This window comes from Zhouia amylolytica (assembly GCF_900116365.1).
GTDB lineage: Bacteria > Bacteroidota > Bacteroidia > Flavobacteriales > Flavobacteriaceae > Zhouia > Zhouia amylolytica.
Genome location: NZ_FPAG01000004.1, coordinates 1 through 57,671, shown reverse-complemented (window position 1 = coordinate 57,671; position 57,671 = coordinate 1). Strand labels below are relative to the sequence as shown.

Here is a 57,671-nt window from a genome sequence, read left to right as displayed (position 1 = left end):
ATACGGTTTTAATCAGTAATCACGATTTGGAATCCTTTTCGCAATCGGATAAACAAATCATTCAGAATCAACTTCAAAAGATCATAACCGAACTACCGGTAAAAATGCAGGAAATTGTTCGTTTACGTTTTATCAGCAATTACAAATACAGTGAAATTGCAGAGGAAATGGGCGTATCTGTTAATACGGTAAAAACGCAACTAAAGCGAGCGAAGATCAAGATATCGGCATCTTTGAGTCCGCTTTTATTTCTTTTCTTACAGCACTTTCAATAAGCGCAAGAATCAATATTTTCACATTATTTTTAAATTTTCTTTATTTTTTGTCACCCTTTATTGCCATTCTATTGTCATATGAGTAAATAGTTTTTAAAAAAGGCATTGATGGAGTTTAAGCTCATTCTAAAAAAAATAAATAACGAACTCACCGAAAAGGAGCAAATTCTCTTTGATGAGTGGTACGCAGAATCTGAAATACACAGGCAGTATTATAAAAATGTGATTAAAAACTATGGGAAATCACTAGATGGGATCGATGTAGAAGTAGCCTATAAGAACCTGGTACCAAAACTTCGTCGAAAAAAAGCATTGTTTACGCCACTTAGGGTTGCTGCTATAGCTGCAGCTATTACCGTTTTAATTTCACTTCCTTTCATAAGCAAACAAGATGATCCAGAACTATCAGTTCCGGTAGTGGCCACTGAAAAGAAAATTGAAATCGGAACTGACAAGGCTGTTTTAACCCTTGAGGACGGAAGTGAAATACCTTTAGAGGCGGGTAAATCATATACCAATAAGCACCTTACCAGTAATGGCAAAGAGTTAACATATGATACTTCAGACAACAAAACATCTGAAATAAAATACAATACATTAACAATTCCCAGAGGCGGGCAGTTCTTTATAACACTTTCAGACGGCACTCAAGTTTGGTTGAACTCAGAATCTAAGATTAAGTACCCTGTAACTTTTACCAAAGGTAATACCAGAATGGTTGAGTTAATTTATGGAGAAGCCTATTTTGATGTATCTCCAAGCACTCAACATCAGGGTGCAGATTTTATGGTTAAATCTCAAGAGCAAAACGTAAAAGTGCTGGGAACGGAATTTAATGTCAAAGCCTATAAAAGTGACTCCTATATTGCCACTACGCTGGTTGAGGGGTCGGTTAGCATTGAGAATAAAGGAACGACAAGAAAATTAACCCCCGGAAATCAATCTAAATTTAATACAGTTACCAACACTATTAAAATTACGGCCGTGGATGTAAACGATGCAATTTCGTGGAAAGAAGGGTTATTTAGCTTTAAAAATAAAACACTTCATGAAATCATGCTTCAATTATCCCGATGGTATGATGTCGACATTGAAATTGAAAATGCAGAAGCTGGTGAAATTCGATTTAACGGAGTTTTTAACAAACATCAAGATTTGGAAAATATTCTTTTAACCATAGAAAATACGAATGAAGCAAAATTTGAAAAAATAGAAAACAAAATCATTATGAAGTAACCAAAGAAAAGGGAATGGAGTTTAGACCTGGACAATTTAAATCTCCATCCCCGCCAGATTAATTAATTAAATAAATATTTAACTAACTAACGCGTAAATTTATGAAATCTAAATTTAATGAATTCCTTATGCGCTATGGGGAAAACATTTTAATGAACATGATGAGAACATTTATTTTCTTATGTTGTTTAACAACTTTTGCTTTTGGATCAAAAGCAGGTTTTTCTCAGAATTCAAAGATCACTATCAAAAACGATTCAAAACTGACGGTTGAAGAAGTTTTTGATCTTATCAAAGATCAGACTGATCATACTTTTATTTACAGATCTGATCTATTTAAAGATGCTCCCAAGGTGGAGGTTAAGAGGGGAACGATTAAAGCGGAAACACTTCTTAAAAAAAGTTTATCCTACGGTAATTTCAAATATTCCTTCACTTCCGACGGTACTATTTTACTGGATAAAAAACCAGAAGTTCCAACAGTCATTCCTCAACTTATAATTACCGGCACGGTATCTGACAATACGGGCGCTCCCTTACCCGGAGCCACCATTTCTATTAAGGGAAATGAATCCGTCGGCACACAAACTGATTTCGACGGCAAATACACCATCGAAGTTCCTGATAATAATACCATATTGGTATATCGATTTTTAGGATTCAGGACGAAAGAAGTTGCGGTTAATTCATCAACTACCGTTGATGTGTCACTGGAAGAAGATGCTCAAAGTCTGGATGAAATTGTGGTTGTTGGTTATGGGACACAGAAAAAAAGTGATGTCACCGGAGCCATTAGTACGGTAAAAAGCGAAGACCTGACCCAGGTTGTTACCACGAGTCCGACCGACGCATTACAAGGAAGAGTTTCCGGTGTAACCGTTACCTCTTCAGGAAGTCCGGGTTCTACTGCAGATGTAACGATCAGGGGAATCGGAAGTTTTGGTAACAACCAACCTCTTTATATTGTAGACGGGGTACAAGCAGATCCTTATTATATCGATCCTAATAATATTGCTTCGATGGAAGTTTTAAAAGATGCTGCTTCCGGAGCTATTTATGGTACCAAAGCAGCAAATGGTGTAATCATTATTACCACAAAAAAAGGGAAATCTGGAAAACCGAGGATTGAAATCAATTCATCTTTAAGTATTAACACACCTGCGGAAGAAATGAACTTGCTAGATGCGGATGGCTATGTAAATGTGCATCGCCAAATGTATGAGAATGCAGGATTGACACTTCCTCAGTATGTAAGCAATCCTCCATCGGTTAACACCGACTGGATTGAAGCTACTCACAGAACCGGTGAATTACAAATGGTGAATGCCCGGGTTAGTGGTGCTTCGGAGAACATAAATTATAGTATTGGAGGTAACTATGCTGATGAAATAGGGGTTTTAATAGGTTCGGAGTTTACCAAGAAGGGACTTGTAGCCAATATGGGGATTACTAAAGGCAAATTTAAAGTCAACACTAATTTAAACTACAGTGAAACTTATAGGGAAAACTATAAGTTCTCATTACGGGAGACTTATCAGATATCTCCACTAATTCCAATATTTGACGATAGCAAACAATCAGGATATGGCTATAGAGACGGGGATATCCCAGATCACAGAAATCCGATCGCCGAGGATCATTATCTAAACAGCTATACAAAGTCTAAATATTTTTTAGGTACGTTGTCTTTAAATTACGAAATCTTAAAAGGATTAAATGCCAAAGCTAATTTATCTGTTTCCAATCTAAATTCATATGGTTATAATTTTAATCAACCATTCAGGGCACGAGATGTTCAGGAAGAAGGTAGGGAATATGCTTTTATCTCCGAACTCAATACAGAATCAAGAAGGATTAATCAAGAATACACTTTGAATTATGATTTTCAGGCTGGAGAGCATGCAATTGGACTTTTAGCAGGTTATCAAAGAATCAGAGAACCTTTCAGAACTACTTATGCGCAAGCAGAGGGATATAAAATAGAAGAAGATGAAGACGGTAACGAAGTAAAGGTTCCGGCAATTATACTCGATCCAAGCTTTAACACCCTGGATGCTTTTTCTGATGGAACTTATACTGCTTCCGGAACGAATGCCGAATACAGTTTAGTATCTCAGTTCGGACGTGTTAATTACTCTTTTAAAGATCGTTATCTGCTCCAGGCAAGTATCCGTAGGGATGGAAGTTCAAAGTTTGGAAAGAACAATCAATATGGTAACTTTCCTTCATTTGCCTTGGGATGGAAATTAACAGAAGAAAGCTTTATGGAAAATCAAAATATATTCGATTTTTTAAAGCTTCGTTACAGCTGGGGACAAGCGGGTAATGACTCTGCTCTGGGATATTATGACTATGTAGCACTTATCAGTCAGGGTAAAAGTCAGAATGATGGTGGATATGTTTTCGGTGATCCACAAACTTCATATTTAGGAAGTATTGCCAGAGAACTTCAGAACGATGACTTGCAGTGGGAAACAAACACTTCTTCAAACATCGGTGTTGACTTTGCGAGTTTAGGAAGAAAGTTGCAAGGTGCAATCAACTATTATAAAAGTACTACCGAAGATCTGTTGATAACCAAGGTTGTTTCACCTTCTTCAGGAATCAATGATCCTGTTGTTAATGTTGGGGAATTCGAAAACAGCGGTCTGGAGTTTGAATTGGGATATTCCAACAAAGATCATGAGTTTAAATATAGTGCTTTTGCCACTTTTACAACCATCAACAGTGAGGTAACTCAATTGAGCAGTGAAGATCAGGTATTATATGGTGTAGGTTTAAAATTTGGCTCTGACCACTTTGTGAATCAGACAAAGGTAGGTTATGAACCAGGCGCCTTCTTTTTACCGGTTGCAGACGGAATCTTCCAAAATCAGGCAGAAATAGATGCTCATAACTTAAATGGTTCTCCAATTCAACCAGATGCACAACCTGGCGATATTCGTTTTAAAGATGCGAACGGTGATGGTGTTATTGATGATGGTGATGCGGTTTATCAAGGAACCGCCATTCCTAAGTTCGAGTATAGTTTAAACCTGACAGCCAACTTTAAAAACTTTGATTTTAATGTGTTCTTCCAAGGTGTCGGAGGGAATAAAATATACAACGGTAACAGTTTTGAAATGTTAGGTATGGATAGTGGACGTAACTTTAGAAGCGAAACACTTCATGCGTGGACTCCTTCTAATACCAACACCAGCATCCCCAGAGCTGTTTTAGGAGATCCAAATGGAAACAACCGAGCCTCTACAAGATTTTTACATGATGGTGACTATTTGAGAATTAAAACAATTCAGTTGGGATACTCAATTCCATCAGAGATCTTAGACACCCTTATGATAGATAAGTTCAGACTTTATGTTACCGGTCAAAACCTATTTACACTTAGTGATTATGATGGTTTAGACCCGGAAGTTGGAGGTGACATCTTATCCAGAGGTATTGACAGAAGTTTATACCCAAGAAGTAAGTCATTCATTTTAGGTGTACAATTACAATTTTAAAATTTGAATCAAATGAAATCAATATATAAATTCTATTTATTAGCATTTGTGCTACTAAGTATGGTAGCCTGTGATGACCAAGAGTTTTTAGAAGAGACTTCTCCCGATCAATTAACCTCCGATTCTTTTTGGAGAGATGTAAACGATGCGGAATCCGGATTGGTAGCCGCCTATTCTGAGCTAGAATCCAGAAGTAATTTTTGGGATGGATGGCAGGAAGGACGACCTGTCGTTGAGTATTTCCGATCAGATTATGCCCTTCCAGGACCTGATGCATCAAATTATTCGCATTGGATGTCGATGTTTAATTTCACTTACGACAATGCTCATACTTTTATTAATGTATTATGGCGTACTAACTATAAAGGTTTAGGTTTTTCCAATCAGGTAATCACTAAGGTGGGAGAAATGACTTCGGAACAAATCTCTGATTCTGATAAAAAGCGCATTATTGGAGAAGCGACATTTTTAAGAGGTTATTATCACTTTAAACTTTTGTCTCTTTATGAACAAATTATATTGAGAAACGAAATTGTTACTACTGAAAATATCGACAGACCATTATCCCCGCGACCTGAGGCCTGGGAATCAATTTTAAATGACTTCAGCAATGCTGCCGGCATGCTTCCTGAAACGGTTGCATCAGAAGATTTAGGCCGTGCTACTAAAGGGGCTGCTTTAGCTTATCTGGGTAAAGCCTATCTGCATAAAGCAGGAGATCCAACTTCTGCGGCAGGTGATGATTTTTCAAATGCTGCAAATGCTTTTAAACAAATTGTTGATGCCGGAAATTATCAGTTAGAACCGGATTTCTTAAGTCTATTCAACGGGGAAAATGAGAACAATGTAGAATCCATTTTTGAATTACAGTTCAAAAGTGGTGATGCTACTTCCTGGAACGCTACACGCTTACATGCTTTTATCGGTGACTGGTGTGTTGGCGGATGGGGCGGTATTGAAGCCACTATCGATCTCGTCGATGATATGAAAACAGAAGGTCAAATAGCAAATAACGGATTGTATGACAATCGTCTATACGGTACGGTTTATTTTAAAGATCCGTATTTCAATGATACAAACACCAATGAAATGCAGGGATACACCTGGGATGTTCTGGTAGAAGGAACCTATGGTTCTGCCGATTCTAAGGATAACAGTGCTTACTTCAGAAAATGGTTGCCAAACTACGTGTGGAACAACAGTTATGTTGGTGTGAATGTGGTATTAATGCGTTATGCTGATGTATTATTAATGTACGCTGAAGCATTAAACGAAACAGGAAAAACCACTGAAGCTATTAACATCATCAATACCATAAGGGATGTACATGGTAATATGCCATCGACTACTGCCAGTACCCAAGAAGAGGTACGCGAGCAAATTAAGCATGAGCGCACCATGGAACTTACTCTTGAATCTACACGTTTCTTTGACCTCAGACGTTGGGGAATGCTTGATGAAGCCATGCAAGCTGCAGGAAGAACTGGTTTTAGTGCTAATAAGCACTCTTATTTCCCTGTTCCTTTAACAGAGGTTCAGGCCAATCCTGAAATTAATTAGAAGCAGAATTTTAATAGTTAGCTTAGTTGACAAACACCCGGTTAGTTTCGGGTGTTTTGTTTAAATTCGCGTTGTTATAAAAACAACATAAAGACTATAAAAATGTTACAAAACCAACTAGATCAAGTTTTCAAAGCCCTTTTCGATCCGTATTTAAAGAGAGTTCCGGATGTGGCTAAAATAAACCGTGCAATGATTGAAGAAGGCATCATTACCTCTGAAGATGACATTGTTAATGATCATATTGCATTTCGAACCCTTGGAGTTCCGAACCTGGGTATCTCATCATTTGAGAAAATTTTTCTTCATTATGGATATGTGAAACAAGATTACTATTCATTCGAAGAGAAGAAGCTTAACGCTTACTGGTATGCACCTCCTATGCCCCATTATCCACGAATTTTTATAAGTGAATTAAGGGTTAATGAGCTTTCAAAAGCTTCTCAGGACATTATTCATTCTTACAAAGACGCTATTATAAAAGATCCCGTAGACGATATCGATTTAAATGATCCGAAAGCGGTTGGTGACTTTTTTTATAAGCCTTTGTGGAAACTACCAACCATTGAGGATTACAAACAATTAGCGAGTGAGAGTGAATATGCCGCATGGGTAATCTATAACAGGTATTATCTCAACCATTACACATTGAGTGTGCATGAATTTCCTGAGCAATACAACACTATAGCGAAGTTCAATGCCTTTTTAGAACATATTGGCATTAGCTTAAACACAGCAGGTGGGAAGATTAAAATAAGCAAGGATGGTCTACTAAAACAAAGTAGTTCGGTCGCTGAAGTCATTGAAGCTACTTTCGCCAATGATCAGAAAATGAAAATTTCCGGTAGCTATGTTGAATTTGCTGAGCGACTTCCTTTACCGGAATATGAACACTTAAATAAAAATCAATTAAAAAGAGAACATCGAAGAGATGGCTTTGAATCAGCAAATGCTGATAAAATATTTGAAAGCACGTATAACGAGCAAACTAAAATTTAAATAATGAATATTCATACCCTTTTAAAAAACTTAAACATACAAGAACCTTTTTACAGTATAAGCACCGGTTTAAATGAGCAGGTTGGCCAGGGAGAAAAGATTGTAATTTCTTCTCCTGCTGACGGGAAAACCATTGGTGAGGTCAGGTTAGCTGAAGCGTCTGATTACAATGCTGTAATTGTTAAAGCAAAAGAGGCCTTTCCGATCTGGAGAACTATAACAGCCCCTCAAAGAGGTGAAATTGTGAGACAATATGGAGAGGAATTAAGAAAGGAGAAGGAAAATCTTGGAAAACTTGTAAGCTACGAAATGGGTAAAAGCTTACAAGAGGGTTACGGAGAAGTTCAGGAAATGATTGACATCTGTGACTTTGCCGTGGGTCTTTCACGACAGCTCTATGGTCTGCAGATTCATTCCGAACGTCCAAACCACAGAATGTTTGAACAATGGCATCCTCTTGGTATTGTGGGAATAATTTCTGCTTTTAATTTCCCGGTGGCGGTTTGGAGCTGGAATACGGCATTAGCCTGGGTATGTGGAAATGTTTGTGTTTGGAAGCCCTCTGAAAAAACACCTTTTTCTGCGATAGCATGCCAGGAGATTTTTAAAAGAGTATTAGAACGGAATGACTTACCTGAAGGGGTGAGTAATATTATTATAGGTGATAGCTCAACAGGTAAATTAATGGCTTCAGACACCAATATCAGTTTGGTATCTGCCACTGGCTCCACAAGAATGGGAAAGAGTGTTGCGGAAACCGTAGCCAAGCGATTAGGAAAAACAATTTTAGAATTGGGAGGAAATAATGCAATGATTGTTACGGAGCATGCTGATCTTACGCAAGCCATTCCAGCCATTGTATTCGGAGCCGTTGGAACTGCGGGTCAGCGATGTACCAGTACAAGACGTCTTCTTGTTCATGAAAGTCAGTACGAAACTTTGAAAGAAAAACTAGTTGATGCATATCGACAAATCCGTATTGGAAATCCACTTGACGAAAACAATCATGTTGGTCCGCTTATCGATACTGACGCCGTTACAAATTATCAAAACACTATAAAAACTGCGCAGGAACAGGGTGGGTACATCTGTGTCGGAGGTCAAGTCTTAGAAGGAGCCATGTACCAATCTGGCTGTTATGTGGAGCCTACCATTATTGAAGCTCACAGTGCTATGGAAATTGTAAAGCATGAGACTTTCGCCCCCATTCTCTATTTGATGAAGTATCAAACGCTGGAGGACGCCATTTCCTTACAAAATGATGTTCCGCAAGGATTGTCTTCTGCCATTTTTACTTTAAATATGAGAGAGGCGGAAACCTTCTTATCTGCAACAGGTTCTGATTGTGGAATTGCCAATGTTAATATTGGGACTTCAGGGGCGGAAATTGGCGGAGCCTTTGGTGGGGAAAAAGAAACCGGAGGAGGCAGAGAAAGTGGCTCTGATGCGTGGAAAGGCTATATGAGAAGGCAAACCTGTACTGTTAACTATGGTACCGAACTACCTTTAGCACAGGGCATAAAATTTAACTTATAGTTACGCTGATATTTTCGAAAAACTATAAAGAAATATTTGGTTGATTCTGTCAGGGCGAGCGCCCTTACCGTTCAGGTGGGCGCTCTAACTGACAACTTATAACGCTTATTATAGTTAATATTACTTCTTTTAATTTCCCTAAAACATCCACTTGATTTTTTTAGCCAGCTTTAGAGGAAGCTTATACGGTGGATATCTCAAGGGAACATCGATCCAGTTTGCTTTTTTCAATACCGATTTATGATGCGAAAAAAGGTCAAAAGACAATTTACCATGATAGGCTCCTATTCCACTATCTCCTACCCCTCCAAAAGGCAAGTCTTTATTTGCAATATGTATGATTGTATCGTTTATAGCTCCTCCACCAAAGCTATTCAAATGCACTATCTTTTTCTGAAATTTCCTCTTGGTTGAGAATACATAAGTAGCCAACGGTTTACTGTATTTCCCCATTATTTTCGTTAAATCATCTTCATTCTTATAGGAAAGGATTGGCAGAATGGGACCAAAAATCTCCTCCTTCATAATGGCTGCTTCCAAATCTGGTTCATTTACCAAAGTAGGAGCCAAATAATTATCAGATTCATTGGTTAACCCACCAAATACAACATTTTCATCTTCTAATAAAGATATCAAACGTTTATAGTGCTTATGGTTTACAATCCTGGCAAAATCCGGAGATGCTTCAACATTTTTACCATAGCTCTTTTCAATATTTCTTTTTAGCGCTTCTAGTAACTGGTCTTTGACCTTATGGTGTACTAAAATGTAGTCGGGCGCTATACAGGTTTGCCCTGCATTAATAAACTTTCCCCAAACAATACGCTTGGCTGCCAGGTTTATTTTGGCCGTTTCATCTACTATACATGGGTTTTTCCCTCCCAACTCAAGGGTTACAGGGGTTAGGTGTTCAGCGGCACTTTTATATACGATCTTACCCACCGTCGTACTCCCGGTGAAAAATATATAATCCCATTTAAAGGATAATAGTTTTTGAGACACCTCAACACCCCCTTCTACAACCGATACATATTCTACAGGAAACACTGCCTTGATTATTTTAGCAATAATAGCCGAAGTATTAGGTGTTAGTTCGGAAGGCTTTATAACAGCAGTATTTCCTGCCGCAACAGCCCCAATAAGTGGTGCAATAGCTAGTTGAAATGGATAATTCCATGGAGCTATGATCAATACTTTACCAAAAGGTTCTTTATAAATGCGGTCTGAAGACGGAAAATTGAGCAGGTTTGTCGATACCCTGGTGGGACTAGCCCACTGACGTATCCTCTTAATCATCAAATTAAGTTCTGCTAAAACCAACTGGGTTTCTGTAGCCATGCTTTCAAACTGCGGTTTCTTGAAATCTTCATAAATAGCATCACAAATAGCTTCTTCATTTATCTCTATTTCATTTCGAAGCGCCAAAAGCATTTCTTTTCTATAAGAAACATCTTTAGTTTTCTGAGCATTAAAAAAGGCATTTTGTTGTTTTAATAAATCCTCGTCCATTTCACGTTTTTTAAAAATGGTTTCCATCGTACCCCCTAATTTAAAACATTTTAATTCACTGCCTCAAAAGACAAATGAAATAATAACGTCGGCTTATCGTAAACCGTAGGTTCTGTATGAATTCCGATAGCCACATTCATGGTGTTTTCGGTAAGTTCTTTGAGAATAACCAACACTTTTTTGTCTTTAAAACCAAGATACTCATCCAGTACCAATTGTTTCTTATTGGTAAACTGAACGGGGCCAGTGGCGGCATCAACTGTAAAGTTTCCATCTACCAACTGCCAGGTTGCATCCTGTTTTGGAGTATATAGCACATGAGCCAGAGGTACGTTATTTATATCATATGAAATCGCCGTTATACTTTCTTGATATTCGATACTGGCGAGCACCAATCCCATCAAACTTTGTCCGTCTTTATTATCTACCTTATAACCACCGTCGTGTACAAAAGTAAAGGTATCTTCATAGGAAGCTCCCAAACCTATAAGGTCTAAGAGATTGTCTTGTGAGGGAAGTAAAAGACCTAAATCATTCGCTACCAATCCGGCTCCTTCTTTCCCGGAGGTATAGGCTTTTTTGAGTCTCCATGATTTTCCTTCCGGGCGCGCCTGTCCACCTGTAAGTAAAATATCCAGGGATGGCAAAATCGTTACTGTTTTGGATTCTGAGAAGGTACCGTGATCACCAGCAACTGTCATTACTACTGTATAGGTTCCCGCTTCGTAATAGGCGTGTACCGGGTCTTCTTCCGAACTGGTTTCTCCATCTCCAAAATCCCAGGAAATTGTATTTGCATTAGCCACCGTTCCGTTAAAAGTAACTTGGGTTCCCTCGATTAGAAATTGAAAATCGGCTAAAGGACTTTCGATATCATCACTACTACAATTGGATAACAATACTCCTAGTATTAGTATCCCGTATATTTTAAATGTTTTCATATTGAAGTCTTTTTTGACGTTAAAAATCTCACGAAGCATTCAAGAATTAATCTTTTATATCCCACCACACTGCTGTATCGATCTTATTATCTCCTTGTCTTGATATAGCTTCCATCACATTATTGTTATTAGCACTTAATTCAAAGGAAGAATATAAAAAGCGTTTTGGTAAAATTCCGTTAGTTACACCTTTTGCTAAATCTGGAGCCGTTCTTTGCGGAATTTCCGGATAGCCCGTTCTTCTTATATGAGACCACCCTTCAAAATAATTAGGTATCAATGCCAGCCAGGTTTGTACTCCTATCTGTTCTTCATCATTAACACCCAAGAGTGACCCTTGGGGTGTTGCCATGAAATCATTTATTGATGCTTCGTCAAGCTCCCATTGTCTTAATGCAGTTTCCAACCCGCTTCGATAAAATTCATCGGCCCGGGCGACATCATTATCGTATGCGAGTGCTGCTTCGGCTCTAAGTAACCAAACCTCTGCTGCCGTAATCAGGTATAATTCGCTGTCTTTAGACGATAGTGCGATTCCCATATCTGATTTTGCAGCAAAATTCGAGCTTCCAAAAGCAGCATCGTTTAACCCGTTAGTCATCCCTGTATAGGCTCCATTTCCATCAGGCTCTACAAAAACTGACAATCTGGGATCGTTGGTTTGTTGCAATTGCTCAATGAGTTTGGCAGACATTTTTATGGATGGAAATCCGGTGCGATAGGTAAACCAGTTATTACCATTTCCTTCGGTTTCAATCATAAAGGCATTATGATCATTAGATTCCATTAAAGGCTCATTGGCACACTGACTTACCACTTGCCTGGAAAATTCGGTATCAGCAAAGCGCAAGCGCATAGCCAAGCGAAGACGTACGCTATTGGCAAAACGCATCCAGAGATTTAGATTGTTATTAAATATAGGGTCACTATCGGGGTACCCCATAGCAGGATCTGCGGTTTTAATCACTTGAATACTTTTCGACAAGCGATCAATAAGGTCTTTATAAATAAACTCTTGTGTATCGTATTTCGGTTGTAATATGTCTGCGGATTTTCCTTTACCTCCCTCTGTATAAGGTATCTCTCCAAATGCGTCTGTAATTTTTGCATAGCCTAGTACGGCAATAACATCAGCCATAGCATAGCGAAGTTCATTCTTCGATTCAGTATTCGAAGTAATTTGAAGCACTTCCTCTATATGGCGAATCACTCCTCCATACATCCCTGTAAACATATCATTATACTGACCGTCGAATCCATCGCCATACTGATCCGGAATACGGGCTGTACTACCCGCTACAAAGTAATGCCCATAATGACCTGAAAAGCGATAAGCAGACTGGTCTGTGGTGCCCTGAAACAAACTACGAACCGCTTTCGTAAATAAAGCCGCATCATCTATAGATGTTACAGCATTGGGGTTTTCTCTCAGATCATCGAGGTGATCATCACAAGAAACCCCGGTAAATGCGATTATAAGAGCTACTAAAATTCTAATAATAAATCTGTGGTTAGTTGTCATAATCTTCAGCTTTAAAAGTCAATTTTTAAGTTGAGTCCGTATGTTCTTGTCGATGGCAATGAAGAGTGTTCAAATGCAGTTGAAGCCGGACCGCTACTGTATGTCGCTTCCGGATCTATATCCTCGGCGGCGTTATAGAAAAAGAGTAAATTTCTTCCGACTGCGGATAAACTGGCCCTTTGAATGAAGGTGCCTTGAAGCATCTTTTCAGAAAAATTATAACTAAGTGTTAGTTCCCTTAGTTTCACATTACTGGCATCAAGAATTTGCTCTGAAGCGATTTCACTCACAAAAATATTATTGTATTGTCTCAGCATCGCATCGGTAGGCGTTTCATTTTGAAAGCCCGTATTCTCATTAATCCCTTCTTCAATAAAGCCGGTTTCTCTCCCGGGTAAACTCCTTACATCTGTACCAAAAAATGTTCTGTACGCCCTTCCATAAGAGTAAAATTCACCTCCTTGTTGTATACTTACCAATGCACCTAAAGAAATATTTTTATAAGTGAACTTGGTATTAAAACCACCATACCAATCAGGATTTATACTTCCCATATTGATACGATCTCCTCTTTGGGCGAGTCCCTGATCTGTGATGAGCTTTCTTCCGAAGTTATCTCTTTTAAAATCATAGCCGTAAATAGTCCCAAACTCCTCACCAGGTCGTGCTTCAACAGAAACGGACCAGAGCGTGTTTAAGGTAATACTTTCCAGCCCCTCGTTCAGTGATTCAACCTTTGAGTCGCTTTTCGTAAAATTGAAACCCAGATCCCATTTAAAATCCTTGGTTTCTAAGGGGATTGTATTAAACTGCAATTCGATTCCTTTATTAGAGATACTCCCGGCATTTACCACTTTTGAATTATAGGCTGTTGCCCCTGAAACCGGTACTGCCATAATCTGGTCTTTGGTTTTGGTCTCGTAGTACGTAAAGTCGATAAAGATTCGGTTGTTAAAAAATCCAAGTTCTGTTCCTACCTCCCAGGAATTTGAGGTTTCCGGTTTAAGGTCAAAAGAAGGCAGGCTTCCAGGTATGGAGGCTACAGTATAAGGTAAGGTAACGGTTTGGTCTATGTCGTAAACGGCTTGGGTTCGGTATGGACTGGTATCGTTACCAACTCGTGCATAGGAACCTCTGATTTTTCCGTAGTTAAAAACTTTCGAGTCCATTCCCAGAAGTTTGGTAAAAAGTAAACTCATGTTTTCGGAATGATACCAATACGAATCGTTATCCTTTGGAAGTGTTGATGAATTGTCGTTTCGCAGGGTTGCATCGAAGTATAAAAACCCTCCATAGCTCAGCTGTGCCAATCCGTAATAAGAATTTACTCCTTTCCGGTATACAGATTCATCATTAAAAGTATTTTTATAGTTATTGATCTGGTAGAAATTTGACACCTTACTGTCATTTCCCCAAATATTAACATAGCTATTGTTTTCATCTCTATAACTCGCTCCGAGATTGGCCGTAATTTTAAATTCTCCTATGTTGGTATTATAGGTGGCGAGTATATCTGAATTCCAAATTCGCTCTTTACCTGTGTTGTGGGCATAATTTCCAAGGCCATTTTGAACCGCTTGAGATCCTCTGGCTCCAAAACTGGTAAAATCAAATACAATATAATCCATTCCGGTTTTAGCGGTAATATTAAAATCATCATTTACATCCCATTTCGCAGATAAAAATCCTTGAAACCTATCGCGCTTATCTATATTCCCTGTATTCTCTAAAGCCCAATAAGGGTTATTAAAAGTATTATCGAGGTTCCACTTTATTTCATTTCCATTTGCGTCTACTGTATTGTCTGCAACATCGCTTAAACGTATATCTCTTGGCATAAGGGATAATTGTAAGGCGGTATTCCCAGCACCTTCTGCCAATTGCGGACTATTTAAGGTCTCTGATGTTAAATAGGTCATCTTCCCTTCAATGTTTAATCTTTCAGATAATTTGGTGGCTCCCCTGATATTAAAGGTTTGCTTTGAAAGCGTATTATTACTGATTATTCCTTGTCCGTCTTCATCGGTTATGGATAATCGGAAGGAGCCTTTTTCAGATTTTCCTTCAAAAGAAATGGTGTTCGACACTGAATAACCGTCGGAATAAAAGGCTTCATAAGGATTTCCTTGTGGTAAGAATGTATCAGGTCTACCTAACCAATTGGTATATTCCTGTCCTTCCATTCTCGGTCCCCAACTCCACGAATATGGATAATCAAGTACCGGTCTTCCATCGGCAGCTATGGGTGCAAAACTACCAAAGGCTCCGGTACCGTATTCATTTTGAAGATCGGGGGTTAAATACGCTTCAGTAAAGGCAAAGGAAGAATTAAGGGAAATTCCAATCCCTTTAAGCTTTGTTCCTGATTTTGTAGTGATAAGAATCACACCATTCATACCTAACGAACCATAAGCCGCTGCTGCACCTGCTCCCTTCAGAACGCTGATCGATGCCACGTCATCAGGATTAATATCAGATAAATCATCGCCTCGATCAACTCCGCCCCACGAAGAGGCTCCTCCGGAACCATTATTTATTGGAATACCATCGACCACCACAAGCGGTCTGTTAGACCCTGAAATCGTTGTAACTCCCCGAAGTAAAACTCGACTCGAGCCATTAACTCCGGTATTTGATTGGGTAATTTGCAGGCCTGAAACTTTTCCTGACAAGGAGTTCATTACATTGTTTTCACGTGCAACATTAACTTCTGACGATTTAATTTGAGAAACCGAATAACCAAGTGATTCTTTATCTCTTTGTATGTTTAAAGCCGTAACCACCACCTCATCCATCTCTTCAGCTTGCAGTGTCAGGCTTACATTTAAATTTTCTTTTCCTTCAACAGCTACTTCTTTGGTTTCATAGCCTAAATAAGAAAACACTAAAACGTCATTCTTCTGAATTCCTTCGAGTTTGAATTGTCCATCGAAAGCAGTTGCGGTTCCATTATTCGTTCCCTTTACCTGAACGGCAACCCCTACCAGAGGTGTATTGGTATCTTTTTCGAGCACCAATCCAGAGACGGTATGCTGGGCAAAAGTCATGACCGAAAACAAAAGGATGGCACCTTGTAAAAAAAGTTTGTTCATACAGTTATAGTTTGGTTAGTTAGTAGTGATATTTGTCTATGTGGAATGGATCTTACTTTTTGAGGGACAAGATGTATTCTGCCACGGCCATTTTAGCATCCTCCGGCAGGTATGCCTGCGAAGGCATGTCCGGATAATCATCTCGTAAATTCCAGGGTTTATTAATGTAGTCTACAATTCCCTGAGGGTTTCCTTCATAAACGGCCTGTATGATATTAGTCGGCACCCCGATGAGGCGTGTATCGAAAGCGTGGCAGCCTGCACAAACGCCATAATAGGTGAGTTCTCCTAATTCCTCTTTAGAAACTGACCTTGGTGCTACCGGTTCTTTAAAAGTAAAGGTGGTTATATCTTTGGTATCCGTAATTTCTGCTGTCCCATAATTGCCCAGACCAAAAGTGCGGTATCTGTTTTTATCTCTGATAGAACTTCCGGTACCTCCTCCCATAGCGAGAATATCCGGTCCTTTGGTTTTAAGCTGAGACATCATTAAAGCTTTAATTTCACCAACCGGATTATTACCATTTTCAATCATAAAATTATCGAGAATGACCACACGATCAGGATTAGGCTCTGAATTTGGATCGTTAGCAGTAGGTGCACCGGTAGCCAGGTCGACTATGGTAATTCCGGCGTTATCATTATTTGCAATAATATTGTTTTCGACAATTACATCATCAGCTGCCATTATAAGCACTCCGGTACCCTTCGGAATCCCAGAAACTATAGAACCCGGTGCTCCAAAATTCTCATGATTATTCCCAATAACAAAATTGTTACGAATTATTACATCGAAAATTGTTTTTATTGGCAATCCGGGAGTCAGGAAAGCCAGGATACCTCCGGTATTGTTGTGCGCATAATTACTCTCTACGAGGCAGTGCCTAGAATTTTCTATTTCGATACCAGCCACATTGCCAAACACTTCGTTATACTTTACATCTACATTATCACACATACCGACATAAATGGCCGCATCTTCAATTTCGGTGAGGATATTGTATTCTACTATTCCATTTTTACCGTACTGCGGAAAAATACCATAAACGCCAGTATCAATAATCCAGTTGTTTCGTATCACGAAATTATTTCCAGCCTGCCCCATGATACCATTTCCTTTGTACTTAATGATCTTCAGGTTCTCGATGGTTATTCCATTGCCTGAATACAAGATGGCATCATTCAATTCCTTTTTACCATCCATAACAGGCCACTTTCCATCGACTATAACTCCCTGAATACCTATATTATCCTTGTCGATATACACAGTTTCTGAATAAGTACCCGGATAAACTCTGATAAGGTCGCCGGGTTGTGCTTTAAGAACAGCTTCTCGTATTGAACCTCCATCTTCTACTTTGATAATATTCCCTGTAAAATTGGCAGCTTGTGCTACAGCGGAAGTATCTTTTGAAGCTCCTGTATTCCAATACTGCATTGTGGAAGGTATGGGTACAGTCTCAACTTTTTTGGGTTTAAAAATCATTCTTCCCAAAAACAATCCTATGAGCAAAAACGCAAATGCTCCAATAGTTTTTAATAAAACTGATCTTTTCTTCATTTTTTGTGGTCTTAAGAGTTATGGTTTGTATTGGATAATCCGGAAGGAAGTTCTGTTGGCACTTCCGGCATAAAGGTTTCATCGGTAAGGGTTTTCAGAAAATCTACCAGCCTGTCCAGCTCATCATCTGATAGTTCTGGTTCCCATATGTGCCAATGAATTCGAAGTTCTTCATTTTCCGGTACTGCATGTCCTCGTCCATCGGTATAAAACTGTACTGTTTCCCTTAAAGTATTGAAATTTCCGGCATGCATATAAGGGGCTGTTTTCTCAATATTTCTCAGGCTGGGCACTTTAAACCCTCCGCGCATGGTTTTATCGTTATAGGGTATTTCGGCTCCGGGGTCTAAGGGTTTCCCATCTGGTTCCGGTACTCCTAAAACGGCAATTTGTTGGTTGGTAAAGAGCGGAGGGGTATGACATTCTGCACATCTGGCTACAAAGGATCTAAATACATTTAGGCCTTCTATTTCTTTTTCATTCAAAGCCTTATGATAACCATGTGCATATTGGTCGTATCTGCTATTGAGTGAAATCAGAGAGCTTTCAAAGGCGGTGATTGCAGTATAAATTTCCTCTAATGTTATCGTATTATTATTCCGATTTGGAAAAGCTTCTTCAAAAAGGACCTTGTAATTGTCAATATTGTTTAAGGTGTTCAAGAGGTTCTCCGGGGTATTATTCATTTCTTCTTTTGAAAAGAGCGGACCTTTCATTTGTTCTTCAAGTGATTTGGCACGTCCGTCCCAAAAAAACAGTTTCAAATAGGCTACGTTCCAAAGGGAGGGTGCAGAACGAGTTAGCTGATATCCATTCATTCCTACACTGGCGGCAAGTCCATCGCTAAACCCCTTCTCAGGATCATGACAGGTAGCACAAGAGATCGAACCATCTTTAGAAAGTGCGGGATCAAAAAACAAGTATCGTCCCAAATCAATTTGTTGCGGAGAAAAACCGTCTCTTACCTTAGGGAGTGCTGTTTTTAATCCGCCAACTCCATGATCATTTTCTGTGGTATAGGCCATGTATAAATTCTGGGCTATACATTCATTGTTTTCATTAAGTTTAAAACCCGGAGGGCAATCACAGTTTAGCTGTGGCACTTTATAATAGACTGAATCTTTATTACCCAAACTTACCAGCCCCCATAAAGTGCACACAAAAGTCATAAAAATGACACCTCTTAAAACGATCTTTTTAATATCCATTTTTTGCTATAACTAAAAACTAATTCTATCTGTTTAAAGAAGTTTTACAGCTAAACAGTTATTGGAAATTTAAGAAGTGAATCTTTACAGGAGCCTTATAAACAAGTATTTTGTGACGAAAAAACCCTATGTTGTGACCAAAGGGGAGGATACTTTTTTTAATCGTTCTTCGAATATATCCTTATAAGAAGAGGATACGGATAACTCAACATCCGGAACGTGTTGCATAATTAAGATATAGCCCTTTTTGGTTCTTTTGAATGAATGGAGGTAATTGAAGTTAACAATATAAGATCTATGTATCCGTAACAAGGGTTTATAATCCTGGATATTAACTTCGAATTCTTTTATGCTTCCTCTTATAAGTTCTTTCACTATTGTTTCTCCTTTCATATAGAAAAGTTCGAGATAATTACCCGCAGACTTCACATAAACCAACTGACCATATTTAATGGCCAATGCTACTTTTCCATTTTCACCCTTTATGGTAAGAAGCTTGTCTTTATCTTTGGTGCCGGCTTCAATAATCTCAGCCTTCTCTGCCTTTAATTTACTATACCCGTATTTGTGCTCCATATACCAAACAAAAACTGTATATGGAACGATCAGGATCAAGGCAGTATATCTAAAAGTTAAAAGATACTCCTTGAACTGTTCTGAATATGCAGATAACTCATCACCGAACAAAAGATAAAAGAAATACGCCATAATGGTCACCTCCAGGAGATACCATAAAAACAGACTTAAATATGTAAAGTTTTTGATTCGAAACAAGGACCTTAAAGCAAATTGAGTCACAAAAAGTATTGCAGTTCCCACCATTATAAATTGCCAATAATAATTACCTCCCCATTGATTAATATTAAAAGGCTCATATAGTGTTATAAATAATATGGCATAGATAGCAACAAAACCGATTAGTAAGAATCGGTTTTTTGCAGAGCTTAAAAAGGATACTTCTCTTTTGATTATTTTTTTAAAGTTATTCATTAAAAGAATTAACAAATGCATCTAAATGTAACCATAAATTTATAATTATAATGGATTTGAATTCCCCGGCGTCAAATTTTCTGAGGATCTCGTAAAAACTAACCAATTGAGATTGTTTTATTTCTAAAGTCCTCAAGCACGATATTAATGACTCATACACCGAACTTAGACACAAAAGATTAAACGATTTGTTAACACCTAAGCTATAGCACTTTTCGTATCTTTAAATAGCTATCTCAATTCAATATTCACCTAAAAAACCATCAAGTATGAAAGCTGTTAGATTTTACGGAACCAATGATGTTAGAATTGAAACGATGGACAAACCAACACCTCAGGGCGATGAAGTTCTTATCAAAATAGGAGGAGCCGGTGTTTGTCATTCTGATCTTCACGTTATTCACGACGGTATCATGGGCGAAGACCCACAACCTTTTACTTTAGGGCATGAAAATGCAGGTTGGGTTGAAGCCACGGGTAACGGGGTTAAAGGGTTTAAAAAAGGAGATGCAGTATTAGTCTATGGTCCCTGGGGTTGTGGTCATTGCAAACCGTGTCAGCAGTCTGCAGAAAATTATTGCGATCACCAAAGTGAAAATCCATATGGAGGTGGGCTAGGATTAAATGGAGGTATGGCTGATTTTATGTTAGTTCCATCATCTCGATTACTGGTTCATATTAAAGATCTTGATCCGATAGTGGCAGCTCCATTAACAGATGCTGCGCTAACCCCATATGCTGCCATCAGGAGGTCAAAAGATAAGCTTACGTCAGACGCTTTTGTGGTGGTGTTGGGTATTGGCGGATTGGGTCATGTTGCATTACAAATATTAAAAGCGACCTCTGCGGCTACCATAATTGCCGGAGATGTTACCGCTGACAAATTACAACTAGCTAAAGATCACGGTGTGGATTTCGTAATCAATACTACCGATGATGATGTTGTTTCCCAAATTCAAAAAATAACGGGTATTAAGAAAGCTGCGGTTGTTTTAGATTTTGTAGGGATTCAACCAACAATTAACATTGGACAACAAGTAGTAGGGCTCAACGGTGATTTAACGATTGTAGGCCTGGGTGGTGGACATTTAGATTTTCATGCGATGGCTGTTCCTCTTGGAACTCGAATATCAACACCATACTGGGGCACTCGGGTAGAACTTATGGAGGTTATTGAACTGGCTCGACATGGAAAGATCAAAATTGACATTGAAAAATACAAACTAGACCAGGCCCACGAGGTTTATGATAAGTTATTAAACGGAAAAATTAAAGGCAGAGCGGTGTTAACGCCTTAAAAAGAATAAGCTTAAAACTATAAAACAAAAAAGTCAGGTAGTAACCTGACTTTTTTTAATTAAAAACACCTATCATCGCATAAAATAAGGCATTTTCACAAAAAACCAACTAAATTAATCAACGCGTTCTGTGGTAGTGAACGTGGCTGTTTCAGACCAAGGACTCCAATTTAAGTTTTGATCTCTATATCGCACTCTCCAATAATATTGTGTATTATCGCGCAATAGCCTGTAAATCTTTTCATCCGTAAGATCGTCGTCGGCTTGTCTGTTTTCTTTGTAGTACCAATTCTCAAACTGTTTCCAATTATCAACAATGGGCTTATTAAAGTCCGGACTTGTACTAATTTGCCAGTTGGAAGCTGCATGAAAGGCATCCCTCCGATCACTCTTGAAGGCGGAGGCCTTCAGGACCACCTTCCCTGGATTGACCTTATCTTTTAGCGGAGCTAAAGGGTTTGGTGCCAATGGTTCCTTACTGTATTTCCAAACGGTAATACTATCGGTAAGTTCATTGTCTCTTGGATTCACTCTATTTCCCTGACTAATGCGTTTCACGGTAAACTTCGGATCGCCGTTATTAGGATCCACTTCTACCATTACAAACCCGTACTCGTCTTGGGTAACTGTAAACTCATCGTAATCACGACCTTCAAATTCACCCCAATTATCGATAGCACCCCCTGCTGATGCTACATTGATCCAAAGGTGTTTGTGATCTTTTGATTGTCCACGTGAATATCCATGTGTATGTCCAAAGAAGTGTATACTGGGTTTCCCTGAATCTTCTGTGAATGTTTCTAAACGTTCTACCACTTTCCCGGAAAAATCTTCCTCTCCGGGAATCCATAATTCAGATTTATGTGGATGGTGCATTTGTGCAAAGACAAAATCAATATCTTCATTAGAAGCGGTTTCTTTCAACACTTTGTCGAGCCATTCTAATTGTTGTCTGATATCGCGGTATCCTTTATTTGAGTCGAGTCCGAGGATTCGCGTATTTCCATAATCCTTATACCACCAATGTTCTGCATATTCAGGACTCCCATTTTTGGGAAGACTGAAGTATTTGAAATAAAAGATTGAATTTCCTTCGTGATTTCCTACTGCAGGATATACAGGAACTTCTGAAAAAAGTTTCTCTGCCGGGTTAAAGAAATGATTTTGCCATTGCTCATATTTAGTGCCGTTCTCCACCAAATCTCCCGGTATGAGTACCATGGCAAGATTTTCAGGCACACTCCCATCAAATTCTTCATTCAAGTAAGCCAATATTCCATCATTTACAATCTCACCAAACTTATCAGGGTTGTTATGATCGTACTGCATATCACTCATAGCAACCAGGCTAAATGATTCTTTGTCTTCAGCGAAAGGAGGGGTTTTGAATTGATAGATATCTGATTTTGCTTTCCCCGTTTTAACCCGGTAATAGTACTCGGTAAACTTCTTTAAACCTGTTAAGGTTACGCTATGCACTCTGGCATCCGTAAAGTTAATATCGAAGGATTCTCCTTTGGTTTTATTTTTTAGTTTAGGGGTTGTTCCCCACTCTACAATGCTTTCATCCCCGCTATCTGTTTGCCACATTATGGTTATTGATGTAGGGTTCGCATCCTGTAAATAGGGCTTAATCTCAATTTTTTGTGCACTCACCAACAAGCAGGCACTTAGAATTAAGGTAATGCTTAAAAATTTTCTCATTGTAATAATTGCTTTTAAAAGAGGCCGTTGAAGATACAATTTCAACGGCACTCTTTAACAGAATTTAAAGCAAGTTGAATAAACAACTCTATTGTAACCACCAAGGTGTTTCGCGAATCTTATCATTTCCTTCTCCAAATTGACGGGTAATAGCCTCCGAAACATTCTGGGTATTTTGTAAATATTCCCCCTGAGGGTAAATCCATCTGGTAGGAGGCGTTGCTCCCGCAGCCTGAGCAAATTCAGGGTATCCAGTTCTCAACTGATCGAAATACATTCTCCAGCCCGATTGAAGGAATGAAGTAAAATACTTCTGCGTCATTACTAATTCTAATTGCTCTTCAAATGTGGTTGCATTGTCAAAGTTTACCAAAGGCTCAGAAAGGTAACTCTCTGCACTTTGCGTATCGACGTACGAACCGTATCCTTTTGCATAATCATTATAGAACTCAAAAGATGCCTTAACTCCATTTTCATAATGCATCTTTGCATCTGAAGCAATCCATCCTCTAAGCGCTGCTTCTGCTAGTATAAATTCTGTTTCCGAATAGCTCAAAAGATTATGAGGTTCAGTTGTAGGATCAGTACTGTATCGCAGGTTCACCTTAGACACATCTCCCTGAGCTGCTTTATCATTTACCTCAGCATAAGGAGCTAAAGGATTTCCTCCTTCATAGGCATTGAAATCATCTTCAGCCAATCCGGCTTCTTTTGCATTTTTTGTCGTCGTACAGAAAATAAACAATCTTGGGTCTTTACGATCCTGTAGCCTTCTCACAAAAGTAGAGTCCATATACATTCCAGATCCATACCCACTGGAGTTAAACTCGGTATACCGACTTCCATCCTGATCGATGAATACCAATTGACCATTATCGTCATTAGATTCAATTATCGGCTGATTATTGAAGATGCTGGCAAAGGTATTCCCAACATTCAATTCGGCATCCGATGTTTTACCCGACAGGGTCAATAACACTTTTAACCTGAAAGAGTTTATCAGTTTTCTCCACTGCGCTGCATTTCCATTATAGATAATATCTCCAGCTATAATTTCGTTGTTATCCTTCAGTAAATTATTCGCTTCTTCCAACTCATTCAAGATTCCTACAAACACTTCTTTTTGAGTATCGTAAGAAGGTGTATAAATCTCTTCTTCTTCTCCTTTTAATGCATCACTATATGGGATATCGCCAAAGGTGAGTGTTAAGTCATAGAAGTAATAAGATCTGAAGAACTTAGCCAATGCCTTATAAGCATTGCTTTCGATTCGCTCAGCTTCTTCCATCATTTTGGTTATATCGCGCAAACGGTTATAATCACCAAAGCTACCACGGTTCCAGTTATAATACTGGTAATTATTCTCACCATCGGTCTGTACAAGCATACGAGATGCATACATCGCTCCTGTTCCTTCTACCTGAAAAGCTCTGAAGGCTATTTCTGTAAGAAGTAACTGTGGATGCGTTTGACTTACGTTATTTGGATTTTCATTGATGTCTGAAAGGTCGCTACATCCAAAAATTGTAGCGATCCCGATAAACATAAAAAATACTTTAATCTGTTTCATTTCTTTAGGGTTTTCCTTTTAGAATTTCATGTTGATTCCCATACCTACATATCTTGATGATGGATCTTGAAGATTATCATCATTACCATAATCCGGATCTATAATTTCTGCTTTTTTCCAGATAAGAAGGTTGTACCCGTTAAGGCTCATATCGATATGCTTAATACCTTTTAAATTAAGCAGGTCTGTAAAATCGTATTTAAAGGTTACCGATCTTAACTTAAAGAAGGTTCTGTCAAAAACATTGGCAAAAATTTCGCTTTCGTCTTCTGTTACCTGAGCTCTATAAGGATAATTTTGGCTCCAGGTTTGCCAGCTTACAGCCGTAGTGTTTGGCTGGAATACACGTGTATCAGAGATGATATTTCCATTTACATCTCTATCGAGTTCACCACTCACTACATTTACACCTTCCGGTATATAAACAGGCTCTCCGGCTGCATACTCTGCATCGCGATATAAGGTTGAATTCGGGTGTTTACCGCCCCACCACATTTTTTCAACTGTTAAGGACCTCATCAGACCTCCCCATGATCCGTCGATACCTACATCAAGGGTCATGTTCTTATATTTAAAGCTGTTTTGAAAACCTAAAAGCCAATCCGGGTCTTTATGTCCAAGATTTTGTTTGTAATTATCTCTGATCGGAAGTCCGTTATCATTCAGGATTACTTGCCCGTCAGGAGATTTTTGCCATACTGTTGCGTAATAACTATCGGCACGATCGTTTAAGAATAGATCACCGTAACGTTCTTGTCCGCCATAGATATCCGTAATTTTTCTTTCTCTTTTACTCCAGTTGGTAAGCACATCCCATCTAAAATTATCATTGCGAACAGGAGTAGCTTTTAAAACTACTTCGAACCCATTTGTGGTGTACTCATTTCCATTTACTTTTCTGTTTTGGAAACCAGAAGCAATAGAGGTTGGTAGATCTATAATCTGATTAGTATCAATTACATTATAGTATGTAAAATCAAGCTTCAAACGTCCTTCGAGGAATGAGGCACTTGTACCTAATTCAAAAGAAGTCGACTTTTCAGGTTCGATGTTAGGATTTACAATACCTCCAGGATAAGTTAATTTAGTGGTAGACCCAAAGGTTCCGCTATTTTGGTAGAAAGGAGAAATCTCATATGGATTCAAATCACTTGATACTTCAGCCCATGAACCAAATAGTTTTAAGTAATCGATTCCTTTTGGCATTGTTACATAATTAGAAACAATCGTACTTGCTGAAAAAGAAGGATAGAAATAAGAGCTGTTTGCCTCCGGTAAGGTAGAAGACCAGTCGTTACGTGCTGCAAAATTAAGGAACAAGGCGTCAAAAACACTTAACTCCATGGTTGCATAGGCACTGTTTATCTTTTTCTCTTCCAGGTAGGTATTAGCTTTTACATTTCCTTTGGTATTGTTTAAGCTATAAACAAAAGGAACAATCAAACCATCGGTTGCATTATATTCTTGTTGATACTTTCTATAGAATGTCGAGGCTCCCATATTAAAGTTCAATGCAAAGTTATCGCTGAACTCTTTGTTGTAGGTTGCAAGCACATCCATATCGATGGTGGTTCTTTCGTAATTCCATGTTTTATAATCACCGGCTCTTGGATCACCGTAATTCAGGTATGACTTCGGACTTTCACGATCTTCAAAAACATCCTTTATAACTGCAGATCCTCTTGCTTGAAGATTGATCTCATCGGTTACCTTATAGTTCAATTTCAACTGGCTGTTTATCAGGTTTGCATCGTATTCCTGATTCAATTCATAGGCAGCAAAATAAGGGTTGTTGTACCATGCGTAATTCCAGTTCGCCTGCCTGTAACCTTCTTGTCCCGGGATATAAAAATGTTCGCGTTGGTCTCTACCATTTACATCATCTCCCATCCAGATCAGGATGGTGTACATGTGGTTTTTTGGTCCGTAACCATAACGTGGGTAATTCGGTGAATATACTTTGTTATAAGCTAACTTACTATCTAATGTAAGGCGATCAGTAAGTTTTGTAGTTCCTTTAAAAGTAAGACCTCCACTTTGCAAACTGGTGTTTGGTACTCTACCCTTTTGTTTAGAGTAGTTTCCGGAAATTCTAAACGATCCTTTTTCACCCTTGTGAGCAATGGCAAAATCGGTCGTAGAAACATACCCTAATTCCATGAAATCCTTTAGGTTGTTATGGTATTTCCATGGAATCGGCTCTCTTGAATACCTTGATTTATCATCGTATTGAGTGCCTGATACATCACCCCACCAAGGGATTACCTCTCCAGTAACATTATCTCTTATCGGGCTATTCCATTGTGGAATCATCACCCCTGGTTCAAATTTCGGTCCCCAAATCATATCTCCATCAGAGATACCACCATCTTTACCATCCCAGAACTCATATTTTCCATTAGAACCATTACCATATTCGGTTTGTGTTTCTGGGAAAACGGTAAATCCTGCGGTCACTAAAGTACTTTGTGAAACTGCAACTTCAAGACCTTCTTTATTTGCATTTTTAGTAGTAATAAGAATGGCGCCATTTCTACCTCTAGATCCGTACAAGGCCGATGCTGTTGTTCCCTTAAGGACGTTTACATTGGCAATATCATTTGAAGAAATATCAAAGAAATCAGTTTCTACCGGAATTCCATCAATCACGATCAATGGATTTTTACCACGTAATGAAAAATCCGGAGATTGGAAGATACCCGTTGGATTGGTTACTTGTAAACCTGCTACCTGACCCGTAAATAAATTACCAACGTTTGGTGCGGTAACTTCTTCTATGGTCGCTAATTCAATATCCTGAGTTGAATACCCGATTTTCTTTTCTGACCTGGTAATACCTAGTGCCGTTACCACTACTTCATCAAGTCCCTGGGCATCTAAGCCCAATTGAACGTTAATGGTTCCTGAAGATGGGGCAGACACTTCCTTGGTCGTATAACCAACGTAAGAAACTACAAGAATTGCCTTCTCACCACTCACATTGATACTAAAATTACCATCAAAGTCTGTAGCCACTCCATTAGTTGTCCCTTTTTCCATAACACTGGCTCCGGGCATAGGTTGTCCGTTCTCGTCGGTAACGGCACCTGTTATGGTCCTTTTCTGTTGAGGGGTAGCTTGTTTTAAACTCTTTTTTATTAATACAGAGCTACCTGAAATGTTATATGACAAGGCCGCTTTAGAGGCAATATCATCCATAATTTCTTTTAACTCTTCACTATTATAAACGATAGAAAAAGTTCTGGTGTCTTGTAAAATTTCTTCACCATAATTGAAGTGTAGTTTTGTTTTATCTTCAAGAAGTGAAAATATTTTTCCAAGTGTAGCATTATTGACATTAATGCTTACTTTTGATTCTACTCCTTTACTGTCGTTTGTTGCTGCAAAAACAGTGGAGTTAAATACTATTAGTACAAAGAACTGTAAAATAAGGTTCTTTTGTTTTTTAAATTTCATAGTGTTAGATGTACTTTTTACGATTCATTTAATGCTAATTGGTTCGGGTCTGGTGCCACAGGCCTGAACTTTTTTGTTTTGGTTAATTTGCTGTTACTTTGATTACATTTTTCTCTTTTTTGAGTTTCACATTGGTTATAAAATTTAATTTTTCAATAACTTGATTCAGGGTATCGTCTTTCAAAAAGGAAACTTTTACTTTATGATCTTTTAATCGCACTTCTTCAAACTGAAATGGTATTCCATATCTAAGCTCAACTACCGTAGATAAATCATTTAATGATATACTTGGATAGTCTACATCTTTATGCATCCATCCTGAATAAACCTGAGCATTGACATTTCGTTTTAACAACCTTTTGTTGGCTTGATCGAGTTGCACTTGTTCATTAGGCAGCAGGTCGAAACTTTCCATTTTATTACTCACATTTACCTTTCCGGTGTTTACGGTAACATTAAAAAGGCTATCTCTGTTGATAATATTAAAAGAGGTTCCAAGAACCTTGGTGCGTAACTCACCGGAAGTGATTATGAAGGGCTTGATACTATCTTTTGCAACTTTAAAAAAGGCGCTTCCTTTTATCAGTTTCACACCTCTTTCGTTACCTGTAAATTGTTCAGGATACTCAAAGCGGGTATTTTGGTTTAGGAATATGGTACTCCCGTCAGATAATAACAACGAATCAATCTGATCAGAGGTTTGTGCTATTACCCAATTGAGAGTGTTTGATGTGTTATAAATTTTGGCAAAATACATTGACCCAATTAAAAGGACCAAGGAGGCAGCGACTGCATAAGCTATGTTACTTCTGCTTCTTTTTTGTTTGTATATTCTTTGATCCAGTTGAACTTTAATTGCGTCTTTAACAGTCTCCTTCTCTCCCAATTCAACATCCCACGATTGTTGTTTGCGATAGGTATCTAAAAACCTCATAAGGATTAGTTCTTCCTTTTCAGAAATATTACCTTCCTTATATTTTGTGATCAGATCCTCTAGAGGATGCTTACTATTCTTTTTCATTCAAAAGTGTTTACACCCTAAAGTGTCCAAAACACAAAAAAGTACCATCGAAAAATATTAAGGAAATGTTACGGAAGTGTAAAAAATAGTTTTTGGTCTAAAAAAAGAAACCATAAGCTTCTTTAAGAGAGGCTTTGAGATGCTTAATTGCTCTATGCAATTGATTCTTAACGGTTTGATGCGACAAATCCAACTCTAAGGCAATTTCTGAAATTGACAACCCCTGAAACTTATTGAGGTAAACAATTTCCTTGCGTTTTTCCGGGAGGGTTTCAAGGAGATCTAAAAGGGTGGCCGAATTAACGGTATCATCTTCTTCCAATTGTTCTACCAGATATGTTTCAAAACTCTCATTCAGTTCTAAGGTATTGAATCGCTTGTCTTTAAAGTGATTGAAAATCTGGTATTTTACGCTCTGAAAAAGATATGCTTCAATATTTTGTACGGCTGCCTGACGGTTATTTTGCCAGAAGTTAAAGAATACTTCCTGAACGACATCCTGAGATAACTCTTTGGATCCGGAGATTTTATACGCGAATAGAAAAAGAGGTTCCCAATATTTGGTATACAATGCGTCGAAAGTAGATCTTTCTCTCACATTAACATTATATTTCAATATTTTAGCCACTCTTTTCCAGGTCTTTAATGTTGTGTTCAACAGCAAGGCTAAATTATTTTTTTAAATGTACCTGTATCCTAAGTAGATATTATGTTTATGTAAAGTATCTTATAAATTTAATTCAGAGTCTTTAAAGAGGAGTCATAAAAAAAGACTGTCTTAAAAAAATTCAGACAGTCTTCAATAAAATTTATTTTCTGCTTTTTACCAGCTTAATTGATAAGTATTTCCACTTTCCATGGTAAGTGTACCTGTCTGGTTGCCATGGAATTCGATAGTTCCTGAGAAATTATACGAGGTACCGTTAGATGCTTTTCCAACAAAAGAAACAGTCAAGGATCCAGAAGATACGGTACGGTCTGCTTTTAAAACCATTAATTCTTCAGTAATGAAATTAATCGAAGTTGTAAATCTGTACTCATTTCCTTCTGCTACTACCTCATAAACCCCTTCTATAAGGTGTTCTGAACTAATGGTATACATATCTGAGCTCTCTTCAAGTCCTGAAATACTCATCGTGGCTTCATGGGTTGTATTGGCAGCCATATTTGGTCCGGTTATTACACCTGTACCTGCTAAGCTTAACCAGGCACTTAGTGGCATACTCATTTCATCACAAGACACCATCCATGTCCACGCGTAGTCCATAGTAACCGAAAAATCTTCAGATTCTTCACTTACACTATAAGAAGTATTGTATTCTTGTCCGCATTCGTAAGCTCCTACTTTAGCGAGCGGGGTGGTTTTGTTAGCAGTAGATTCCCCTTCGAGAATGGCTACTCCTTCCATCGTAAAGGCCAAGGCTCCCCCAGACTCCGGTGAAACGGCTGTTAAAATTGCATTTGCAGCTGTTTCTTCAGTAATTTCCATACTGGTTTGGTCTTCACTATCATCACTGCTACAGGACGTAAAAATCAATGTCATGGCCGCAAAGCCGACAAGAAGTGTTTTGTTGTTCTTAAAAAGAACGCGTTTAATGTTCATTTTTTTCATTGGATTTGGGTTTTTATTTAACTACTAATTTAAGGTATTTTTTAAAGCAATACAATTATCTGACTTAACCACCTCATCAGAAAGACAGATTTCGATTACTTACTAAGCCCATTTAAGAAAGTAAATTTTTGTTTGGTATTGCTTCATATCCAAGTTTTTACTATAATATCGAATAAATCCTATATATTTAACTTACTTATAACCAATAAACCAACTTATCTTGAAAAATAAAAGAATTCGTTCTATTGACATCTTTCGCGCACTGACCATGTTTTTTATGATTTTCGTGAATGATCTTTGGTCTCTTACAGGGGTTCCGGAGTGGTTAGAACATGCCGCCGTAAATGAAGATCGCATGGGGTTTTCTGATATTATTTTTCCATTATTCCTTTTTATTGTTGGTTTATCTATTCCGCTAGCTGTACGTACGCGTTTAAAAAAAGGAACTTCTCACTGGTCAATATTAAAACATATCATTCTTCGAACTGTCGCTTTATTGACCATGGGGTTTTATATGGTGAATTTTGAAATGATCTACGATGATGCTATGCCGATAAACAAACATGTTTGGGAGATTTTAATGGCTTTAGCCATCTGTTTAATATGGTTGGATTATAAAGGTCTTACAAGTTTAAATCGCCAAGCTCAAAATATTATTCAAGCTATCGGGGTATTACTATTGATTTTCCTGGCTGCCATCTATAAAGGAGGGAGTGCCGAAGATATAGTTTGGATGCGTACCAGTTGGTGGGGAATTCTAGGGCTTATTGGATGGGCTTATTTTTTAAACAGCATTATATACCTCTTATTTCAAAAGATATGGCCCTACCTTTTTTTAGTATTTCTGTTACTCCTGTTCATGAATATTCAGGAGAATGGATATTATGAACATATCCCTTCTATTACCTTTATTATAAGTGCCTCTAATTATGCTTTGGTGATGGCTGGTGTTTTGTGTACTTGTGCATTCCTTCATTTTAGAAAAAAAGAAAAGGAGTCTCATTTTTTAAAGATCGTATTAGGTGCAGGAATCCTATTCATTATTTATGGATTTATGCTGAGAGAGTTGTTTCCTATTTCAAAAATAAAGGCTACGCCCACCTGGAGTACATTGTGCATTGGAATAGGTTATGTACTCTATGTTTGCTTTTACATATTGATAGACAAACTCAATATTTTTAAATGGGCAGATCCTTTCAAACCTGCCGGAACGAGCACACTTACTTGTTATTTGATGCCTTATTTTATTTATCCGATTATTATCTTAATTGGATTTAATTGGCCTTCTATGATGACCCATGGCATCGCTGGTATTATTAAGTCTTTATTGTTTTCCTTTGTCATTATCCTCTTTGTGGGGTGGATGGAGAAGCGTGGTTTTCGGTTGAAAATATAATTTTTTTGGGAGGGGGTTGATTGTCATTCCGTATTTATTGCTGAATCTATTGAAGGGGAAAGGGGAAAGTCGAAACCAACCCGTCATCGCGAACGGAACGAAGTGTAGTGCGGCGATCTTTTGAAGGATAGTAACTCTTATTGGTGAGATTGCCACGCCTTGCTAGCGCAAGGCTCGCAATGACGTAATGCAATTTCTTTCCCCCTGCACCCCTAAAGGGGGAAATTGTTTTCTTCCTTTTGTCATTCCGCACTTGTTGCGGAATCTAATCAAAAATGAGTCAGCATCTGAACGTGTCCTTCCGTACTTGTTTGTCATTCCGCATGTGTTGCGGAATCTATTGTTCAAATATTCGATCTTTTCTCCTGACAAGGAACTGTTCAACTGAATGAAAAAGGCATGTTTATTTTTTATTCATTTCTTTTATTCACCAATTTGCTTATTGTTTTATAAGGGGTTCATGATGTGCTGCGCAATTGCCCATCCAAATACATAGTATTCACGAACACGTTGACAAAAATAATAAGGACGTGAGTAAAGAAAACGAACCAAAAGAAAGGATGCCCGTCGAGAGGTATTTTTGCTATCGCAAAACCATGAATTTTATCCTAAATGGTCTCCAAGGCTTCGACCATTTTTAACGGATTAAATTCATATATACTGCCGACGGGGGTACACTCCTATCAACATTCTTAACCAATTAAGGTAACTTAACCTCGCCTGCCAAACCCTATGGCGACTTAATTTTACACCTTAATTCAAAACTACTGCAAACAAACCGTCATCGCGAACGGAAAACAGTGTCGTGCGGCGATCTTTTGGAAGCTAGTAACTATTCTTGAAGAGATTGCCACGCCTTGCTATCGCAAGACTCGCAATGACGTTGCCGAAAACAATTTCTTTCCCCCTGCACCCCTAAAGGGGGAAATTGTTTTATGCCCTGATTTTCATTCTGCACTTCTTTGTCATTCCGTACTTGTTACGGAATCAATTGATCTAATATTTAATCTGTTATCCTTGTTGAGATCGTCATACCTAACGATTACATGGTTTGCAATGACAATTGGTGGAAATTGAATATAATATTGACAACATTTTGATAAAGTCTTCTAACGCAATTCTCGCGATAATACTGAAAGAAATGTCTTATATTTTATAAAGCTAAAATCAGTTCTTTGTATTTTTGAGTCCAGGAGATTAATTGGTCTTCGTAGTTTTCCAGTCCCAACTTTTGAATAATGTTAGTACGGTGTTTTTGAACCGTTCGGATAGATATCACCAATTGTTCTGCGATCTCTTTAGAGGTTTTGGATTGGGCCACCAGTCTGAGGATTGTTCTTTCGGAAGGAGAAAGGAGTTTTAGTTTTTGAAGTTGGGGATTTATTTCAGCTTCCAATACCCGGTTAAATGTATTGCTAAAGTAGGTGGCTCCTTTACAAATTTCACCAATACATTTTTCTATTTCCGAAAAGGGTTCTTCTTTGAGTAAATATCCATCAATCCCTAATTGTTGTGCTTCGTATATTAGTCCTTCTTCTTTATAAGAGGTGAGTATAATAAACTTTGCAAGGCTTCCTTCCTCTCTTGCTTTTTTTACTACCTCAATACCGGTAAGGAGGGGCATTTCAACATCGAGAATGGCTATATCGGGTTCCTTACTGAGAATACGTTCCAATGCTTCCATACCATTATTTGCTTTCGCAAGTACATGATGCTTGTTTGATACTAATTCCTCAACCAATCCTTTTAGCAATAATGGATGATCATCAGCAACAAGTATTCGGGGCATTTTTTTCATTTTAATAAGGTATTTTAGCTTTTATAGTTGTGCCTTTATTTATGGTGGTATCTAAATAAAACGCTCCCTGCATTATAAGGATACGTTCTTTCATTGTTTTCAAGCCAAGGCTGTTTAGTTTCTTTTTATCATGGAAGTCAAAGCCAATACCATTATCTTCAATATAAACCTCGATAGTTCTTCCTTCTTTTTTCTTAATTTCTATGATAACTTCTGTAGCCTGAGCATGTTTTACAATATTGGTCATAGCCTCCTGAACGAAGCGGTATAAATTAATATTTTGTTCTTTATTAAAACACTCATCTATGAACTCGATTTCAGGAGTAAAAATAATATTATACTTCTCATCAAAACTATAGATAAGGTGACTTACTGCTTTCGTTATTCCCAGGTTGTCTAAAGCCGGTGGGTGCAAACCTCTGGATACAGATCTAACTTCCTCAAGTGTCTGTTGTGATAATTCCAATAAATCCTGTTGATCAAGATCTCTTACTTTCTTTGTCAACAAGGTGAGATGTTGCCCTACACTATCATGTAACTCCCTTGAAATATATTCTCTTTCTTTCTCCTGACTTAATAACAACTCCTGAGAATAATGTTTGGTTAAGGCATGCTTCTTTTTGGCAAAGCTATGGGAGCGGTACACCCACAAAAACCCGGAGGTGCCAATCAGAATCAATCCACCAAAAAGGAACCAAAACGTCTTTTCTTTATTTTCTGCATTTAGCAGTTCTATATCCTGTTTTTGACGTGTGATTTCGAGATCTTTTCGCGCCGTTTCAAACTGCGTCTGCACATAAGCATATTTCCGTCTGGAGATTACATTGTTAATTGAATCTTTAACTCTGGAATAGTTTTTATGGTGTAGAACTGCTTTTTTCAGGTCTTCCTTTTTCTCATAAATTAGACCTAATAGGCGTTCTAAACGCAAAATACTTTGCACATCTTCAGAGGATTTAACTCCATTCAAGGCTTTAATTGCATATTCTTCTGCCTTATTTAATTGATTATGTGTAAGGGCATTTTGACTTAGAGCTGAATAATAATAGGTGCTGAGAAATGGATTATTGAGAAAAGGGTCAATCTTTGCATTTAGTTCTTTTTTATAAATATCGGAGGTGTCTAAGATTCCATTTCTGGCAAAAGCTGAAACGGCATACGACAAGGTTAGTATATCTACAATACCTTGTACATCTGATTTGTTGTTGCGTTCGTTGAGTGCCGTTCGAATTTGATAAAGTTCTTCTTCTGCATTTCCTTGTTCATTTGCTTCATTACAAGCACCTAAACGGGCAATAGCTACTAACTGAAATTCTTTTAGTGCACTCCCTTTTTCAAAAACTTCCAGCCGTGCTTCCCGTGCCCGATCATAAAGTCCATTTTTACTGTACAGTTGGGCCAAGCCATTTTGAGCCCATAAATACATTAATTCATTTTTCTGGTTCGTAAATATTTCCTTTGCTCTTTCGTAATAAGCTACGCTATTGGTAATATCATTTATCTTATCGCTATTTTCTCCAGCTTTTAGATAGGCATATCCATATTCATAAAGGGAAGAATCTTTTTGGGACTCTAAAAAATCGATTCCGTTATTTAATATGATCAAAGAAGTTTTAAAAAGTTGCATATAGGTGGCCGCCTCTGCATAGGTTATATAATAATTGGCGATTTGCTTATTATCATTATTATGATCTATAAATTCCTGATAACTTTTAAGTAATTCATAGGCCTTTTTATGGTTAATTTCTTTGTATATATAATAGTTCCCCAAAGCATTAACCATTTTTATGGCTTCCTCCCACTGCTTATATGTTAAAGCCTTTTTTTGATAGGTATAAATGGTATCGGCCACACTTTTACTTTCGAGCTTATAGGTGTCTAACAAGTTGGTTAGAAATGTTATTCTAGTTGTATCACTCTTTAAGGTCACTAATTTTTTTAATGACTCCTCAGGATCTTCAGTATGCCCATCAGTAATCTGAGCAAGAGAAACTCCACTGTCTATAAACAGGAATAAGAGAATACACGATAAAATTTGTAGTACTTTAAACACAGAGCAAATATAAGGGGAAGATTATAAAATAATACTATTCTTTCCCGTTGTGTAATGTTAAAATGAACTATTACAATGATCTACTATTGTTTAAAAAAAAGTCTCAGCTAGCTGAGACTTTTTGATAAAAAGCCTTTTTCATTTAGAGTAATAATGATCATTAATTTCCCCCGAATATTATTAACCTTTTACCCTAAAAATAAGTCGTGCCTTTATTTATTATTGTCTTGAAATCGTATCGTAAAAAGAATTCATGTGTTCCACCTGTGTAAGGTCTTATTCCCGAAACCGGAAACTCATAAGCATAACCCAATTGCAAATTATTTCCGATTTTGAAACTTCCCAGCGCTCCGAGCGTATCGAAGCTGTCTAAACGGTAATTTACTCCTAACCAAATCTTATTATAGAACATAAAGTTGGTTCCGAAATCTAATGACATTGGCACACCATCTGTGGCCCTTAACATAGTAGTTGGTTTAAATACCACTTCGTTACCTAAGGTAAAAACATACCCACCAGTAATATACAGGCTGGATTTTTCTGCTGCTTTATACTCAACACCATCAGAAGCGGCATCTATATATTTATTGCTAAGCATTTGAGGTACTGATACTGCGCCATACCATCGATCACCAAACATATACATTCCCACCCCGATATTTGGGTTCCATTGATCGTTATAAGCATTGAAGTATGGATCATTTTGAACATCGGGTTTATTCAAAAGCTGATCACTTAACGCATATTGGGTAAATCCGGCTTTCAGACCAAAGGCCATCTTTATTTTTTCATTGAACTGAATGGTATATGAAAAATCACCGTACAAGTAATTAAAAGTTTCATTTCCCAATCCATCGTTTATAAAAGAAAAACCCAAACCTACTTTCTCGTTTCGCAAAGGTGAGTGAATGGATACTGTATTTGTAGATGGAGCTCCATCAAATCCTGTCCACTGGGATCGGTGCATTACTATTGCTGACAAGCTATTAGTGCTTCCTGCAAAGGCAGGGTTGATACTGGTTGGATTATACAGGTATTGTGTGAATTGCGGTGTTTGTTGTGCCACCATATTGACAAACCCAAAAATCATTAATAAAAATGTGATATACTGCTTCATTACTCTTCTATTTTGTACCGATATAAATATTTCCTTTGATCGGGTTGATGTTGCTATTTGCTACTTTAATGACATAGAAATAGGTTCCGGAAGCTACTTTACCCTTAGTACCCACATGACTTGTTCTGGTACTCCCGCTCCAGTTGTTTTGGTAATTATCCGATTCAAATACGATATGTCCCCATCGGTTAAACACCAATAATGATATTCGTTCACCATGGATATCAGGACCTGTTATGGTGAAGTAATCGTTCATACCATCTCCGTTTGGTGTAAGTACATCTGAGATCTTAATTCTTGGATTGTTAGCGCTATCATCAATACAATCATTGACGATTTCGACTTTAACACTTATTTGATTGCTACACATTCCTGATTGTTCAGTATACGTAAAACTGTAGGTGCCGACAGGTATTTCTGAAGGACTAATTTCAGCACCTTTTAAGGTGATTCCGGTATTATCAGATTCCCAAATTCCATTGCCTGATTCCCCTTCAATCAAACTATACAGATTGATTGTCGTTTCAGTAATACAAACTGTCGCATCCTGCGTGGTTATTTCAGTAGGAAGCACCTTTATGGTTTGTTCTATTATCTGCTCATTACCTTCTGAATCTGAGGCTATCCAGTTGCGGACAATTTGATACCCCTCACCTAATATAGCTTCCGTTTCACTGTAAGTTATATTTACCGAATCGCCACAATTATCTGAGAATTCCAATTGAGGAACCTCCGGAACTTCATAGCAGTATACGGTAGGTTGAAGGTCGATTTGAGAAATGAGTTCCGGAGCCTCAGTATCGGCAATAATTACATTTTGTGTCTGTGTAGTCGTATTACCACTTTCATCTTTATAGGTCCATGTAACCACAGTAACTCCATGTTTACTGATCGGTAAGTTCGCATCATGGGTAACTGTAATTGGGCCTGAACAGTTATCGGTGGCCGTTGGTAGGGATAGCCAACTTACCTCACATTGGGCTGTGATATCCGGCAAAATTGCATGATCAGCAACAGGAGCTGTGGTATCTTCTATAATCACATTTTGTGTTTGCATACTTTTATTACCGCTTGCATCTTGGTAAGTCCAGGTTACTAGTGTGGTACCTTGCTTTGTTATTGGCAAAGTGACATCATGCGTAACCATTGCCATCCCACTACAATTATCTGTAGCGGTAGGCGGGGTTAGGCTCATCACTTCGCACTCCGCTATAATTTCCGGTAGTGTTGACAGGTCAGCAACAGGGGCGGTAGTGTCTTCTATTATAATGTTTTGTGTCTGGGTGCTCGTATTGCCGTTCGCATCTTTATACGTCCACGTAACTACTGTGGTCCCCTGGGTAGAAATCGGCAAGGTTGCATCGTGGCTAACTGTTACCATACCGCCACAATTATCTGTAGCGCTTGGCGAGATCAGGCTCGTCACTTCACACTCCGCAGTGAAATCCGGTAGTGTTGACAGGTCAGCAACAGGAGCGGTGGTATCTTCTATAATAATGTTTTGTGTCTGGGTGCTCGTATTGCCGTTCGCATCTTTATACGTCCACGTAACTACTGTGGCCCCCTGGGTAGTAATCGGCAAGGTAGCATCGTGGGTAACTGTAACCACGCCGCCACAATTATCTGTAGCGCTTGGTGGGATCAGGCTCGTCACTTCACACTCCGCAGTGAAATCCGGCAGTGTCACCAGGTCAGCAACAGGAGCGGTGGTATCTTCTATAATAATGCTTTGTGTCTGAATGCTCGTATTGCCGTTCGCATCTTTATACGTCCACGTAATCACCGTTGTTCCCTGAGTAGTGATCGGCAGGGCAGCGTCGTGAGTAACTGTAATCACACCGCCACAGTTATCCGTAGCCGTTGGGATCGGGATATCAGCAAAAGTTACAGCACATTCCTTTTCAAGGGCAGGTAGGTTTATCAAATCAGGAACAGGCGGGATAACATCTTCTATAGTTACCATAGCTGTTCCTGTATTACTATTTCCACTGGTATCTGTAACGGTTAATGTTACCGTATTAATTCCAACATCTGAGCAATCAAAAGAAGTTTTATCTAAACTCATAGAGTCTACCTCACAATTATCATAAGAGCCATTATCTATATCAGCAGCAGTTATCGTTACAACCCCTGAAACATCTAACGGTACTGTTATATTCTGGATTAAGACCGTAGGCGCTATAGTTTCTGTAGTGTTTATATATGCTTTTTTAATAATTGTTTTACTACATCCGTCAATATCAGTAACTGTTAAACTCACATCAAAAACACCTACTGTTGTATATGTATGTTTAGGGCTTGTTGCATTACTCGTATTACCATCTCCAAAATCCCATAACCAATCGGATGATGGACCATAAAAAACAGTATTATCAGTAAAACTAACTGTTAAAGGCGTACAGCCAGTTGTTACATCTGAAGAAAAATCAGGAGTCAGACCTACAACTTGTATAAATTTTGATTTCGTATTGGTATTTGTTAATCCTGTTATAGCCATTTTTATAGTTAAACTTACATTATATACTCCTACTGATTCGTAGGTATGGGTAGGGTTTTGTTCGGTAGAAGTATTACCATCACCAAAATCCCATAACCATTCTTCTACGGTATCATTTCCTTCTATTTTAGATTCATCTGTAAAGTTTACCGTAAAGGGTCCACATCCCAAAGTATCATCTACACTAAATTGCGCTTTTGGGGTTACTATTTTTATTAAATGTGTCGCTTTACTAGTACATCCATTCATAGTATCTTTTACCGTAAGGTTTACTGTGTAGTCTCCTGCAGCAATATATGTATGTATTGGGTTTTGTGCTGTTGAAGTACCTCCATCTCCAAAATCCCAATTCCATGTATCTGGTAAGGTAGATTGATCTGTAAAAAACACAGTATGCGGAAATCTTTGTCCGACTGCAGGGTTTGCATTAAACTTTGCTTTTGGTGATTGTACACTAAACGTTTTTGTTGTAGTATTTTCCTTTCCTATAATATCAATAACTTTTAGTTTTATTTCAGCATTAATTATATCAGTATATATATGTGTAGGATTTTGATCTGTTGAAGTATTGCCGTCTCCAAAATCCCACTCCCAACTTACAATGGCTCCGTTAGGTGAAGATGAATTATCAGTAAAGATTACCTCATTTCCTACACAATACCCTCCTGATATTGTAAAATCTACCAATATCCCCTCAGATTCATAGGCTCCCATATCAATAATATCTCCTATTAACCTTGGGTTGCCCGATATATCTGTGTCGGTGGCTAAATTACCGCCGGCATTGGTATAGGCAGCATTATCTCCGGTGTTTACGGCAAGACTGGCAGGTAACACGCTAAAGTCGTTATTCGCAGTATCAGTAAAAAGTGGATCGGTCCCTGCACCGCCGCTACCTGCTGTAGCTGCAATATTATTACCGCCATCGGTAATATTCGGTGGTATTTCGCCATTGTTATCTGTGGTACTGTTGTAAAAAGCACAGTAAGCTACCGTTCCTATTCCTCCACCACCAGGATTATTATCGTTGATATTACCATTAGTTCCTGTATTATCAAAAAATATGGTATTAATCGCTTCTAAATTCCCTCCATGAAAGTGGACACCTCCTCCTTTGTTTGCTGTATTATTAGCTACCGTACAATTGATAAGTTTGGTTATTCCATTTTCTATAGAAAATGCACCACCGTTTGCAGATGCTTCATTATCATAAAAAGCACTGTTATAAATGGTTAATGTGCCCGTACTAAAACTTACAATAGCTCCTCCAACACCATTCGTCCCATCACCTTGAGCTATATTATTTTTAAAAATACAGTGATTAATGGTATTGTCGTTTCCATTGTTATAAACACCTCCTCCCGAACGTCCTATGGCTACCGGGTTATTTTCTGTACCATCAGCGTAGCTGTAAGCTATAATAAAGCCATCTAAAATACTGTTGTTGGTCATCCTAATTATAGTATGGCTATCACCAGCATCAGGGGTGTTATTGTCATTGAAATCTCCACTTAAAATGGTTTGGTTTGCTGTCCAATCTCTATTGCTTAGAGCAGTTTCTGTGCCTGCAAAACCGCCGTAAAGACTAACACCTTCAGGAATTTCAATGGGTGTAGTTTCATTTAAGGGTTTATAGGTGCCTTTAGCGACCCATATTTCGGTGATATTGGAGCATATATATGTTTGCCAAATAGCATCTTGCAAATTATTATAGGCATTGGCCCACGAGCTACCGTCATTTGTACCGCCACTTACCGAAGCATTGACATAAAGTGTGGTAGCCGTTGGATATGGACAACTGACTACACCTTCATAAGCGCCGATGTTTACTATTGTGTTTTGCACGCGATCTTCTCCTGCAATATCATAGGGAATACTTTCGGTGGTATTGCCATCGCCATCCAAATCAAAACTGTCAGTAGGGAGGTTGGCGTTATTTCCCGCATCTATTCCAGGACTTGTGGCTATCAAACGTAAGCCATCATCCGGGGTAGCCCAGATACCATCTTTTCCTTTAGGCAAAGCAGGAGCTAAAAAAGGATTAGCTGTAAGTTGAGTAAAGCCAGTACCAGTGTAATTTTCAGAAAAATTATCAGCTCCCATAAATGTACTCCCCCCTGAAGAGGATATATCGGCGCCATTTCCGTAAAAAACAGTATTATATAGCGTTGTATTAGAGGCATTACTATGCATTCCGCCACCGTTGGTGGTAGCTGAGTTGTTATTAAAAGTAACATTAACTAAGCTTGAAGGAGAACTTTCATTGAATATCCCAGCTCCATAGCCAGCTCCGGCTGAACCAAATTGAGAACCACCACCAGCAGCACTATTATATATAAACACTGTATTGGTGATAGTTGCCAAAGAATTAGCTTCGTTATGTATACCCCCACCATGACCACTACCACCGTCTTTTCCTACTCCGGGTACAACCATTTCTCCATCTCCTCCCCTGACCGTATTATAAGCAAAAGTAGCATTTGTAATAGTTGGTGAAGAAGCCGAATTAAGCATACCGCCTCCGTAGGCATTGCTATCACTATTTCCTCCGTATCTCCCTCTTACTGTATTGTTAATAGACAACAAATTTACAATAGCTGGTGAAGAGGAATCATTATACATTCCACCGCCACCATATTGAGCTTTGTTTTCACTAATGGTAATATTCTTAAAAATTGGAGATGAAGAAGCATTGTATATCCCTCCTCCTCTATTATAATGTATTACTTGCCCGCCAATAGTTATCGTTCCTGAATGATATATCGCAGCCCCTTTTGTAATAGTAAAACCTTCAACAAGAGCTGTATTGTTAAGGTTAGTGGTAACTAATACATGTACCGTATTTGTAGTACCTAAGTCGCCCGATAGTATGGATGGATTTGTAAAATCCTGGGTATTAGTAGCTGGGTTATAACTCCCTTTGAGTTTGATATTTTTATTCATCCAGAAATAAAACTCCGTAGGGTTAGTAAGTGTTGTCCCGGGTGCTGAGTTAGGGTGATACGTGCCCGAGGCAACCCAAATTTCTTCTCCTTCATCGATACAGTTTAGCGCATCTTGTAAATTGGTAAAGGCATTTGTCCAAGAGGTACCATCGTTGCTGCCTGTGGTGGCGTTGCTATCTACATATAAGCGCGTGGCCGCTGAACAAGGCGGTGGTATAGCATCAACCAAAACTGCAGTTGTAATACCAATATTATTTAAGGTAAGGTTGGCATCTTTCTCCCCAGAATCTCTTAAAGTGCCTCCACTTGCAGTTAATGCTCCTATTGCTACACCATCTGTATCTATATCTCCTGATTGTATTGTATATCTAAAAACTAAAGAGCTTGTCCCGCTACCAGCGATATAAGTTGCATAGCGTATAGTTGATCCAATAGTAATAGCTATTTGAGGAATTCCTCCTGTGGTAGCTACATTAATACTTTCGTTAAAGTTAACGGTAAAATCTAAATTTTGACCGGCAGTATAAGTAGCGTTGGAGGGTACGTTAACATCCATTACAACAGGAGCAACAGCATTTGAAATGACCGTTGTTGTATTATCGGTATCGGTATCAGCTCCGTCATTTATGACTACTGTAAAAGTTGTAGTTTCTGAGGTTGATGTTCTGTTGTCTGTAGGGTTATAAGATAACGCTCTTAACTTTGTTTGTAAGTCGGCAGGAGTAGTACTTGCAATAGTATATGGTCCAGAACCAGAAAGCCCGGTACCTGTCAATAGCCCTTTTGCATTATCATCTAAAGTAATGGTTGCAGATAAGTTATATCCATCAGCATCTGTTGTTGTAATATTAGAAAAAGGCGAGATTGTACTGTTGTCATTTACACTCTGACTAGCAGTTGTTCCTCCAATTACTGGTGCTGTGTTGGTTGCCGGAAAGCTAACATTGATATTATCGAAGCCGTAGTTATTGAGGGTAACAGTGGTTTCGGGAAGAATCTTAAAACTACTGATGTTTGTTGCATTAGCAGTGTTAGTAATAGTTACAGTGCCATTAGTTCCTGATCCATAGGCGGTAGCAGCTGCAATAATATTGTTATCCTGGTTTACCAGGCTTATTTCATCATCATTATACGCATAATAGCGCATGCTGTTTAAGGTAAACTCGGTTGGGGTCCCGTTTTTGGTAAAAGTAATTACCCATGGATTGGTGTCTCCTCCCGCCTGAAAATAAAAAACTTGATTTCCTCCTCCTAAATCGGTTAATAGGGCTCTGTCTGTATAGGTGGCATGCCTTACTTCGATGGTATAAGTGTCGGCCCCGGAGGTTACTGATTGACTGATATATTCCCCACTGTTATAAACAACAGCATCGTCCATATCAAAATTAAGGGTTTGTGCGTATATCCCTCCTGTAAGTATTATACACAACAAAAGGATCCATTGTCTTTTATTCCTTAAAGTCGTATCATGTTTCATTCTGGCTACCGTTTTTATACTGTTTATGCTTAAACAACAAAGCAACCTGAAACCTATAATTGACATAGTTTTCAGGTCGTTGTTTCCTATATTATTTGCTTTACGATCGATCTGGAAAAGCTCCAATTAGGCATATTATAAAGTTCAGGGCTGTATAAGGGGGGCGGTTTTCATGTGCCTGTCCTTCTCCGGCGTTTTCAATAGAAACCGCATCTTCTGCCATAGTGGTACTTTTTGAGGTCGCATAGGTACCTCCTTTTGCCCAGTAGTTTTTAGTTACCTCCTGAGTTGTTCCGCCAATTCCCCCACCATCCGATGCATTGGTAGAAGCTTTATGAGAATGCTTTGGCATTTGATCGACTGTTAAAGGGACTGATTCCATTCCTCCGTGGTCTCCTTCCTTGTAGACAGATAGCCCCGGACCACTACCTACACCAATCGGCATCCTGCCTCTTAGATCGGGTAACTTGAAGGAGGAGCCGCCATTACCTCCATACCTATTACCTATTACTGCAAACAATCCACTATATTGACTTACCGCCATAAGCTGTCCATGGCAAAAAGCCCATCCTCTTGGAGGAAAATCACCTGCAAAAAATTTAATTTCTCCTATATAGCCATCCATAATTTTAGTTTTTAATTGATAATTCGGGTAATTTAATTTCAACTGCTGTACCGTTCTGTACTTCTATACTATAACAGCCCAGCTCATCTATTGTAAGAATGATATCTCCTTTTTCTTCATAACGATAGTATACTTCAGTGCTATGACAGCGAATTAAGAGTCCGTACTTTTCCGTTGGGTAAGGGTAATTTTCTATTTTCTTTTCACCTAAATCGAGGAAGGCAACCTGACCGATAGTATAGATTTGAAGCAAAGCAGATTTTAAATCGTTCTTTTCTGCGGTATGGTTATGATTAATAACCCACTCATCACTTTCGTCAGTTTTTCGTAAGGTACCGGAATACCGAAAATTGTTAATGATTTTGATGTTAAACATATAAGTATTTATTTGGTTTCGTTCATTTAATATTCCTAATACTTATCAGGGGTCTCGAAGTAATTCTTTTTGGGGTTCCAAATACGGATTGCAAGTTAATTCTGTATGCAACCAAATAAAATACGTATAGACCTACATATTTTACGTAGGGGTAAGTATTGAGGTGAATGACACAAGTAAGATGCTCGCACCAGCCAGGGAGGGGTAATTGTTTAGTTACTTTCTGTAATTCCTTTTGTCGTTCCGTACTTGTTAAGAATCTATTTGAAGGATAACAACTACTATTTAAGAGATTGCCACGCCCTGCTAGGGCAAGGCTCGCAATGGCGTTGCCAAAAACAATTTCTTACCCCTGCACCCCTAAAGGGGGAAATTGTTTTCTTCCTTTTGTCATTCCGTATTTTTTTGTCATTCCGCACTTGTTGCGGAATCTATTGATTCTATGTTTGATCTTTTTTATTTAGTAAGGAATTGTCTTAATTAATTTAACGGGCATGTTTATTTTTATTCATTTCTTTTGATCGTCCAAAAGAAACGAACCAAAGAAAAGGACGCCCGTCGAGAGGTATTTTTGCTATCGCAAAACCATGGATTTTATCCTAAATGGTCTCCAAGGCTTCGACCATTTTTAACGGATTAAATTCATATATACTGCCGACGGGGATAGACTCCAATCAACATCTTTTAACTTAATACAAATCCACTGCAAACAAACCGTCATCGCGAATGGAAAAAAGTGTCGTGCGGCGATCTTTTGAAGGATAGTAACTATTGTTGAAGAGATTGCCACGCCTTACTATTGCGAGGCTCGCAATGACGTTGCCAAAAACAATTTCTTACCCCTGCACCCCTAAAGGGGGAAATTGTTTTTTTAATCTTGCTGTCATTCCGAATTTATTGCGGAAACTGTTATTCCATTGTTTGATCTGTTTTTTTCCTGATTGGGAATTGTCGAACTGAATGTCAATAACATGTTTCGTCTTTATTCTTTTTTGCATTGCCAAAAAAAGAATCAAAAAACGCTAGCCTTAGCTGTTCGGCTACCCGCTAGTTTTTTGAACACTAAATTATCTGAACTCGCCACTTTGCCTCAAACAGCAGATAATTTCACGTGTTCTGCAAATAGCGGGGCCCAGCCTGCCACAGCCTAGGGCGAATTTAATTATAAGGTTAATCCTAACAAACCGTCATCGCGAACGGAACGAAGTGTAGTGCGGCGATCTTTTGAAGGATAGTAACTATTATTGAAGAGATTGCCACGCCCTGCTAGGGCAAGGCTCGCAATGGCGTTGCCAAAAACAATTTCTTACCCCTGCACCCCTAAAGGGGAAATTGTTTTATGCCCTGATTTTCATTCTGCACTTCTTTGTCATTCCGAATTTATTGCGGAATCTATTGAACTAGCATTTCATCGGTTTTCCTAATATGGAATTATATGTTTAAATAAATTCATCTACATTTTCAGATACCACAATATCTACCGGAAAAAGCTTTCGGTTGGGGATGTCCTTATTATAGAGCAAATGATCTGACAAGGCGGTGATTCCCCTATAGGCCTGTGCTTCCGGTTTTTGATTTAACAGGATATCGATTTTACCCTTTATAAGATTCTCTATATTTTTAGGAATAAGGTCATACCCTATGGTCTTAATCTTAGGATATTGCTTTAAAAGATTACTCAATAAATGAATTTTAGAGGTGGTCACAAATATGCCTGAAACCTCAGACAGGTCTATTGGTAGATTGGTAATAGCTGTATCATCTGACGAACTAACCACCTCGATCTTGGGATTTTCATATTTCTCGGCAAAATATGCTTTAAATCCGTTTTCCTTTTCTTCCAGATGCAATGAATGTCCGGATTTGATTCCGAGGTGCATAACCAGCAAAGTACCCTGATCCATATCTTTTACCAGATAATCCATCAGCTGTCCGGCCAGCCTCCCACTCTTTGTATTGGCTTGTCCTAAAAATATCTTGTGTTTTCGATCTGTCAGTTCTGTATTTAGAAGTGCTATGGGAATTTGTAAATCTTCCAACCGATCGTATAAATGTGTAAGGGAATCCGTGTAAATGGGCACCATGAGTATGGCATCAAGACCTTTATTAATTGCTTTTGATAATTGCTTTTCAAAATCATTCCGTGTACTGGTATACCGAAAATAAAGCAGAGAAATCCCAAACTGTCTTAATTCAACTTCTGCTTTGCGGACCCCATGTGCACATTGCTGCCAATATTCACCTTCCTGATCGTTGGGAATGAGCACTCCTATAACATAATTTTTATGACTTTTAAGGGATTGGGCAATGAGGTTAGGCTGATAATCAATATCATCAAGCACCTGCTCTACTTTTCTTCTGGCCTCTGTAGAAACCTTTCCCCGGTTATGAATAACACGATCTACCGTGCCTCTGGATACTTCGGCAAGGTTAGCTATTTCTTTTAGGGTATAATTCTTTTTGATCATTCATCAGATTTATGAAAAAACTTCAACGAAAATACAAAATTTGTATATATTTGATAACTGTGCTCGTGAACACTTTAAATTATTTTTACAATTTAACTGTTTTTATTGAGGTGATCGAAAGTATATTTTAACCCGAATGGTGTATCCATTCTTACAAAAGAATTGAACTTATATGGCTCTTGATTTTTGGGATATTACCATTGTGGCGGCTTATATTGTGGGAGTACTACTACTTGGTTTTTATCTTTCCAGACGTGCTTCAAAAAACCTTTCCTCATATTTTTTGGGGGGTAATCAATTACGATGGTATTATCTCGGATTGAGTAATGCATCTGGGATGTTCGATATTTCAGGAACCATGTGGACGGTAGGGATTCTTTTCGTTTACGGCCTGAAAAGTGCCTGGCTTCCATGGCTATGGCCGGTTTGGAACCAGGTATTTGTTTTTGTTTACCTGGCCATTTGGATGCGTCGATCGAACGTAATGACAGGTGCCGAATGGATCACCTTTCGTTTTGGAGATGGCAAAGGGGCGAAACTATCGCATATCATCATTGTAATTTTTGCCGTTATCAGCGTTTTAGGATTCATCGCTTATTTTTTTGAAGGTATCGGCAAATACAGTACTGCAATCTTACCGTGGGACCTGGGTTTTGAGATCCTGGGGTATCAGATTTCATCAGCCAAAAGCTATGCACTGATTGTCTGCGGACTCACCTCGCTTTATACCATTAAAGGGGGAATGCATAGCGTGGTAGCCACTGAAGTGATGCAATTTGTGGTCATGACCATTGCCTGTATCGGCGTTGGGATCGTAGCTTATAATATGGTAGATGCGGGTGCGGTAGAGGCGATTGTTCCCCGGGGTTGGAAAGAGCTGTTTTTTGGATGGAATCTGGATCTCGACTGGAGTAACACAGCCTTTCCTCAGGTAAATAGCAAGATCGCTTCTGACGGATTTGATCTCTTTGGGCTACTGTTTGTTCTGATGGTATTAAAAGGTATTTTGGCATCTACCGCCGGTCCGGTTCCGAGCTATGATATGCAACGTATCCTGGCTACCAGAACTCCGGCCGAAGCTGCAAAAATGAGTTTTCTAACCATTTGCGTATTGTACCTGCCGCGCTATTTTATGATTATTGGTTTCACTGTACTTGCATTAGTTCTTATGCGACCTGAGATTATGGCTATGGGTGATGCTATTGATTTTGAACAGGTACTTCCTTTAGCCATCAATAAGTTTCTTCCGGTAGGATTAAAAGGCTTGATGCTGGCAGGATTTTTAGCTGCCTTCATGGGGACTTTTGCGGCCTTTGTTAACTCTGCTCCTGCCTATATTGTAAATGACATTTATAAAAAATATATCAATCCTTCTGCTACTGATAAAAGGCTGGTACTTTACAGTATTCTATCCTCCCTACTACTGGTTGTGATTGGGATCATTTTCGGATTCAATGCGGGTTCATTAAACCAACTCATCTTATGGTTAAGTTCGGCCCTCTATGGCGGGTATGTAGCGGCCAATGTACTCAAATGGATCTGGTGGCGATTTACAGGAATGGGATACTTTTGGGGAATGCTTTTCGGACTCATAGCTTCTACCATTAAGCTCTTCTTTTTCCCGGAGTATGTAGATATTTTTGTGTTCCCTATCATTCTCCTTTTTTCACTTTTCGGTTGCATTATAGGGACTTACCTACGTCCGCTACCGAACCGCGATCAGGTAAAAGTTTTTTATCGCCAAACACGGCCATGGGGATTTTGGGGGCCGATCAAAAAGGAGGTTATGGAAGAAGATCCGGATTTTCTACCTAACAAGGATTTTAAGCGGGATAGTTTCAACATAGTGATCGGAATCATTTGGCAAATGGCCCAGGTGGTCATTCCTATTTACTTTATGCTACGTGAAAATACCGCCATGATCATATGGTGTGGTGTGCTGATACTCACGAGTGCCTTACTAAAAAAATATTGGTGGAATCATTTAAAGAACGTTTCATGAAAAAGCAACAACAGTTATTGATAAGCGGTACCTTTTTAGATGAAATCAGTCATGATATCCCTCATCAAAACTGGGGTCGCAAGGAATGGGATGCCGACTTTGCGCATATGGCCAATATGGGAATTGATACTGTGATTTTGATTCGCTCCGGCTACCGGCGATTTCTAACTTATCCATCAGATTACCTCATCGGCAAAAAAGGATGCTACCGTCCGCCAGTTGACCTGGTGGAAATGTTTTTAGAACTATCCCTCAAATATGGTATGGATTTCTATTTTGGCATCTATGACAGTGGCACCTATTGGGACACCGGAAACATGTTAAACGAACTGGATGTAAACCGTTATGTCATTGAAGAAGCCTATCAAAAATACGGACACCATAAAGCTTTTAAAGGGTGGTATCTGAGCCTGGAGTTAAGTCGAAAAACGAAAGGAGCTGTAGATGCAATTGCCGGCCTGGGCAGGCATTGTAAAGCTGTAAGCGGCGGACTCCCGGTACTTATTTCTCCCTGGATCGACGGTAAAAAAGCGGTGATGGCATCTGAAGGCGCCCTCAGTAAACAGGAACAAGTTTCTTTGGAGACACATTACACGGAGTGGGATGAGATCTTTGATGGAATCAAAGGGCCTATAGATACTGTTGCCTTTCAAGATGGCCACGTCGATTTCCATGAATTGGAAGACTTTTTACAGATCAATAAAGAACTTGCAGATAAACATGGACTAGCCTCGTGGACCAATATTGAATCGTTTGACAGGGATATGCCTATCAAGTTTATGCCCATAAAATTCGAAAAACTACTGTTGAAACTGGAGGCTGCTCAGCGAGCGGGTTGTGATAAGGCGATTACCTTCGAATTCTCTCATTTTATGAGTCCGCAGTCAGCTTATTTACAAGCAGGTCACTTATACAACCGCTATATGGAACATTTTAAATTATTCGGTTAAGCAAGGATCAAACGATTATGAAAACCTATGCATCATTATATGAACAAGAACTTCTAAAAGAGGTGATTCCTTTTTGGGAACAATATTCTCCCGACACTGAATATGGAGGCTATTTTACTTGCCTTGATCGTCAGGGTAAGGTCTATGATACAGATAAATTCATGTGGCTTCAGGCGCGTCAGGCATGGATGTTCGCTACCTTTTATAATCAGCTTGAATCTAAGGAAACCTGGAAAGATATGGCCAGAAGGGGTATTGAATTTATGGAAAAACACGGGCGCGATGAAGATGGTAACTGGTATTTTTCTTTAACCAAAACAGGGGCGCCACTGGTGCAGCCTTATAATATCTTTTCTGATTGTTTTGCAGCAATGGCTTTTGGAAGTTTTTACAAAATCGATCGACAAGAAGCTTATGCCCAAATAGCGTTAGACACTTTCCAAAATATTTTAAAAAGAAGAGATAATCCGAAGGGACGCTACAATAAATTATATCCGGGAACTCGCAACTTACAGAATTTTGCACTCCCGATGATCTTGTGCAACCTCTCTTTAGAACTGGAACATCTGTTAGATAAAAACCAGGTTGATGAATTGACGGATGGGCTGGCAGACTTGATATTGAATCAATTTTACGATAAGGATACAGGCCTGGTTTATGAAAACATTACTTCCGAAGGAGCGCTTCATGATAGTTTTGAAGGACGCCTGTTAAATCCGGGGCATGCGATTGAGTCTATGTGGTTTTTAATGGATTTAGGACGCAGGAAAAACAACCAGACATTGATCCTCAGGGCTGAAAAAATCATGCTGCAACAATTAGCGCATGGATGGGATGAGACCTATGGAGGTATTTTTTATTTTCTGGACGCCCAGGGACATCCACCCCAGCAATTGGAATGGGATCAAAAACTTTGGTGGGTACATTTAGAAACGCTGGTAGCATTGGCTAAATCTTATGCCGCCACACAGAATCCAGCGTCAAAAGCATGGTTTGAAAAAGTACATGAATATACCTGGAATCATTTCAGAGACCCAAAGGGAGGCGAATGGTTCGGGTATTTAAACAGGCAAGGGCAAGTATATTTACCGTTAAAAGGTGGCAAATGGAAAGGATGCTTTCACGTACCGAGAGCCTTATTACAAATAGCTAAAACTTTACAATCATAAATATCCTTTACGCTATGAAACACCTTCAGCTAGCATTATTATTGTTCTTCCTGGGAATTACGGCTGTCTTTTCGCAATCGCAAAAAGGGGTATGGCTCACCAATGTTAGAAGCGAAGCTCTCGATAGCCGGGAAGGAATTGAAACAGCGGTCAGTAATTGTAAAGCCTATGGCATCGATCATATCTATGTGGTGGTTTGGAACCGTGGACATACGCTTTACCCCAGCGAGGTAATGCAGGAGACATTTGGGGTAAAAGTCATGCCTAGATTTGCAGAGCGGGACTTTTTAAAAGAGTTGATAACTGTGGCTCATCGCGAGGGGATCAAGGTACATGCCTGGTTTGAATTCGGGTTTTCCAGCAGTTATAAGAAAGAAGACGGAGGCCATATATTACGAGCCAAGCCTCTATGGCGTGCTATTGATCATAAGGGGGAATTGGTATCGAAAAACGGGTTTCAATGGATGAATGCTTTCGACCCTGAGGTGCAAGACTTTTTGTTATCATTGATCGTTGAGGTGGTGAACAATTATGATATTGACGGGATTCAGGGAGACGACCGTCTTCCTGCCAACCCTTCTACTGCGGGCTATGACGCTTATACCATTTCCTTGTATCAAAAAGAACATGCAGGAGCTTTACCTCCATCTGATTACAAGGATGCAGCCTGGATTGACTGGCGGGCCAGAAAGCTTGATCTGTTTGCAAAAAAAGTATATGAAACGGTAAAGGCGATTGATTCAAATGTATTGGTTACGATGGCACCAAGCATTTTTCCGTGGAGCAAAGAAGAGTATTTACAAAACTGGCCGAGATGGGTTAAAGAAGGCTGGGTCGATGCCATTATTCCACAGGTATACCGCTATGATATTAAGTCTTATGAGGCTACTTTAACTGCTAACCTGGAATTTATATCCAAGAAAGATCGCGAGAAGTTCATTCCGGGAGTTTTATTAAAAGTTGACGATTACATTCCCTCAGAAGATTTCTTAACTCAGATGATTCAGACGAATCGGAAGTATGGTATTCTAGATGAAGTCTTTTTTTATTACGAAGGATTTAAAGATCATCCTTTATTTTTTAAGAACACCTATCCAAAACTATAAGTTATGCGTTTATTAGTCTTCCTTTCTGTTTTGTTTTTGATTCACGGTCATGCCATGAGTCAGAATAAAGTTGATGTATTGATTGTTGGTGGCGGTGCCGGAGGTACAGCTGCAGGCATCCAGGCAGCGCGCAGTGGTGCCCAGGTTCAGATTATTGAAGCCACACCCTGGCTAGGCGGAATGCTAACAGCAGCCGGCGTTTCTGCCATAGACGGAAATCACGAATTGCCTTCCGGTATTTGGGGAGAGTTCAGAGAGGAGTTACGCAAACATTATGGCAGTGCCGGGGCCCTGGCAACAGGCTGGGTAAGTCATACCTTGTTTGAACCTGCTGTTGGAGAGCGAATCTTAAGAGGTATGGTCAAGCATCAGAACCTACGGATCGAATTCAATGCGTCTTTAGAATCTGTAAGTTATGAACAAGGCAAATGGAAGGTGACCTTTAAAAAGGGTGGAAAGCTACATTCTACTATAGCTACCGTTCTCATTGATGCTACTGAAACAGGCGAATTACTACCTCTGGTTGGCGCAGATTTCCGATTCGGAATGGATGCCAAATCTGATACCGGAGAGGATGAAGCACCGGCTGTTGCTAATGATATCATTCAAGACCTGACCTATGTGGCCATTTTGGAAGATGTTTCTTCAGATCCAACGAGGCAACGACGTAAAAAGGGGTTGGTTAAAAAACCCAAAGGATATGATCCGGAAAACTATGCCTGTGCTTGTAAAAGGAAAAAAGATGAAATGTTCGGAAAGGTTTCTGATTGTGAGCAAATGCTGAATTATGGGAAATTACCTAACAATAAATACATGATCAATTGGCCCAACTGTGGTAATGATTACTACATCAACTGGGCTGAACTCTCCGAAAAGGAGTTCCTGGAGGAATTGAAAAAGGCTAAAGCTTTTACCTTGGGCTTTATCTATTATATTCAGAATGAATTAGGGTTTCAGCATTTGCGTCTTGCAGAGGAGTTTCCAACGAAGGATCAACTTCCTTTTATTCCCTATCACAGGGAGGGACGCAGAGCTAAGGGGAAAGTATTTTTAACGGTTAATCATTTGGAGCAGCCCTATGACTATACCCTGTACAGAACAGGGGTAGCTGTTGGAGACTACCCGATCGATCACCATCACGATAAAAATGAGGATGCTCCGGAGATCGCATTTATCAACATCCGAATTCCGAGTTACAACATTCCTATGGGGGTGTTGATCCCTGAGAACACTGAAAACTTCCTGGTTGCAGATAAAAACATCAGCGTGTCTAATATTGTCAACGGCACTACCCGTTTACAACCGGTTGTACTAGGAATTGGACAGGCAGCCGGGGCGATCGCTGCCACTGTCATTAAAAACAAGCAAGATGTTGGAGATGTATCGGTACGAGAGGTTCAGAACATGCTTTTAAGGGGTAAGGCCTACCTTATGCCTTTTATAGATGTTTCACCTGAAGATGCTGCATTCGAATCTATACAACGAATTGGGGCAATGGGCATATTAAAAGGCTATGGAATTCCTTATAAATGGGCAAACCAGACGTTCTTTTATCCGGACCGTATGGTATCGGAATACGAGTTAAAACAAGGACTGTTGGCATACTATCCGGAACTGGAAAAAATAGATGCTTCCGGACAGGGTGTGAAAATAGCATTTCTTACGAACCTGTTCAAAGCTTTGGGGAAGGAAGTTAGTCTGACAGAACTTCAATCTCAATGGAACGACTGGGAGATCGAGCAAGACTATTCGGAGGATGCAGCTCTGAACCGAAGGTCGGTTAGCATATTACTGGACAAGGTCCTGTCGCCATTTGACATAGAGATTTCCCTGGAGGGGAAGGTTTTGAGGGATTGATCAAAAGCTAAAAATAATCTTCGTGGAAACCTTATATTTAATCCAGCAATTGAGAAAGACCTCTCCAAATAAAAACGTTTATGAAAGTTCCTTTATTAAAATATGTGTTGGGTGTTCTATCCCTGTTCTCCTTCTATTCTTGTGCTCAGGCAACCGATGATCGTCCTAACATCATTATCTTTTTCACCGACGATCAGGGCTATGCTGATCTGGGCTGTTATGGGGCAACAGGTTTTGAAACCCCACATGTGGATAAGCTGGCTGCTGAAGGACTTAAACTCACCAATTTTTATGTACCGGCAACGGTATGTACTCCTTCCAGAGCGGCTCTATTGACGGGTCGATATCCAAAGCGAAGCAACCTTCATGAAGCGGTTATCTTCCCTTTTTCCGAGCATGGGCTTTCCCCTGAAGAGTACACTATGGCTGAGATACTTGGAGATAGCGGCTATGCCACCTGGTGCGTTGGAAAATGGCATTTGGGACATAAAAAGGAATTCATGCCTTATAACCAGGGATTTGATGAATTTTTTGGAGTTCCCTACTCCAATGATATGGATAACCATTACTACAAACACAATGATTTTCAATCGCCTCCATTGCCATTATACAGAAATGAAGAGGTTATTGAAATGGGGCCGGACCAAGATTATTTAACCCGAAGGTATACCGAAGAAGCAGTTCGATTGATCAAGGAAAGGGGTGCTAAAAAGCCTTTCTTTATGTATATGGCTCATAATATGCCTCATACTCCTTTACATGTTTCTCCTGCCTTCGCCGGGAAAAGTGAACTAGGACTTTATGGAGACGTAATCATGGAATTAGACTGGAGCGTGGGTGAAATTGTTAAAGCTTTAAAATCAGAGAAGCTATATGATAACACCATTTTTATCTTCACCTCTGATAACGGTCCGCAGGTAGGTTCTGCACAACCACTACGAGGGAAAAAAGCACAAACCTGGGAAGGTGGGCAGCGTGTTCCGGGTATTATAACATGGCCTGGTAAAATTCCTGAAAACACCGTCAGCGATGAGATGATCTCTACTTTGGATCTCTTCCCTACCCTTGCGGCACTAACAAGAGCGTCCATCCCGGAAGGATCGGTTATAGATGGTCGAAACCTCAGTGATTTTTTAAGATCTCCTGCCACAACGAACCTGGAAGAAATTCCTTTTTATTACTATGCCCGTAATGGTGATTTGGAAGCGGTACGGTATGGGAAATGGAAACTACATATCAAAAAATCGATTGGTTGGAATCAACAAAAACAGGGATCCTTTGAATTATCGTTATACGATCTGGAAACAGATATAGGGGAAGCCCACAACGTTGCTGATCAGCACCCCGAGGTAGTGGAAGAGTTATTGGGGTTTATTGAGAATGTGGGGATTTAGTTTGAAGATTTTGTTATTATCCTACTCTCAATGAATGGGTCCCCACTTCCAAACCCTATGGCGACTTAATTTTACACCTTAATTCAAAACCTCTGCAAACAAACCGTCATCGCGAATGGAACAAAGTGAAGTGCGGCGATCTTTTGGAAGCTAGTAACTATTATTGAAGAGATTGCCACGCCTTACTAGCGCAAGACTCGCAATGACGTTGCCGAAAACAATTGAAAAACCGAACATTCATTATGGCATTGTATTTGTGGCATAAAAAATATTATTTTTTTACAATACCGCCATCATGAAACTGCACCACCTCATTGTAACGATACTAATCGTTATTTTCGTTAGTTGTTCGTCAGATCCAGCATCTCCTGAAAAAAGTGCTCCCACTTCTGATTTTAGTTTACAAAATGATTATAATGACCTGAATGCCAAACTAACGCATTTAGACACCCTAATCGTGGAAACCGATTTGTCGGTTTGTACTTCAGAACGATATGAGCGGCTTACCATTACCCAAAAAGACAGTGTACTTCATTATAGCATGGAGATCAGGGATACTGATAATCCGGCTAAAGTGACACTCGAAACCCAACATTCTAAATCGAGTGTCCGGTGGAACCTCAGCTCATTTTTGACTGAAAACACGAATCGATTCAACCCTGTTAACGATCAGGATCGTGAGCGTATGCGAATTATGTGCAATGGGGATACCATAAATCTTTATACCCAAAACTTAGTTGATTCCAATAAATTCATAGGAGCATACTACACTACAATGAGTGAGCTTTTTCCTTATGCAACAGATTATGACTTTGTGAAGGTGGTTTTAGAGGAAGAATAAATGAATCTTAACAAGATTATTTTATGATTTAATCTTGAAGAAGATATAAACTGTTATTGTATTAAGGGATAAAGGGTTTTTATTCTTCCTGTCATTCCTCACTTATTGCGGAATCTATTGATCCGAGATTAAATCTGTTTTTTTCTGATTGGAAATTATCGAACTGAATGAAAAAGCATGTTTCGTCTTTATTCTTTTTTGCATTGCCAAATGCTTTGCATTCATGAATACCATATAAAACAGTAATTATTACATGAATAAAAAAAGAATCAAAAAACGCTAGCCTTAGCTGTTCGGCTACCCGCTAGTTTTTTGAACACTAAATTATCTGAACTCGGCACTTTGCTTCAAACAGCAGATAATTTCACGTGTTCTGCAAATAGCGGGTCCCAGCCTGCCACAGCCTAGGGCGGTTTTCTATGTATGGATTAACAGACCTTTGGTTCGTCTAGCTTTATAGATGGAGATTTTTTGGAGGTAGGTGAATCCTTATAAAGAGATTGCCACGCCCTGCCAGCGCAAGGCTCGAAATGTGGTAATACAATTTCTTACCCCTGCACCCCTAAAGGGGAGAAATTGTTTTATGTACTGATGGTCATTCCGTACTTTTTGCGGAATCTATTGAACCAGGGTTAGTTATTTTTTCCTAATTAGAAATTGACCAACTGAATGTCAATAACATGTTCATTCTTTATTCATTTTCTTTATTCACCAATTTGCTTATTGTTTTATAAGGAGTTCATGATGTGCTACGCAATTATTCACCTAAAGAAAACGAATCAAAAGAAAGGATGCCCGTCGAGAGGTATTTTTGCTATCGCAAAACCATGAATTTTATCCTAAATGGTCTCCAAGGCTTCGACCATTTTTAACGGATTCAATTCATATATACTGCCGACGGGGGTACACTCCCATCAACATCTTTTAACTTAATTCAAATCCACCGCAAACAAACCGTCATCGTAAACGGAATACAGTGGAGTGCGGCCTGTACGACTTTTTCATTC

At 39.0% G+C, this 57,671-nt stretch carries 35 protein-coding genes (1 of these 35 running past the window's edge); 15 read left to right on the top strand and 20 right to left on the bottom strand.

Translation table 11 applies throughout. From position 1 onward, the window contains the following. From BM361_RS07160 to amaB, 6 genes are all read left to right on the top strand, one after another. Positions 1 to 275: the end of an RNA polymerase sigma-70 factor gene (locus BM361_RS07160; protein ID WP_038267784.1), read on the top strand. It extends 292 nt beyond the left edge of the window; only the last 275 of its 567 coding nucleotides appear in the window; its start codon lies beyond the left edge, outside the window; the stop codon is at positions 273 to 275. Between the two features lie 108 nt (positions 276 to 383). Next, positions 384 to 1,511 (top strand): FecR family protein, encoded by a 1,128-nt coding sequence (locus BM361_RS07155; protein ID WP_074977907.1) that lies wholly within the window; start codon positions 384 to 386, stop codon positions 1,509 to 1,511. A 101-nt stretch (positions 1,512 to 1,612) separates the two neighbouring features. Beyond that, entirely contained in the window at positions 1,613 to 5,014 is a 3,402-nt protein-coding gene (locus BM361_RS07150; protein ID WP_074977905.1) for a SusC/RagA family TonB-linked outer membrane protein, read from the top strand. A 12-nt stretch (positions 5,015 to 5,026) separates the two neighbouring features. Further along, the gene (locus BM361_RS07145; RefSeq protein WP_074977904.1) at positions 5,027 to 6,574 is read left to right on the top strand and encodes a RagB/SusD family nutrient uptake outer membrane protein; all 1,548 of its coding nucleotides are present in this window, start codon (positions 5,027 to 5,029) and stop codon (positions 6,572 to 6,574) included. A 102-nt stretch (positions 6,575 to 6,676) separates the two neighbouring features. Continuing rightward, the gene (locus BM361_RS07140; RefSeq protein WP_074977902.1) at positions 6,677 to 7,573 is read left to right on the top strand and encodes a DUF1338 domain-containing protein; all 897 of its coding nucleotides are present in this window, start codon (positions 6,677 to 6,679) and stop codon (positions 7,571 to 7,573) included. Positions 7,574 to 7,576: 3 nt separating this feature from the next. Then, positions 7,577 to 9,109, top strand: coding sequence for an L-piperidine-6-carboxylate dehydrogenase (gene amaB, locus BM361_RS07135; protein ID WP_074977900.1), 1,533 nt, complete (start codon positions 7,577 to 7,579; stop codon positions 9,107 to 9,109). A gap of 138 nt (positions 9,110 to 9,247) precedes the next feature. Here the strand turns inward: amaB and BM361_RS07130 are convergent, their stop codons facing one another. The 7 genes from BM361_RS07130 to BM361_RS07100 all read right to left on the bottom strand — a co-directional run bounded on the left by BM361_RS07130 (position 9,248) and on the right by BM361_RS07100 (position 19,932). Further along, positions 9,248 to 10,618 carry an aldehyde dehydrogenase gene (locus BM361_RS07130; RefSeq protein ID WP_074978243.1) on the bottom strand — a complete coding sequence of 457 codons (1,371 nt, stop codon included), beginning with the start codon at positions 10,616 to 10,618 and terminating at the stop codon, positions 9,248 to 9,250. A 50-nt stretch (positions 10,619 to 10,668) separates the two neighbouring features. After that, complete coding sequence (locus BM361_RS07125; RefSeq protein ID WP_074977898.1) at positions 10,669 to 11,559, bottom strand: PKD domain-containing protein; 891 nt, start codon at positions 11,557 to 11,559, stop codon at positions 10,669 to 10,671. Between the two features lie 46 nt (positions 11,560 to 11,605). After that, positions 11,606 to 13,081 (bottom strand): SusD/RagB family nutrient-binding outer membrane lipoprotein, encoded by a 1,476-nt coding sequence (locus BM361_RS07120; RefSeq protein ID WP_074977897.1) that lies wholly within the window; start codon positions 13,079 to 13,081, stop codon positions 11,606 to 11,608. Between the two features lie 11 nt (positions 13,082 to 13,092). Then, on the bottom strand, positions 13,093 to 16,173 hold the full coding sequence (locus BM361_RS07115) for a SusC/RagA family TonB-linked outer membrane protein (protein ID WP_083425881.1): 3,081 nt from the start codon (positions 16,171 to 16,173) through the stop codon (positions 13,093 to 13,095). Between the two features lie 52 nt (positions 16,174 to 16,225). After that, positions 16,226 to 17,734, bottom strand: a complete 1,509-nt coding sequence (locus BM361_RS07110; RefSeq protein WP_074977894.1) for a parallel beta-helix domain-containing protein — start codon at positions 17,732 to 17,734, stop codon at positions 16,226 to 16,228. Positions 17,735 to 17,745: 11 nt separating this feature from the next. Next, positions 17,746 to 18,942, bottom strand: coding sequence for a cytochrome-c peroxidase (locus tag BM361_RS07105; protein ID WP_074977892.1), 1,197 nt, complete (start codon positions 18,940 to 18,942; stop codon positions 17,746 to 17,748). A 126-nt stretch (positions 18,943 to 19,068) separates the two neighbouring features. After that, positions 19,069 to 19,932, bottom strand: a complete 864-nt coding sequence (locus tag BM361_RS07100; protein ID WP_074977891.1) for a LytTR family DNA-binding domain-containing protein — start codon at positions 19,930 to 19,932, stop codon at positions 19,069 to 19,071. Between the two features lie 269 nt (positions 19,933 to 20,201). Here BM361_RS07100 and BM361_RS07095 point away from each other — a divergent pair, with 269 nt between their 5' ends. Next, positions 20,202 to 21,230 (top strand): NAD(P)-dependent alcohol dehydrogenase, encoded by a 1,029-nt coding sequence (locus BM361_RS07095; RefSeq protein WP_074977889.1) that lies wholly within the window; start codon positions 20,202 to 20,204, stop codon positions 21,228 to 21,230. Positions 21,231 to 21,344: 114 nt separating this feature from the next. Here the strand turns inward: BM361_RS07095 and BM361_RS07090 are convergent, their stop codons facing one another. From BM361_RS07090 to BM361_RS07065, 6 genes are all read right to left on the bottom strand, one after another. Then, positions 21,345 to 22,934, bottom strand: a complete 1,590-nt coding sequence (locus BM361_RS07090) for a purple acid phosphatase family protein (protein ID WP_074977887.1) — start codon at positions 22,932 to 22,934, stop codon at positions 21,345 to 21,347. Between the two features lie 88 nt (positions 22,935 to 23,022). After that, positions 23,023 to 24,504 carry a SusD/RagB family nutrient-binding outer membrane lipoprotein gene (locus BM361_RS07085; RefSeq protein ID WP_074977886.1) on the bottom strand — a complete coding sequence of 494 codons (1,482 nt, stop codon included), beginning with the start codon at positions 24,502 to 24,504 and terminating at the stop codon, positions 23,023 to 23,025. Positions 24,505 to 24,522: 18 nt separating this feature from the next. Beyond that, positions 24,523 to 27,960 carry a SusC/RagA family TonB-linked outer membrane protein gene (locus BM361_RS07080; RefSeq protein ID WP_083425879.1) on the bottom strand — a complete coding sequence of 1,146 codons (3,438 nt, stop codon included), beginning with the start codon at positions 27,958 to 27,960 and terminating at the stop codon, positions 24,523 to 24,525. Between the two features lie 82 nt (positions 27,961 to 28,042). Then, the gene (locus BM361_RS07075; protein WP_074977884.1) at positions 28,043 to 28,981 is read right to left on the bottom strand and encodes a FecR family protein; all 939 of its coding nucleotides are present in this window, start codon (positions 28,979 to 28,981) and stop codon (positions 28,043 to 28,045) included. A 97-nt stretch (positions 28,982 to 29,078) separates the two neighbouring features. After that, a complete protein-coding gene (locus tag BM361_RS07070) occupies positions 29,079 to 29,639 on the bottom strand; it encodes an RNA polymerase sigma factor (RefSeq protein ID WP_051413565.1) in 561 nt (186 codons plus the stop codon). Between the two features lie 165 nt (positions 29,640 to 29,804). Continuing rightward, on the bottom strand, positions 29,805 to 30,593 hold the full coding sequence (locus tag BM361_RS07065) for a hypothetical protein (protein WP_074977883.1): 789 nt from the start codon (positions 30,591 to 30,593) through the stop codon (positions 29,805 to 29,807). Between the two features lie 220 nt (positions 30,594 to 30,813). On the opposite strand from BM361_RS07065, the gene BM361_RS07060 reads away from it, so the two are divergent. Further along, the gene (locus BM361_RS07060; RefSeq protein ID WP_139226644.1) at positions 30,814 to 31,989 is read left to right on the top strand and encodes a heparan-alpha-glucosaminide N-acetyltransferase domain-containing protein; all 1,176 of its coding nucleotides are present in this window, start codon (positions 30,814 to 30,816) and stop codon (positions 31,987 to 31,989) included. A 1,153-nt stretch (positions 31,990 to 33,142) separates the two neighbouring features. Here BM361_RS07060 and BM361_RS07055 read toward each other — a convergent pair. From BM361_RS07055 to BM361_RS07025, 7 genes are all read right to left on the bottom strand, one after another. Continuing rightward, entirely contained in the window at positions 33,143 to 33,778 is a 636-nt protein-coding gene (locus BM361_RS07055) for a response regulator (RefSeq protein WP_254785755.1), read from the bottom strand. Positions 33,779 to 33,788: 10 nt separating this feature from the next. Continuing rightward, a complete protein-coding gene (locus BM361_RS07050; protein WP_074977878.1) occupies positions 33,789 to 35,840 on the bottom strand; it encodes a tetratricopeptide repeat-containing sensor histidine kinase in 2,052 nt (683 codons plus the stop codon). A gap of 193 nt (positions 35,841 to 36,033) precedes the next feature. Continuing rightward, entirely contained in the window at positions 36,034 to 36,957 is a 924-nt protein-coding gene (locus tag BM361_RS07045; RefSeq protein WP_074977876.1) for a PorP/SprF family type IX secretion system membrane protein, read from the bottom strand. Positions 36,958 to 36,964: 7 nt separating this feature from the next. Continuing rightward, entirely contained in the window at positions 36,965 to 43,876 is a 6,912-nt protein-coding gene (locus BM361_RS17205; RefSeq protein ID WP_175496551.1) for a PKD domain-containing protein, read from the bottom strand. A gap of 100 nt (positions 43,877 to 43,976) precedes the next feature. After that, positions 43,977 to 44,501 (bottom strand): phage tail protein, encoded by a 525-nt coding sequence (locus tag BM361_RS07035; RefSeq protein WP_038268041.1) that lies wholly within the window; start codon positions 44,499 to 44,501, stop codon positions 43,977 to 43,979. Between the two features lie 4 nt (positions 44,502 to 44,505). Next, positions 44,506 to 44,877 carry a hypothetical protein gene (locus tag BM361_RS07030; protein WP_074977873.1) on the bottom strand — a complete coding sequence of 124 codons (372 nt, stop codon included), beginning with the start codon at positions 44,875 to 44,877 and terminating at the stop codon, positions 44,506 to 44,508. Positions 44,878 to 46,316: 1,439 nt separating this feature from the next. After that, a complete protein-coding gene (locus BM361_RS07025; RefSeq protein WP_074977871.1) occupies positions 46,317 to 47,345 on the bottom strand; it encodes a LacI family DNA-binding transcriptional regulator in 1,029 nt (342 codons plus the stop codon). Positions 47,346 to 47,517: 172 nt separating this feature from the next. Here BM361_RS07025 and BM361_RS07020 point away from each other — a divergent pair, with 172 nt between their 5' ends. The 7 genes from BM361_RS07020 (at position 47,518) to BM361_RS06990 (ending at position 56,664) form a co-directional block, all read left to right on the top strand. Beyond that, positions 47,518 to 49,347: a sodium:solute symporter family protein gene (locus tag BM361_RS07020; protein WP_074977869.1), complete on the top strand. Its 1,830-nt coding sequence runs from the start codon at positions 47,518 to 47,520 to the stop codon at positions 49,345 to 49,347. Next, positions 49,344 to 50,297 carry a DUF4434 domain-containing protein gene (locus BM361_RS07015; RefSeq protein WP_074977867.1) on the top strand — a complete coding sequence of 318 codons (954 nt, stop codon included), beginning with the start codon at positions 49,344 to 49,346 and terminating at the stop codon, positions 50,295 to 50,297. Before BM361_RS07020 ends, BM361_RS07015 begins: the two co-directional genes overlap by 4 nt. A 17-nt stretch (positions 50,298 to 50,314) precedes the next feature. Continuing rightward, on the top strand, positions 50,315 to 51,466 hold the full coding sequence (locus BM361_RS07010) for a n-acyl-d-glucosamine 2-epimerase (protein ID WP_074977866.1): 1,152 nt from the start codon (positions 50,315 to 50,317) through the stop codon (positions 51,464 to 51,466). Between the two features lie 14 nt (positions 51,467 to 51,480). Then, the gene (locus BM361_RS16950; RefSeq protein WP_074977865.1) at positions 51,481 to 52,572 is read left to right on the top strand and encodes a glycoside hydrolase family 10-like protein; all 1,092 of its coding nucleotides are present in this window, start codon (positions 51,481 to 51,483) and stop codon (positions 52,570 to 52,572) included. Positions 52,573 to 52,575: 3 nt separating this feature from the next. Next, positions 52,576 to 54,429, top strand: a complete 1,854-nt coding sequence (locus BM361_RS16945; protein WP_074977864.1) for an FAD-dependent oxidoreductase — start codon at positions 52,576 to 52,578, stop codon at positions 54,427 to 54,429. 80 nt (positions 54,430 to 54,509) lie between these two features. After that, positions 54,510 to 55,823 (top strand): sulfatase family protein, encoded by a 1,314-nt coding sequence (locus tag BM361_RS06995; RefSeq protein ID WP_074977862.1) that lies wholly within the window; start codon positions 54,510 to 54,512, stop codon positions 55,821 to 55,823. 295 nt (positions 55,824 to 56,118) lie between these two features. After that, positions 56,119 to 56,664, top strand: coding sequence for a hypothetical protein (locus BM361_RS06990; protein WP_074977860.1), 546 nt, complete (start codon positions 56,119 to 56,121; stop codon positions 56,662 to 56,664). The last annotated feature ends 1,007 nt before the right edge of the window (positions 56,665 to 57,671 follow it).

Excerpts from the sequence above, each read along its gene's own strand:
- BM361_RS07155 (WP_074977907.1), top strand. The coding sequence starts at position 384 with ATGGAGTTTAAGCTCATTCTAAAAAAAATAAATAACGAACTCACCGAA.
- BM361_RS07150 (WP_074977905.1), top strand. The coding sequence starts at position 1,613 with ATGAAATCTAAATTTAATGAATTCCTTATGCGCTATGGGGAAAACATT.
- BM361_RS07145 (WP_074977904.1), top strand. The coding sequence starts at position 5,027 with ATGAAATCAATATATAAATTCTATTTATTAGCATTTGTGCTACTAAGT.
- BM361_RS07140 (WP_074977902.1), top strand. The coding sequence starts at position 6,677 with ATGTTACAAAACCAACTAGATCAAGTTTTCAAAGCCCTTTTCGATCCG.
- amaB (WP_074977900.1), top strand. The coding sequence starts at position 7,577 with ATGAATATTCATACCCTTTTAAAAAACTTAAACATACAAGAACCTTTT.
- BM361_RS07130 (WP_074978243.1), bottom strand. The coding sequence starts at position 10,618 with ATGGACGAGGATTTATTAAAACAACAAAATGCCTTTTTTAATGCTCAG.
- BM361_RS07125 (WP_074977898.1), bottom strand. The coding sequence starts at position 11,559 with ATGAAAACATTTAAAATATACGGGATACTAATACTAGGAGTATTGTTA.
- BM361_RS07120 (WP_074977897.1), bottom strand. The coding sequence starts at position 13,081 with ATGACAACTAACCACAGATTTATTATTAGAATTTTAGTAGCTCTTATA.
- BM361_RS07115 (WP_083425881.1), bottom strand. The coding sequence starts at position 16,173 with ATGAACAAACTTTTTTTACAAGGTGCCATCCTTTTGTTTTCGGTCATG.
- BM361_RS07110 (WP_074977894.1), bottom strand. The coding sequence starts at position 17,734 with ATGAAGAAAAGATCAGTTTTATTAAAAACTATTGGAGCATTTGCGTTT.
- BM361_RS07105 (WP_074977892.1), bottom strand. The coding sequence starts at position 18,942 with ATGGATATTAAAAAGATCGTTTTAAGAGGTGTCATTTTTATGACTTTT.
- BM361_RS07100 (WP_074977891.1), bottom strand. The coding sequence starts at position 19,932 with ATGAATAACTTTAAAAAAATAATCAAAAGAGAAGTATCCTTTTTAAGC.
- BM361_RS07095 (WP_074977889.1), top strand. The coding sequence starts at position 20,202 with ATGAAAGCTGTTAGATTTTACGGAACCAATGATGTTAGAATTGAAACG.
- BM361_RS07090 (WP_074977887.1), bottom strand. The coding sequence starts at position 22,934 with ATGAGAAAATTTTTAAGCATTACCTTAATTCTAAGTGCCTGCTTGTTG.
- BM361_RS07085 (WP_074977886.1), bottom strand. The coding sequence starts at position 24,504 with ATGAAACAGATTAAAGTATTTTTTATGTTTATCGGGATCGCTACAATT.
- BM361_RS07080 (WP_083425879.1), bottom strand. The coding sequence starts at position 27,960 with ATGAAATTTAAAAAACAAAAGAACCTTATTTTACAGTTCTTTGTACTA.
- BM361_RS07075 (WP_074977884.1), bottom strand. The coding sequence starts at position 28,981 with ATGAAAAAGAATAGTAAGCATCCTCTAGAGGATCTGATCACAAAATAT.
- BM361_RS07065 (WP_074977883.1), bottom strand. The coding sequence starts at position 30,593 with ATGAAAAAAATGAACATTAAACGCGTTCTTTTTAAGAACAACAAAACA.
- BM361_RS07055 (WP_254785755.1), bottom strand. The coding sequence starts at position 33,778 with ATGCCCCGAATACTTGTTGCTGATGATCATCCATTATTGCTAAAAGGA.
- BM361_RS07045 (WP_074977876.1), bottom strand. The coding sequence starts at position 36,957 with ATGAAGCAGTATATCACATTTTTATTAATGATTTTTGGGTTTGTCAAT.
- BM361_RS17205 (WP_175496551.1), bottom strand. The coding sequence starts at position 43,876 with ATGAAACATGATACGACTTTAAGGAATAAAAGACAATGGATCCTTTTG.
- BM361_RS07035 (WP_038268041.1), bottom strand. The coding sequence starts at position 44,501 with ATGGATGGCTATATAGGAGAAATTAAATTTTTTGCAGGTGATTTTCCT.
- BM361_RS07030 (WP_074977873.1), bottom strand. The coding sequence starts at position 44,877 with ATGTTTAACATCAAAATCATTAACAATTTTCGGTATTCCGGTACCTTA.
- BM361_RS07025 (WP_074977871.1), bottom strand. The coding sequence starts at position 47,345 with ATGATCAAAAAGAATTATACCCTAAAAGAAATAGCTAACCTTGCCGAA.
- BM361_RS07020 (WP_074977869.1), top strand. The coding sequence starts at position 47,518 with ATGGCTCTTGATTTTTGGGATATTACCATTGTGGCGGCTTATATTGTG.
- BM361_RS07015 (WP_074977867.1), top strand. The coding sequence starts at position 49,344 with ATGAAAAAGCAACAACAGTTATTGATAAGCGGTACCTTTTTAGATGAA.
- BM361_RS07010 (WP_074977866.1), top strand. The coding sequence starts at position 50,315 with ATGAAAACCTATGCATCATTATATGAACAAGAACTTCTAAAAGAGGTG.
- BM361_RS16950 (WP_074977865.1), top strand. The coding sequence starts at position 51,481 with ATGAAACACCTTCAGCTAGCATTATTATTGTTCTTCCTGGGAATTACG.
- BM361_RS16945 (WP_074977864.1), top strand. The coding sequence starts at position 52,576 with ATGCGTTTATTAGTCTTCCTTTCTGTTTTGTTTTTGATTCACGGTCAT.
- BM361_RS06995 (WP_074977862.1), top strand. The coding sequence starts at position 54,510 with ATGAAAGTTCCTTTATTAAAATATGTGTTGGGTGTTCTATCCCTGTTC.
- BM361_RS06990 (WP_074977860.1), top strand. The coding sequence starts at position 56,119 with ATGAAACTGCACCACCTCATTGTAACGATACTAATCGTTATTTTCGTT.